Genomic DNA, 57,671 nt, shown 5'->3' on the forward strand with positions numbered 1-57,671 from the left:
GACAATACGACCTTCTAGCACATAATCTATAATGTTGGCTTGTTCACCAGCGATAATCCATTCCTTCAGACAACTGAGCGTTGCATACAACACTTGGCATCTTAATCCATTCATAAATAAGTGTTGAATAGAACGAACTGGCTTGGTGCCTTCTCCAATAATTAGAATGAGTTCATCAAAGTCATACAACATCGAACCGTGAAAATACTCTCCCGGCTTTCTATACGAAATAACACCTATCGAATCTTCCTGCAACAATTCATCATACATCAGGTTTAATTTGGTTAGCTGCACTTCTCCCTCCATATCTGCAAGGCGGCTATGACCGCAAATTGGATATTTGGATACATGTGATCATTTCTACATAAATAAGAGACTTCCTTCTTCAATTGTATAAATTTTTATCTTATTCACTTATTTTTTTCAGTGTTACCCAAGCGTTTGCATCAGCAAAAGTTCGATTCCACACACCAATTCCTCCAAGCTTCAGCGATTTGGCAAGTTCTACTCTTGCCTCAAGAGATACCTGATCCTCCAGCCAAATCTTTTTGACCACACCATCTTCTGTATACTCAACATAATTTTGACCTTCGGAAGCTCTAAACTTAGGCTTCAACTTAAATTTGGCTATGATATCCGCTGCTGCCTCCATACCAAGTGATTTGGAGGTGACCTTAATCTTCCCTTCTTTGGGAGTCTCGGACCACACGCGAGTATATAATGGAATACCTAAAACCACTTTTTGAGGCGGCACTTCATCTTCCTGAATAATTCGCTTAATTGACGCTTCCGTCCATGGTAGCGAGGCGACAGAACCAGCCTTTGGACTAGCCGCCCAATGTTCATCATATGCCATTACCATGAGGTAATCTGTGATGGTGCCTAATGATTTTCGATCTAAAAAAGCTGACCACATCTCACTTTGAGATTTAGGCGTTACATCAATGGACAGTATCAAATCATGTTCCCGAGCCATCGGTTTAAGTTCCCGCAAAAATTGGGTGACATTTGGGCCATCTTTCGTATGAACATTTTCAAAGTCAATATTAATACCGTCCAGATCATTTTCTAGGGCAAGTGAAATCATCTGATCTACAATCGACTTTCGACGTTCAAAGGTGGACAAAGCTTCTGTTGTTAATTCGGGATTAAAGCTGTTGCTCAACAAGCCCCAAACCTCAATCCCTTTGCGATGTGCCCAGCTGACATAGGCAGGATCTGCCTTGCTTTCTACAGTACCTTCATGATCGACGACACTGAACCACGTAGGGCTCACCACATTTACTCCAGGCATAGGATCAAACTTGGAAGGATCGGGCTTGCGATTATAGACAGCTTCCCAAGCGAGGTTTACTAATCTACCCTCCCAATGTTTTTCCGAGATGGACAAATCGTCCTTAACCGAAGGGATCACAAGCTCTTCTCCTTCAGCGACATGGTCTGACTTAATGTATCCTGCATAACCATTGTCTAACTGAACAAAATACCAATCTCCCTGTTTGGACCAAATACGCACCTTCGTCCGCTGAGATATATCTGTCAAAATGAAAGATAGGCTAGAGGCTTCTTTACGTAAGGCGATTGTAGCATCCTGTGGGCCATCCTTCTTTTCTACACTCCCCAGCCTGACCTTCTCTCCAGCCTTCATTAGGATGACAGCACCAGTCACAGGGTCTTCGTGTATAGAAACGCCGTATACTTCACGTACAGCCTCTATCGGGATATATACCTCTCCACTGATTACCTGAGGGGTTGCGCTCAGCGCATATGTTTTACCATTCAGTTCCCCTTGTGCCTTCGAAACCTTCATATAGAGCAGGTTTTGTCTCGTCGCCATAATGACGGTTTGGCTGTCATCCTCGTAGCGAACCGTAGGATCAATTTTACTTTGCACCAATTTAAGCGGCATCAGCATGTTCTTGCCGGAGCTCTGAGCTTCATACCCAGTCAACTTTCCCTGCATAAAAATAGGACGGACACTGCCCTGCCAATCGGGTTTCTCGTGAAGGGGATTACCAAACCATACAACAGTAATTGCACATATAATCGCTGCAAATAATAGCAGGCTTGCCGCTCCTTTGAATCGTGAACGTTTACGGCGGCGTCTGGAATGATTTCTGGCCAATATTGAACCTCCATTGTATGAACTTTGAATTTCCGTATTTTGTAACCTCAACAGATTACTTAAAACAAAAATAAAGTGATTTAAACAAAAAAACGCGGTAAATCCCCGCTTATGGGGAATTCCTCACGTTTCCAATCCATTACAATATATACATACCGCACAAAAAACTTCTATTCCTTGTTTCGTTACGTTTGTTTGTTACTACAAGCTTTGCATACTCCGTGTAACTCCATACGATGTCCATGCACCTCGAAGCCTGTTTCCAACGCGGCATGGCGTTCCACATCGGCCAAATACGGATAACTGAAATCTTCAATCTTTCCGCATTTTTCGCAAATGATGTGATAGTGCTCCGAAATATTGGCATCATAACGACTGGCGTTATCTCCATAGGTCAACTCATGTACCATACCCGCTTCTATAAACATCTTTAAGTTATTATAAACCGTAGCCACACTCATACTTGGAAACTTGGACTCAAGCGCTCGATATATTTCATCTGCAGTCGGGTGCCCCATAGTTTCCATTAAATAGTTTAATATGGCATGACGCTGGGGTGTTATGCGTACACCTGTCTTCTTCAGAAGTTCCAAAGCATGCTGGACGCGTGCTGCCATATATGTCCACCGCCTTATCCCTTACTTACGATCCTATCAATTACCACGCATCTATTTACAATTCACTTCTAAACCTACTCACATTGTACGGTCTACTCAAGTTTCTTGTCAACGCGCCGTATTGTCGCCGGATATTCCTATAGAGGTATCTGTCTCAGAAGCTCCCGGTTCAGCCGCAGAGCTTTCAGATGTATCGGGCGCAGTCGTACCCCCGGAATCATCCAAGTCGGGTAACGACGGCATCAGTAACTTTTTAATGGTTAAATTACTGTTGCCCTCTACGTTGATCGCATACTTGCCTGTCCCGTTTTGGCCTGAAATACTTTTACTGTCTATTTTAAATGGAAAATCGGATTGAAGATTACCATAACTGCTTGAACCCTCTAACTGAAAATCTCCATTCGACGGAAGATCCAATACGATATCACCGACAGCACTGTATATTTTCCAATCTCCGCCTATCTGCTCGCTATGCACTTTGATAGAGCCATTAAGCGAATTTGCATTCAGCTTGGCTGTAGAATTCAGCACATTCATGTCACCATTCTGAGTATCTACGGTGATGTCCCCTTCCGAACGAGCGAGCTGAATATCACCTACCATGGTGTGCAGTGTCACAGCTCCTTCAATATCGCCTGCTTGCATGTCGCCACGGTTCGTGCGCACATCCACATCTCCAGAAATCCGATGCAATTTAACCTGACCGTTCAGCGTGCCTCCCTTGACATTGCCGATAGCGTCATTAACAGTGAGATTTCCATTACCGCTCTCAAGCCGAATGCTGTCAATTGCATCAACTCCATTCAAGGAAATATTCCCGTTGGAGGTTCTAATCTGCACATTGAACCGCCGGTCCTCCGGCACGGTGATCAGCATGTTCACACGAGGCTGACGTTTGCTTGATGCTCCGTACGACTTTGCCTCCGGACGAATCTGGATAGTCTTGCCGTCGGTAGAAGTCAGTGAAGAAGCTTGAGCAATCTTGTCCGCTTCGGCAGCAGGCGCTTGATCCACCCATAGAGTCCCTCGTACCTCTATATTGGACACAGGCCGTCTGATCAGTGTTACATCACCATTAACCGAATCAACTACTAAATCGGACGTCTGCATAGTTACAGGTACCAGCATACCACCCATATCATACCGATTCTCTTTAGCCTGGCTAAAATCCATAGAGGCTGACGTCAGATTGAGACTGACCCGGTTCCACAGATACATATAATGATTTTGCTGGGTCACGATAAAAACCGAGGCTGCCACTACCAAAGCGGACAGAATCCCCTTTAGGTCAGGTCTGAATCGCCTTCCGTTGTCAGACTTGCCTTCTTTCCGATAGTACATGGCAAAAAAAATCAGATACTCCAGTCCCCAAAGCACAAAGATTACGGGCCACCAAACGAGGAGCTGAAGCATATATTCAGTATTTTGAAACACATCTACAATAAGCAAAATGCCTACAGCCATCAACAGAAGCGAAGAGGTGTAGCGCCCGACTCTTATTTTGCGGTGCACGCCAGCTTCACCCTCTTTCTTTCAACTTTTTACGCTTAAAGTTCAGAAAGGCTTCCCTTAGAAAAAGGAATAAACCGATCATCATTAATAAAATGGCCAGCGTAAGGAATCCATAATCCTCAAAGAAATTACTCAACCAGCGAGGTTTCATGCGAAACAAAATCATAAGTCCACCGCCTGCCACCATTAGCACAGCAAAAGCAAAGCCTCTCTCCCATGCATAAAAAGGACTACTTTGCTGGCCTCTAGCATCCATTCGTGCATAACGATCTGGCTTACGCCGATAACGAACCATGTAATCTGCTGACTGTAAGACATCATATACATTATAAAAATATAAAATGGGTATGAACAATCCAAGCAAAATAAGTAATGGAATGTTGATCCTCAAGCCGTCAGAGGAAACATACAACATCGCAAAAATATCTAGCAGGAGCAATACAATAAAACTAAGCCCCCTAATAAACAGTCCTAAAAAAAGATGTCCCAGTCCGGGTAACAATGCCGCCATGATAATAGCAATCACTTTGCGAAATTTAGCGTATTTTAGACGTTTCCCCTGTCTGGGCTGTTCCCGCTGTTCCGATGCTTGTAGCTGTCCAGCCTCTCCAGACGGTAACGGTTGTTCCGAGTTCATGCCATCCTCCCCTTTGAATCCCATGCGTGGCTCCGCTGAAAATACTTCGATGCTTACATAGTACCCCAATCGGATTTAAGAGTAACTGTTAAAAAAAGGTAGACTATTACTCGACGGAGACAGCAGCTATATCTTCCCATTGTCGTAAATCAGCTGCAATACGTACGGGATTAAAATCATGACGGGACAGCACCTCTAGGGAAACCTCCATACTCTGCCGATCTGGATGTAATTCGTGAAATGGGACATTTTCATGTTCTTTAATCATTATTTTACGTATTTCCACTTTTTCTTGCTCTAAATAAGTCGAAATCTGCTCCAGCAATCCGTGAGACGACAATCCGTACAATGTAATAAGATGACGCTTGCGTCCACGCATATATCGGAGTTCGACTTTGTTAAATACCCATAAATTTAAAAACACGAGCACCGTTGCCGCAATAGACGGGAAATAAAAGCCTGCTCCGACCCCAAGACCAATGGCAGCCACGACCCAAATGGAAGCCGCAGTCGTTAGTCCGGTAATGGATTTACCTGTGAACATAATCGTCCCTGCACCCAAAAAGCCTACGCCAGTGATTACAGCCGTAGCCAAACGAGCGGGATCTATGCGTACATTAGCTTCTTTAATAAAATCGGCAAAGCCGTAAATGGAGAGTAGCATAATCAGCGTCGAACCAAGACTGACCATAATATGAGTCCTCAAACCAGCTGCGTGATTGGAACGTTCGCGTTCAAAGCCAATGAATCCACCGAGAAGCATGGACAGCAAAAGCCGTAAAATGATATGTGAATCGTCTATAATCCACGGATTATTCATTCAAGTCACTCCTCCCGGTTATGTCGTACTTCCCACTCCGGGTGCGCGGTTTGTGGGCTTATGTGCATTTTTAATGCCAATTTAATGATATTTCAATGCTATTCCAACTTATGCAGATGGTAGGTGGTTAATTCCACGCCTGGGGCGACCTCCGCCGCAGATACGGGGCGAAAGCCATGTTTTCGATACAATGTCACCGCAGGAGTATTTAAAGTTCCTGTAGAGACAATAAACAACGGGATATTTTGATATTCACTCAAAACATGCTTCATTAAAGAGTCCGCAATGCCTTTACGAAAATGATCCGGGTGAACCATCATACGTGTAAGGGTAAGCGAATCGGGCGACTCAGACTGCACAGCCAGTGCTCCTAGCAATTCACCGTCCTCCAGCCACCCATAAAAAGACTCTCCACAGCTTTTCAGCGTATCCAATGTATCCATCAGTGGAGGAATCTCATCAAACCCAATCAGCTCAGCTTCCAACCTATAGGCAACGTGCTGTAGACGCCATATCTGACTGACGATATCATCATCTTCCAATGAACATAGGGTAACCATGCTGTTTTCCCTCCTAAGGAAACTCATAAAATGCCATCAGGATTCTAAAGCTTGTTCGCGCCAACCGTTCTCAGCGTCTATGCAAAAGGGGCCTGTCCCTAAAAGACAAGCCCCTGTCAAATCTATGCCATTAGCGGTTCAGCACTTCCGTCAGCAACTTATTAGCAAGACCAGGGTTTGCCTTCCCCTTGCTCTCCTTCATCACTTGACCGACTAGGAAGCCGATGGCCTTTTGCTTGCCAGCTTTGTAATCTTCGACCGATTGCGGGTTAGCTGCTACAACTTGTTCGACAATCGTCAGGATTGCACCCTCATCACTGATTTGTACAAGCCCGTTTTCTTCAACAATTTGCTGTGGCAGTTTATCACTTTCCAGCATTTCCTTGAAGACCGTTTTAGCGATTTTGCTATTGATCGTTCCCTTCTCCAGCAGTCCGATCATTTCACCCAAGCCCCGTCCGGTCAATTTAACCTGCGACAGCTCCACACCGGCACTGTTCAAATAACCGAGTAAATCCCCCATAATCCAGTTGGATACTGCTTTGGCATCCTTGGTGAATTGAAGGCTATCCTCGAACAAATCGGCCAATGGCTTGGAGGACGTAATCACCTGGGCATCATACTCAGGTAATCCATATTCCGAAGTGTAGCGTGCTTTACGCTGGTCAGGCAATTCAGGAATCGAAGCACGAATGCGTTCTTTCCATTCCTCATCTATATGCAGTGTAACGAGATCCGGGTCTGGGAAATAACGATAGTCATGGGCCTGTTCCTTACCACGCATGGATAAAGTTTTACCTTGCGCTTCATCCCAACGACGTGTCTCCTGTACAATCGTTCCGCCTTCGTCCAGCGTCTGCTCCTGGCGGAACTGTTCATATTCCAGTCCGCGCTGTACGCCACGGAAGGAGTTCATGTTTTTCAGTTCCGCTTTAGTTCCCAGCTCTTTTTGTCCATGCGGACGAAGGCTGATATTCGCGTCGCAGCGAAGTGATCCTTCCTCCATCTTCACATCGGATACGTCACAATACTGCATAATGGCACGTATTTTTTCCAGATAGGCCTTGGCTTCTTCCGGCGAAGATATTTCCGGCTCCGAAACGATCTCGACCAATGGTGTGCCAACCCGGTTAAAATCGACCAAAGATGCGTAGCCACCATCAACATGTGTTAATTTCCCTGCGTCTTCTTCCAGATGCAGTCGGGTAATACCGATACGCTTTGTCTCACCATTCACTTCAATATCAATCCAGCCATTTTCGCCAATGGGTTGATCGTATTGTGAGATTTGGTAAGCCTTAGGTGAGTCGGGGTAAAAATAGTTCTTGCGGTCAAACTTGCTCACATCAGCAATGGTGCAATTCAGCGCCATTGCTGCTTTCATCGCATAATCAACGGCCTGACGGTTCAATACCGGCAGCACCCCTGGATGACCGAGACAGACCGGGCATGTATGAGAGTTGGGTGGTGCTCCGAAGGATGTCGAGCATCCACAGAATATTTTAGACTTCGTATGCAATTCCACGTGCACTTCAAGTCCGATGACCGTCTCATATTTGGATGTAGTTGTAGACATGAATAGGTTCCCTCCTTTTTGGCAAATTACAGCTGCGGACGCTGCTTGTGAAATTCGGTATTTTGTTCAAAAGCATGAGCTACGCGTAGCACGGAAGACTCGTCAAAGGCTTTTCCGATAATTTGTAGTCCGACTGGCATTCCATCCGCAAGACCACACGGAATGCTGATGGCTGGCACACCAGCCAAGCTTACCGGAATCGTCAAAATATCGTTCAAATACATTGTTAATGGATCGTCCACTTGCGAGCCGATTTTGAAAGCAGTTGTCGGTGCAGTAGGTCCGATAATCACATCATATTGTTCAAATACACGATCAAAATCCTGTTTAATCAGTGTGCGCACTTTTTGAGCTTTCAAATAATAGGCATCGTAGTACCCGGAGCTGAGTGCATAGGTACCCAGCATAATCCGACGCTTCACCTCGGGACCAAACCCCTGCGTACGGGACTGATGGTATAGATCAAGCAGGTTGTCCGGATTGTCAGAACGCACACCATAGCGCACGCCGTCAAAACGGGCCAGATTGGATGACGCTTCGGATGAAGCCAGCAGGTAATATGTAGCTACCGCATATTCTGTGTGAGGGAGAGACACTTCTTCCCAAACAGCACCCAGTCCTTCCAGCGTTTTCAGTGCATCCAGCACCTTTTCCTTGACCTGAGGATCGACGCCCTCACCAAGATACTCTTTAGGCACAGCGATACGAAGTCCTTTTACATCCCCGGTTAAAGCGTTCAAATAATCAGGAATGTCTACCTTCGCAGAAGTGGAGTCCTTCTGGTCATAACCTGCAATGGCTTGTAGGACATAGGCTGAATCCTGAACATTTTTAGTAATGGGTCCAATTTGGTCTAAAGAGGAGGCAAAAGCCACCAGTCCAAAACGGGATACTAGACCATAGGTTGGTTTCAGGCCAACTACACCGCAGTAAGAAGCAGGCTGGCGAATGGAACCACCTGTATCCGAACCGAGTGTGAAATAAGCCTCACCCGCTGCAACAGCCGCAGCTGAGCCGCCACTGGAACCGCCGGGAACACGTTCTAAATCCCAAGGGTTACGTGCAGGGAAAAAGCTGGAGTTCTCGTTAGAGCCGCCCATGGCGAATTCGTCCATGTTCATTTTACCGAGTGTCACGGTTTGCGCTGCGCGTAACTTGCTAACAACTGTGGCATCGTAAACGGGATCAAAATTTTTCAAAAACTGACTGCCACATGTTGTACGCAGCCCCTCTGTCACGATATTATCCTTAATACCAACCGGCAGGCCAAACAACAGCCCTCTTTCCTCTCCGGAAATCAGCTGATCATCCAGCTGACGTGCGGATGCACGGGCCTGTTCCTCGTCAACGGTAATATAAGCTCTGATCTTGTCTTCCCGCGCACCAATCGTCTCCAGAGCGTGTCCCACCAGATCACTCACGGAAATTTCCTTTTGATGCAGCTTGTTATGTATCTCGGGCAATGTGTTATTGAACAAGCTCAATTTGCATCCTCCTTTCAAATATGAGATCTATTCCAGAACAGCAGGAACCTTAAACTGTCCGTCTTCTTCTTCAGGTGCATTGCGCATCACTTGCTCATGTGTCAAACTTTCGCGAACTTCGTCGTCTCGCATGACATTGCTGACGTGCAGCACATGAGTGGTCGGTTTTACCTGCTCCGTATCCAGCTCATTCAGCTTCTCCGCATAATGGAGAATGGCGTTTAATTGTCCTGTCATCGTTTCTTCCTCAGCCGCGGTCAGATTCAACCTGGACAGCTTGGCTACGTGACGGACATCTTCCGTGGAAATGTTCATACAAAACCCTCCTCATGTATATGAGGATTTTGCAAAAAATTCTATAGGCGGCTTCCAATGAGCAAGATATAGATCAAAATGGTTTAGTTCATCTATATATTGCACTTCGGAGCGACTGGAATTGAATTTTGCAAAATCCTGATATTAAAAAATGCTGCACCGAACTTCGAAATAACGTTTTTAATTATAGGATAGAACCCTTTACAATTCAATCTTTGACGCGGTACAGAAGCAAACTGTACATCAATGAGGTAAATGTTGCTAAAAGGATATAAAAAAAGCACCTCTCGGTGCTCTTTCGAGAAAACTATAGGAGCTGAGATTGTGCCCATTATATATTTTTAAAAAGAGTCGGCAGTAGCCGACTCCTATATCCAAGCACGCAAATTGACTTGTCTGATAAAATCAGCCTGTGACAACAACTCTGCCGCGGTTTCTTCTTCCTCTTCAGTCTCTACCGAATCAAGACCACCGTTCATTACATGCTTGAACAGTTTCTCATTATGAGTAGCAAGGGCGTAATCTATCAGCGCTTCACGCTCAATCCGCTCGGCTTCCAGCTTGAGAATACTCTCTTCCAGCTCGATGTCCCCGGATGGTACAAAAAAGTTGCGGTTCACCTTCGGTACGCGAATGACATAGTCAAAAGCATTGTCCGCATTACGGTCGTAAGCAATGATATAACCATGTTCGCCCACAGGAAGATTCTGCTCAAAAGCATCCGCGACGATCATAATTCTAGCTCCTAAATGATGCATCGTTAGCCCCCCCGTTTGTCTGAACTTATCTGCTAAGTCTACTAAAAAAAAAGTAGCTTGTCTATATCATCTATGTATCTTCATAATCGACCGTCTCCACGTCCCAACCTGTGTTCATTCAGCCTCACATGCCAGTTTTGTGAAGGGATTCCGCTCCGTCGTTTCACCTTTTTCCAAGTCATGATCTTCGGCTCGGAACCTACCACAGAATCTTCAATATCTATTATATTGGGAACACGGAAACTACCTCCAATCTCACGTTGTACCCCAAATATATGTTTTCTTTTCATTCTTGCTCCCCCTTGTGATCTGACGGCCTCATGCCTCTTTATCCTCTTAATGGGCAAAAAAAAGAACGCAAACCGGGATTCATCCACAGCTTGCGTGCTTCGCGAGTTTAGTATGTAACTTTAATAAATTTATGTTAACAAAAATAAAAACCTTTGTCTATACATAATTTATAATTTGTTGTCGAAATGGGGCAAAACCTGTCACACCTTTGATTTTGCCCCTACTGAAAACGTTCATCACATTTACCGGATATACGGATTATTAGCTTTCTCATAACCGATAGACGTTTTGGGACCGTGACCGGAATAGACTGTAACGTCATCTCCGAGCGGAAACAATTTGTTCTGAATAGAATCGTATAGATCCCGTTCCCGGCCACCCGTCAGATCCGTGCGTCCGACGCCCTGACGAAATAGCACATCCCCGGAAAAAAGATCTTTGCCGCACAAAAAGCTGACACTTCCGGGTGAATGGCCCGGTGTATGGAAAACCCGGAACGTGTGCCCGATCAGGTTCAATTGCTGACCTTCTGCCAAATCATATTCGGCAGGTTCCGTCGAGATCGGAGGGGATGCCTCTGGCCACATCAAGGAACCATTCAGCTTAGGAGATGTGAGCCAGTCTTGCTCCAAGGCGTGCAGATAAACCGGGCAGCCTTTGGTATTGCGAATCTCCTCTACTCCACCGATATGGTCAAAATGGGCATGAGTCAGCAGGATAGCTTCAATGGTCAGTGGCTCAATAGCTCTGAGCAAAGGACCCGGATTCATCCCCGGATCAATAATAACGGCGCGCTGCGGATCATCCCCTTGAAGCAAATAAGCATTTGTTTGGAGAGGACCGAGATTAAAGCTGCGAATAGATAACGTCATAAGTTAAAATCCCGAGATCAGCTCGCGTAATTCCTGAACAATTACAGGATGGACCTCGGTTCCCTCCCCATATTTTTCAGCCATTTCTTTACGAGCAACTGCGATTTTTTCTTGATAATCATCAGCTTCCCGATCTGGATTTTCACGTTTGAATCCAATCATAATTTGTTGGACATGTGCAGGGCGTGGTCCCCAGTGGCCAAGTACGTGACCTCCTGTATCCGCAAAAATCACAATCGGAACAGCACGTCCACCCATTGTCAGGAAGTCATCCATCAGCGCCTGATGGTTTTCCAAGATTAATACTTCGGTCGGAATCCCGCTATTCTCCAGCGCACGGAACACAACTGGCACATTGCGCACCACGTCCCCACACCAGTCGGCAGCCAAAATAAGCACGCGCAGATCATCCCGATGGTTCAAGCTTTCAAAATACTCTCGATCCTCTTCGCGATTCCACACAAACTGATCGTACCCAGAGCGGAAGGCTTCTTTGTTCTTTTCCATGCCCTCCATAAACTGTTCAGGGCTTAAGCCCTTTCCGAAGTATTGCGATACATTAGTACGGCTCATGTTATACACTTCCTTTTTTGTTTTTGGACAAAATCCACTTGATAACAAAATAAATGATCAAGAGTGCAAGGGCAACCAGCAAAATCGGTTTGATGTAAGGTGCTGCCACTTCGTCAATTTGCTCCCACTTGTCTCCTAGCAGCATACCTAAATATATAAACAAAACAGACCAAGGTATAATCGCTAGCGTTGTCAAAATAGTAAAGCGCCATACGTTCATTCGAGCCAACCCGGCAGGGATTGAGATGGCATGACGCACAACAGGAATAAAGCGAGCTGTGAAAATGACCCCTGTGCCGTATTTGTTAAACCAGGCTTCAGCATGGTCGACATGACTTTTTTTGATAAGTATGTATTTCCCATACTTATCTAATACCGGTCTGCCGCCATAGCGCCCAATCCAGTAAATGAATAGCTGGGCCAGCACCCCGCCAATCGTTCCAAAAACGACTGCACCAAAAAAATTAATATGACCCGAGGATACCAAAAAGCCACCATAAGCGAGGACAATTTCGCTTGGAATGACCTCAACCATCAAGCCTAGCATAATACCAAAATACCCAAGACTACGAATGATCTCAAACAAATAATTAATGATACTAGATATTTGGTCCACTTCTCTTCCCACTCCCTGCCTGTTTCTCTATTTTCATTAGTGTATCACAGCGGCAGAACAAGTCGCCACTTCGCCCAAATAGGGAGGTCAGTGACCCCGACCCCTCTGCCCGCATAAGTTGAGAGAGAGAGGAGGGGGTACAATATGCCTCCCGGCAAATTCCCCAAACATGACAATTCACAATCCCGTTTACCCACGGCTCGTGGTATTCGCCGTGCATGTATCAAAGAGTTGTATCGAACCTGCAAACGTCTGCCTGTTCACATTGCTCCTGATCTGGTCAAGCAGGGCGAGGAGCTATACTGCCGCAAGGTCGTCGGACACCTTATCTGGATTGCGGAAAACCATAGTAACCGCAAACTACTATGCGACTGGTGGGACGAAGATGTCAGTGAGGAGCTCGCAGCATTGTGGAAGGTGGATCGCGATGTTTTGTGCACCGCTTTTAGAAGTGCCTATGGTGGATAGATGTTTGCGTACTGCAACTATGAACCGTGAACTACAAAAAAAGTGGAGCCACCCCGCAGTGGCTCCACTTTTACTATATTCCTAGCTGTGTGTCTGCTTTTTCCCTGCTCCATCGGGAAGCAAATCCGCACAAGCGCGTTCCAAATAAGGATCAGCATGAATAAAATCCCGAAATGCTGTGTATTCATGCCACAGAACGGATTGTTCTCCCGCCTGTCCTTTGACGGCACGAATCAGAATGTTTTTAGGTGTATGCTCCATGTCGATAAATTCCAACAGCTGTGTCCGATATCCCATCATATCCAGCAGTTTGGCCCGGATTCCATCCGTTGCCAGTGCTGAAAAACGCTCCTTTAAAATACCATGGGAAAGCAACGGCTCCAATACCGGATTTTCCAGTTGGCTGAACAGCTCATGCTGGCAACACGGAACCGACAAAATGACAGAAGCTCCCCAGCGGACGGCCTTTTCCAGCGCCGCATCCGTTGCAGTATCACAAGCGTGCAAGGTAACAACCATATCCACCTGTTCCAGTTCGTTATAGTCTGCGATATCACCAACCAGAAACTCCAACTGTCGATATTGCAGCTTTTGAGCCAGAACATTACAGGTTTCAATGACATCTGCCTTCAAGTCCAAACCAACGATCTGCAATGGTCGCTTTTGCTGTACAGCCAAATAGTGATACAGCGCAAAGGTCAAATACGATTTGCCACAGCCAAAATCCACAATCGTCAATGGGCGGCCTACCGGAAGGCTAGGCAATACATCCTGCACCATTTCGAGAAACCGGTTAATTTGACGAAACTTATCATACTTGCGGGCCAGTACCTTACCATCCTCATTCATAATCCCCAGCTCAATCAGGAAAGGAATTCGTTCCCCTTCTTCGAGCACATATTGCTTTTTGCGATTATGAGACAGGTCGGCTTTACTTTTGCTCGGTGACTTTGTCAGAATGGATACTTTATATTTTTTACTGATCAGCACTTGGTAGTCTGCATCCTTGGCGCATAAAAGTCCTTGGCGGAACGTGTCCTCAAACAAGGCAGTCATACGCTCATTAGCTTCGTCAGGGGTCAGATTTTCATGAATGACTTTGTTGCTATAATGAAAAGCAAACTGGTAATGCAGCTTGTTTTTCAATTCTACAGGTTTGATTTGCACTTTAGTAAAAGAAGCATCCTCCCGTTTGCGAAGCTGACTCAGCGTCGCTGTGATGAGGGAGCCTCCCGTGGTCAATTGGTATATAAGTTCGCGCAGTGAATCCAAAAGGTACATCTCACTTTCTTTCATGTAATTGGGTGATCTCGGTCAAACCCTCGGTGACTTCCTGGCGTGAAATTCCACCCAGCTCCAGCTCTGCATTGGTCTTATCCAGTAATTGACTATAAAACGTCTCCGCTTCGGATAGAAGCTCTGGCTGCTCCCATGCCAATCCAAACCAGACATCGGCGGCTTCGTCCAGCCTGTTTTCCCGCTCGTAATGAACAGCCAACAGTTTGCTGGTTTCAGGGGGAAGCTCATATTCACGCACCAGTTTCACGATACACGCTATTCGTTCAGGCAAGACCTGCAGATCACGAGTCGCGCCATTCGTATCGCTGTACAAATATAAATGAAGAGATTTCATCAAGATTCGTATGCCCTCGTCTGTTCTGCTGGTTTCCAGGTAAATCACGGCTTCTTCTTCCAAAATGCGAGCCACCTGCTGAAGCTTATCCGCTTCAATTCCAGGGCCCAATCGGAAAAGCTCAATAATTTGTTCCGGCGGCAATCGTCTGAGCAAATCTGAACGAAGACGAAACTGCTTGTTGAGCAGGTCATCTAGCTGTTTTAGCGCTTCGACGTGTTTATTTTCACGCCTTAGACCGAGCACCGATGCTACTGCCGATGTCAATTCTTCCATCATACTGAGCAAATAATCTTTTCTAAGCAAGCCGTTCCCTTCCTTTCATTCCGATGCCTAGACAACCAGGAACCCTGTCCCTTCTGATTGTAAGACATCCTTGTCTAAAAGCCAAATGCCCTACCATGCAGAAATACCACTTATAACCTTCACCCTCAGTTAACAACATCAATGATCAGGAAGTCAGAATGCTCACGTATGGCAGTGAAATTCCTACGGTACAGTACTTTGTAGCTGATCATGTGAATAGCGAATGATGAGTTTTTTTAAAATCAATATTGCTTCTTTGTTAGTGTCGTGATATTTTTGTTTCATACGAAACAAAAAATAATCAGTATATTTAAACATTCTATAAAATAATTCATAGTAATTATTTTCTTTAGAAACAAAATTTATATGAATATTTTTGTGAGAAAGGATGATGGAGTTTGGGTAAACAATTTAGCTCGATATTACCGGAACATCAAGAGTTTATACAGCGGCAGCACATTTTCTTTGTAGGATCAGCACCGCTATCCAAGACAGGGCACGTTAACCTTTCCCCCAAGGGATATGATTCCTTTCGTATTCTATCGGACCAAAGGGTAGCCTATCTCGACTTGGCGGGAAGCGGCAACGAGACAAGCGCCCACATTATCGAGAACGGACGGGTAACAATCATGTTTTGTGCATTTGAGGGCGCTCCCAGTGTATTAAAGCTCTATGGCACTGGTACCGTCGCGCTGCCTGATACTAAGCAATGGAATGAGCTGTACCCACTCTTCAACCCGCTTCCCGGTGCAAGACAAATCATTGTTGTGGACATTCACATGGTTCAGAATTCATGTGGTTTTGCGGTTCCCTTCATGACATACACGAGCGAACGGGAAAAGCTGAAGGAAGTCTCAATTCAGATGGGAGAAGAAGCACTTAAAAGATATGCCTATGAGAAAAATTTGGAAAGTATTGACGGTTTGCCGACAGCGTTTGCCTTTAACAAAAGCAACATAAATTAGACACCTTACACTCCTAAAAATAATTGACTACACAAAAAACCAGAACCTTCTGATTATCACCTCAGAAGGTTCCGGTTTTTTGGGCTTCCCTTAGTCTATTTTTTCAAGTTCTGCTCTAAAAATGTCAAGATAGCGTTCGCTAATAACTCCGGTGCTTCGAACAAGCTCATGTGACCTGCTTCCGGTAGGGTAACCTGAGTTACTCCGGCCCGATCTGTTGTAAACGTCCGCGCTGGAGGAACCGCCTGATCCTGCTCACCCGCTACTAAAAGGACCGGCAATGCAGAAGCCGACAATACATCCCGACGATCAGTACGCTCGCGCATAGCCAGTGATGCTCCTACGGCTCCTTGTGGCGGTGTTTTGTAGCCAATTTCTTTGACTTTCAGTAATTGGCTGGACATCGACTCCACATGATCAGGAGCAAACAGTCCCGGTACGAGTCCATCTACAAAGGTCGTAATCCCCTCCGTTTGGATGGTGGATACAGCCTTATTCCGCTTTTCTTTACCTTCGTCCGTATCTGCATAAGCTGTGGAATGAATCAGTCCAAAGGCTGTAAGGCGCTCTGCATGTCTCTGCACTGCCGAAAGGGGTAGATAGCCTCCTAGGGAGTGACCAAACCAGGCAGCCTGAGGGATGTCCAATTGTTCTTGAAGTTTAAGCACATCATCTGCCATTTGATCAATAGTATAGGCTCCTAGTGGAGCATCGCTGCGTCCGTGTCCACGCAAGTCTGGAACAATACAACGATAGCTTTGGGACAGCAATGGAACAACCTCATCCCAATAGGAGGAACTTCCGCAAAAACCGTGCAATAAAATGATCGGTTCTCCTTTTCCCTGTTCGGCATAGCAGATCGTCGTTCCTTCGCATAATACCTTTTCCATATGGAACCCTTCCTTCTCTGTATATAATCTATTGGAGCTGAATATATTATTAAGTAGAACAATGCTGATGTATATTATTAAGCAGACCATCAATATCTGAAACGGTAACCCTCTGGAAAATCTTGCGAAGCTGTTTTCAAACCAAATTCATAAGCCGCCGCATTAGCAATATGCGCAGCCATTGTCATGACCAAGTGAAGCGACGTCATTTGGAGTGTCCAATAGGGTTTGGGGCTGCGCTCATTCACAATCGCTGCAACACTATAATGACCAACAGACGGCAGAGACAGCCCCACCGATCGCGCAGGAGTTAGCGGTTCACGCGCAATAAGAAACATTCCCGTTGAGCCGTGCTGTCCAAGACATGCATCTATGGCGATCACATGATGATCTTGGGGAATGCACTCCAAGTATGAAACCAGATGATCCGCATCACAGGGCTCCGTCATTGTGCCAATCACGTGCGGAAAGCCTTGCTCCTTGAGCATGGTGCCTACCAGTGGCCCGAGTGAATCACCCGATGAGCGATCTGTACCGATGCAAACAAAAGTCAACTTATCTATAGCATGCTGATGATGAATTTCTCGGAAAAACGGCGCGAGTCCATCTCGATCTGTTTTCTTTACATTATGTTCTAAGGACGAGCGACCGGGTGCGGAAGCTCGATTATACAAAGACAACTTTGTCCATCCTCCTTGATTCGGTTGTATATCGGTAATCTGGCTTTCAGTACATTCTACAACAAAAACATGATACAATACAGGCAACTTCCCCTGTTATGAAAGGATGGAAAATTAACGATGGATTTGTCTGTACCGTCTCATGCCAACATTGAGTATATGATTGAGGGTATTAAAACTAAACTCCGTATGGCGAGTGGTGCTGCTATGCAGGCATCCGCTTTCTCGCTGGAGCAATACGAGGACATTCATGATGTCTATGATATGGTGATAAGCAAGCCTAACCTGAGCATTTCAGAGGTTGAAGCTATTGTTTCTGAACTGGGCAGATTGCGCAAGTCCTCCTGAATCAGCTTGTAGGACAGCCAGCTTAGCTGTATTACATCCTATCATCATGAGCAACAGCCTTCATGATAGTAGCCCTGTCAGCGTAAATAAAGCTCGTATCTCCGGTCGTCTCAGCAGACGTGCAACGGGATACGAGCTTTATTTTTTCGATTGCATATGCGCATTTTCATACACTTCTTCACTCAAGGATGCTTCAAGGCAAATCAGCTAACACCAGTTCAGATATATCCTCATTACCTGTAGCTCGTATCTTTAATGTACAGCTTTTTTGAATTCGCGCGGCATCACCAGGCCCTAACTGAAAATCCCCATCCTGGCACGTAACTTCCACATGACCGCTAACTACATAGATGTGGGTGCGGCGCTCCTCTTGCTGCGGATATTCAAGCTGCTGTCCTTTTTCCAATCTGCTCAGATACAGATTTATATCCTGCGCGATGGATAACGCTCCCTCCACTTCTGAACCAGACACAACAGGCTGAAGCCGATTTAGACGTTCACTGTGCTTGAATCTTTGCACCTGATAAGAAGGCTGAATGCCAGGACTCTCGGGTAAAAACCACATTTGCAAAAAACGAACTGGTCTTTCATCCCCAGTATTTCGCTCTTCATGTTCAATTCCGGTGCCTGCACTCAGAACCTGGATCGAGCCGCTTTTCAAATCCTGCTCATGTCCTAAGCTGTCGCTATGATGCAATTGGCCTTCAATTACATAGGTGACGATTTCCAAATCGTGATGCGGATGTCTTTTGAAGCCTTGCTGCGGTTCAAGCTCGTTATCATTATGGGCTAGCATACAGCCAAAATGGGCATTGCTCGGATCTTCATAATCGGCAAACGAAAAGCTAAACTCGCTATGAATCCACCCTTTATTTGAGGTATGTCTTTCTGCCGATGTCACTATTTTAATCATCCTTAACACCTCCATGGATTACAGTTCCGTAAAGCAGCTTTGCTTCGTGATGACTATTCCACTTCCGGCCCTGGCATTACAAACGCTGTGATACGATCCCTTTACCCCGGGCTTATATGCCTCAATCAGCCTGTCGTCTCCGTCGGGTTTTGCTCTTAAGTTTATTATTAGTTAAGTTAATAGTACGAAAAATTGAATCTATCACAGCCATAAGGAGGAGATTTATTACATATGCTATCTCATGAACCCCAATCATCCCGTTTCCTACCGAGCTATTTGCGCCGTAGTCTGTATGCATCTATTATCATGATCGCTGTGTTGCTTCTCGTCGCCTACTCTGTGAAATGGATTGGCACAGCTCCTTTTCTATATTGGGATGAACGCATACAGGATGCCATTTTTCCAGACACAGCAGCTGCTCGCTACCAACTGCTAACCATCGCTATATTCATTACATCTTTCGGTTCATTCCACATGTCCTTAATCATCGCCCTCGGTGCTGCCACCTTGTGCTGGGTCAGTCTTCGCTCAAAAGCTTATTCCTTTGCGATCCTAAGCAGCTTTACGGCGATGTGGGTGCTGAATACGCTGATTAAAGAAATTTTGCAACGGGAACGCCCATCACTTCAACATTTGGTTGAAGCCGGGGGCTACAGTTTTCCCAGCGGTCATGCGATGATTTCCATGGGATTTTTCGGAATGATATTTGCCATTTGGGCCATAGAACGAAAGATTCGTGGGCGTTCGCTCTTTCTTCCGTGTGTTCTTGGTGCACTACTGATTCTCTTGATTGGATTAAGCCGCGTATATCTAGGCGTTCACTTTCCTACAGATATTGTGGGTGGCTATATTGCAGGTATAATTTGGCTGGTGTTTACCGTTCCTGTGATCTATTGGCGAGCGCGCATGAAGCTTCCTTCCACTCCCCACTGGTAAATGTCCGAGACGGCTTTTTGTTTCACTCCGGGTCACGACGTTTATATACGAAGTAAGCAAGGCTCAGCAATATCGAAGCTCAGCCTTCATTAAAAACGTTATGGTTTTGTGAACTTAGGATAAGGGAGGCGATCCTTGTGTGGGGAATTGTACTAAGTATTGTAATGGCTATTATTATCGGATTGATTGGCGATGCACTGGCTGGTCATGAAATGCCTGGCGGCATTGCGGGCTCTATGATTGCTGGATTTGTAGGAGCTTGGCTAGGTGTCATGCTATTGGGAGACTGGGGCCCGGTCATCGGAGATTTTGCAGTCATTCCAGCCATACTCGGAACCGCATTGTTCGTGTTCTTGCTCGGACTTGTGTCCAGGCTATTAAGAAGGGCTACCTAACATTTATATATATTTTTTATTCTATAAGAGGAGTGATATAACATGAGTAACATTGACAATCAAAATATGGCAAGTACTTCAGGTTTTGCAAAAGGTTTATTTATTGGAGGTTTGATTGGTGCTGCCGCAGCCCTGCTGTTCGCGCCGAAGCCGGGTCGTGATTTGCGTAGTGATCTGTCTGATAAAATTACAGTTGTCTCCGATAAAACAAAGGACGTGGCATCTGTAGTTAGCAGCAAAGCGACAGATTTGGCCAAAACCGTTTCCACCAAAACAGCAGATGTAGCCAAAACGGTATCCGAGAGCAAAGACAATATCGTTTCCAGCGTAACCAAAGCTTCTGCCGATGTGGCTAATGAAGCGGCCAAAGCGGATAAAGAAGTTATGGATGCAACGGCTCAGGCGGCCAAGGATACACAGAAACAATTGAATGCTAATTCCTAATAGTTACACATTCAGATGAAAAAAAATAAGCCCTAGACACTGAACAGCCAGCATGCAAGAAGCTGGCTGTTTTTAAATGATAGAAAGGCTGGGATGACAATGAGCAAGCCAAACTCCTATGGAGATGATCTTACCGCGAACAACAAAAGAACCTTTCATCCCTTACAGGCTCAAGATCAGCCAGATGAGGTTTCATCCAAGCAGGCTTCTTCCACTCCTGATCATGTTAAAACGCATGATCAGGAGAGAGACTTTGATGTAAATGAGCATCCTTTTGAGCTGCGCCATGAGGTCAAGCGGCTTAACAAACGCTTAGATCAAATAGCAGATACGCTCGAAAGAGCAGAGTTCAAAGATATTCTGGAGAACTACTCCAGCACTAAAAGAAGAATTATGAGCAATCTGACCGCAGGGATTGCACGTGGTCTCGGCCTTACGCTGGGTACAGTGGTCATACTCGCCTTGCTCGCTTGGTTGCTCAGTTTCCTGGTACAATTAAATCTTCCGGTCATCGGAGATTTCATCGCCGAATTATTAGGATATATCAAAATGAGCCAAGGTACTAAGTAATTGTTCCTATCTCATTTAAAAACGATCCATCGTAACCGATAACAGACTCCTCAAAGAGCCTCCAGTTACGATGGATCGTTTTTTATTTGTAAATTGTAACAGCTGTAGTCAGCCGCTACAATTTGTTGCGCTTGTTAGCCTTCAATAAGTCTCCTGTCCACCCCTTCATCATCAGCCAGCCGTACATTCCCGCCATACTTAGCAGTGTGGCAATAATCACGGTGGTAAAACCCCAGCCTGTTTTAATCCAAGGCAGATTTTCAAAGTTCATGCCCCATATAGCGCCCACTACAGTTGCTGGTGTAAATACGGCGGTGACAATGGTGAGCGTCTTTGTAATCTCATTCCCCCTAAATGCAGAAATGGCGTCGTCAATGGAGATCAATGTGTCGATTTCCTTTTCATAATGCAGGAAAAGTCCTTCCATCCGAGTAACACGGTAAAGTAACTGCTTGAAAAAACGATTCTCCTCCAGTTTATCCAGATATGCCTCCCGAGAAGCCGTCACCAGCTCTGAAAAGGGAATGAACATATTGCTCCAATACAACAGCTCGAAACGTGCATTCAATATAGAATCCATCAGCGTACGAGCATTCCTTTTCTCCATGTCCTCTTCCAGTCTTCTCAGGTTGATCTCGAACTTATCCATACCTGTATGAAAGTAATGGAGCACGGCTCTCGCCAATACAAACATGCCATCAGCTGCATCCTCACACTGTTCCAGCATTTTTTGGCGTTCCGCGGTGTGCATGATTTCACGGGTATTTTGATCCAGATTTAACGTCACTAACTTCTGATTTAGGACTAGAAAATAAAACTTGTTGCAATTGCGCTGACTGTCGATCTCCTCCTGAACAGAGTAGATCAGCGACCCGTACATTAAGGGCTGATTGCCATCTGGAAAGCGCACAGATATAAAGCTGGATGGAATGTCCTCTACCTTGTCCAGCCATTCTGAGGCTTCTGGGAGCTTCTCCTTCAAATGCTGTATGACCGAATCTTGCCAATTCCCAGCACTGATGTCCCACCATTCCCATCCTCCACGAAAGGAAGAAATCTGTTCAAATGCTGTCATGGATTCCAACCTTCCTCCCAACCTTTTTCGCTTTATAAAAAGGACACGCTTCCCATATCGGAATAACGTGTCCTTACGATGTGACGTCAAATATTTTAAGCCATATAATCTGCCATCTACTCATGAAATAGAGGAATTAGACATAATCTGCTTCAGCTTTTCCGTTGCCCGCTTCTGAATACGGGAAACGCTCATCTGCGATACGCCCAACGTCTGTGCAATCGCACGTTGAGATTGACCGTCCTGAAATGCCAGAAGAAGCACCTTTTGTTCCTGCTCCTTCAGTTGGCTTAAAGCCTGCTGCAAATCCATTCGTTTTTCCACAGTGTCATAATCGTTAGCATCCGAGCTAATGAGCTCGCCTAACGTAGCTGCACTCTCATCCTGGGATAAAGGCGAGTCCAGTGAAACATAGTGATAGCACTCACGGCCAGCAAGCACCTCAATCGTTTCTTCCACGGTAAGATCCAAATAGGTCGCAATCTCGTCCACATTGGGTGAGCGTTCCAATTTAACGGTCAGTTCATCAATAGCATGTTGAACAAGCGCACCCTTTTCTTTAATGCGGCGAGGAACCTGGATGTACCAGGATTTGTCGCGCAAATAATTTTTCATATGTCCCAGCATACTTTTCATAGCGTATGGTTCAAATGGGATACCCAAGCTGATATCGTATTGCTGAAGCAGACGTATCAAAGCCATCTGACCGGTCTGATATAAATCCTCGTATAAGTCCGGACGGTTACGGGAGATCTTCCCAGCAGCCATCTTGACCATCGGCTCATACTTACGGATCAGCACGGTAGCAATCTCGTTATCTTTTGTTTGCTGGTACTCCCAGATTAGACCAACGGCTTCATCCATCGACTCTGGGGGAGTTACCTTTTCATTCATACTCTTTCCTCACTTCTGGTCAGTCGCTTTACAAGCACCACTTCGGTGCCTTTTCCTGTCTCATTCAAGATATGGACATCGTCCATAAGCGCCTGCATGAGATAAAAGCCTAATCCGCCTATCTGCGCATCATTCAACTCCTTGTCATGCAAGGATGCGATACGGGACGGGTCCTCCACACGTTCAAAGCTCTCCCCTTCATCTTTGACACGAATGGACAACGAAACTTCATCAAATTCGAATATTACTTCCACGACTCCCCCCTCATGACCATATGCATAAAGGACAGAGTTATTACAGGCTTCCGATACAGCCACTTTCATGTCTTCAATATCCTCATAAGAGAATCCCATTTTCGCGGCAATACCGTATAAATTTAATCTTACAATATCAACAAAGTCAGCAGTTGCCGGCAAATTAAGAACTACTTTTTGAATTTGAGCATTCATTTCTTTTTCTTTCCTTTCCTATTGGGAATTCTCCTGGGGGACAAAGAATTTGGCAATACCAGTCATATCAAACAGCTTTTGAATTTGAGGCGGTACCTCTTGAACAGCAAAGCGAGACTCCATCCCATGCCTTGCTTTTAAAATGGATAACAAGATACCAATCCCCGTGCTGTCAATGTATTTAAGGTCTCTCAAGTTAATAATCAAATCTTGGCTGGACTCCCCCACCAAAGGCTCCATCACCAGACGAAAATCAGGTGCTACCGAAAGATCCAACTCTCCACTCAGATAAACGGTATTTACGCCATCGGTTGTTTCTGTAATTGCATTAAACTTCTCATTTTTATTTGTATTCATAGGCCTACTCTCCCGAAAAAAGATTTCCCTACATACTAACCCATTATACGATCGTTTGAATCACGGTATAACTTTTTAAACACTACCAAATGCCACCATCTAGGCTTCATTGATTTGTTCTTTACCCGGCTGCATTGGAAAATGGTCCGGAGAATGCCGTAGCAACGCCTGTTTTACACTGCTGATTTTAACGGGCTTACTGATATAATCGTTCATCCCAGCTTCAATACATCGAGGCTGAATACCCTCCATCACATTAGCCGTCATGGCGATAATGGCAGGTTGGGATCTTCCCGCCAATTGCTCACGCACTCTACCCGTACACTCCAGACCGTCCATCACAGGCATCTGCAAGTCCATAAAGATATAGTCATAGTCCTGATTCGCCATGACCATATCAAGCGCCTGTTGCCCATCTGCTGCCACATCTGAAGCTAAACCGAGCTTATCCAGTATATTAACCATCAGCTTCTGGTTAATCGGATGATCATCTACGACCAGTACAGGTTTACGGCTTGGAGATTCCCGATGTGGAATTTCCCAGTCGTGGCTGGACTCCCCCTCCAGTTCATTTTCCTGAGCAAAGCCAAGCTTCATTGTAAAATGAAACGTCACGCCCTGTTCTCCGCTCGTATCTACACGGATATCTCCGCCCATCATATTCACTAAGGTTTTACAAATGGCGAGTCCTAACCCGGTTCCACCATATTTACGCGTCATTGAAGAATCCAGTTGGGAAAAGGGCTGAAACAGCCTTCCAACCTTAGCGGGATCAATACCAATGCCTGTATCCTTCACAGAAAACTCAACGGTAAGTCCATTGTCGCTTTGCTCTTTGACAGATGCGAAGACATATACCCCGCCCCGGTCTGTAAATTTGACGGCATTGGATACCAGGTTAATCAATACTTGACGCAATCTTCCCATATCTCCGAATAACACAGGAGGCATCTGTTCATCGAGGAAATAAACCAGTTCCAAGTTCTTTCGGTTCACCTCTACCGTAAATAGGCTGAAAACTTCCTTGATACAGGAAACCAGATCAAAAGGATATTCCTCTACCTCCATTTTGCCTGACTCCAGCTTAGTGAAGTCCAGAATATCATTAATGACTGCTACCAGCGCGTCTGCACTACGACGGATGATATCGGCATATTCCTGTTGGTCGCTTTGCAACTCCGTCTCCATCAGCAAATCAATCATGCCAATGACGCCGTTCATAGGTGTGCGGATTTCATGGCTCATCATTGCCAGAAATTCCGTTTTGGCATTGGCAGCAATCTCTGCTGCCTCCTTGGCGGCAATCAGTTCGCTGTTCATCTTCTCCAGCTGCTGGGTCTTCTGATGAAGCAGCATGGACTGTGTCTTCAAGCGCTTGTTTGTCAGATACATTTGCACGAAGCCTTCAATTTTGGACTTGAGAATTTGAGGGATGAACGGCTTCACCATATAATCAATACCGCCCGCTGAATACCCCGCAAATAAATGCTCCGCTTCCTTGCTGTTAGCTGAAATAAAGATAATCGGAATATCCTTCGTTTTCTCTCTGGCCTTGATTAACTTTGCGGTCTCAATTCCATCCATACCCGGCATCTGCACATCCAGGACTACGATTGCAAATTCATCTTTTAATAGACATCGCAGCGCTTCTTCCCCGGATGTGGCCTTTACCAAATTATATTGTTCACTCTCCAGCACCGCCTCAAGAGCGAGCAGGTTCTCAGGTCTGTCATCTACCAGCAATATATGAATCGGTTCATGAAGCCCCATGGAATCCTCCTAAGCATCTCTATTTAATCTTCCGGTAAATTTTTTCTATCCGGTCCAGCGGCTCGTAGGAATCACTATAATCGGTAAAATGTATGGATTCCTTGGCCCCAAGCACCAACACACCAAAATGACTCAAGCTATCATAAAACAACCCATGCACGTGGTTGCGAAGTTCGTCGTTAAAATAGATCATGACATTCCGGCAAAAAATAACATTGAACTCGTTAAAGGACCGGTCAGTCGCTAAGTTGTGCTCCGCAAAAATAATATTTTTCCGTAAAAAAGGATGAAACATCACTGAATCATACTTGGCTGTATAATATTCAGAGAACGATTGCGTGCCCCCGGACTCCAAATAATTTTTGGTATACAGCTTCATTCTGTCGATCCCGTATACGCCTTCCTTCGCCTGCTGTAAAGACAGGTTATTCATATCCGTCGCATAAATGCGGGCCTTATCATATAAGCCTTCTTCATGCAGCAAGATCGCCATAGAATATACTTCCTCACCTGTGGAGCAACCTGCATGCCATATTCGAATGTACGGATACGTTCGCAAAATAGGAATGATTTTCTGCCTAAAATTCAGAAACAGCTCCGGGTCACGGAACATCTCGGTCACCGGAATGGAAAGGCTTTGCACCAGTCTATCGAAGGCGCTGCGATCATGCAGCACCTTCTCCTGAAGTCCTGATATCGTGCTTACATTCTCGGACTGCGCATGATAATAAACACGCCGCTTAATCGATGGCAGAGCGTAGTTACGAAAATCGTAGCCGTACAGCCGATGTATACCTTCCAGCAACAGCTCAATCTCAATCAATTCCCGCTCAGTATCATTCGATTTCACTTCATTAGCAGCATTATCCGCCATATCCTTAGATGTCATAATCTCTCTCCAATTCCTAAATAGGTTTTGCCTGTGCCGCTCCAATCATGTGTCGATTTATATTACCCAATTTTTTGGGTTACGAATACAACCACACCCGCATTAATGATAAAAGCTGTTCGGTTTGAATCGGTTTTTTTACATAATCGGAAGCGCCTGCCTCAATACACTTGGAACGATCATCCTTCATGGCCTTGGCTGTCAGGGCAATAATAGGCAACTTCTCGAATTGTGGCATTAGCCGGATACGTCGCATCGCTTCATATCCATCCATTTCCGGCATCATCATATCCATCAGAACCAGATCAAAATCAGGTGTCTGTTCCAGCAGTTCCAGTGCTTCTCTTCCATTTTCCGCAAAGGTAACCTCCATACGATAGCTTTCCAGCACGCTGGACAGAGCAAATACATTGCGAATATCATCGTCTACCAACAATATTTTTTTATCTTCAAACAGTTCTTCCTTGTTGTATAGCTTCTGCAAAATTTTGCGTTTATCCTCAGGAAGATTCGCCTCTACACGATGCAAGAACAACGTTGTTTCGTCTAAAAGCCGTTCCGGCGATTTAACATCCTTAATAATAATAGACTCTGCATATTTGCGAAGTTGCGTTTCTTCTTTGCTATCCAGATCTTTGCCTGTATAAATAATGATCGGCAAATCAGTTAGCTGCTCGTTCTCTCGAATACGATCCAGCAGTTCAAAACCAGTCATGTCGCTCAGCATCAGATCCAGTACCATGCAGTCATACCGCTGAGTAGCCAGCTCATTCAGTGCTTCCTGACCTGTCGATACCGCCGTAATGGCAACATCATCATGATCGATCAGCTCAATAATGGATTTACGCTGATTATCATCATCTTCAACCACAAGGAGACGTTTGACCATTTGGTCCGTATACGATTTTATATGTGAAAATGCCTTATCCAGACTTTCCTTCGAGGAAGGCTTTTTGAGATAGGCAATCGCGCCCATCATTAAGCCCTGCTTCACATCATCTATGACCGAAATAACATGCACTGGAATATGACGTGTTGATGAATTTCCTTTTAGCTCACCCAAAATGGACCATCCATCCATTACAGGTAATTGAATATCTAGTATAATAGCGTCCGGCAAATAAGATTGAGCCATGTTGAGCCCATCGTCTCCTTGGAGAGCGATCAGTGCTTTAAAGCCCCGGCTACGGGCCATATCGTACAAAATATTAGCAAAATTAATATCATCCTCAATAATCAGCAGCACTTTATCCTGCGAGGTAATCTCGTTTCGGTCGTCCCCCGGATGTATAATGTCCTCCGCTTTGTTTTTCGAAGGCATCTGATATAATGGCAACCGTTTAGCAGGCATAATCATGGGAAGGTCCGTTTCTACCGAGGCTGCGACACTCTCAAAATCCGAATTCACATCCGCACCGTTAAATTCCTCTCTCGAATGAGACTCCATATCCTCAGCCGTTGGTGTTTGTTCCGGCAAATACAATGTAAAACAACTGCCCTGTCCCTGCTCGGATACCACCGTAATAACGCCGCCCAACAATCTGGAAAGCTCGCGGCTGATCGACAGACCTAGTCCTGTCCCCCCATATTTCCGGCTGGTTGTACCGTCTACCTGCTGGAAGGCTTCGAAGATCAGATCCGTTTTATCGGAAGCAATCCCAATGCCCGTATCACGCACAGATAGAGCCAGATAGGATCTTCGTGGATTTAGCAGACCAGGAAGCTGCTCTCCGTTTGCCCGAGATACAATGAAACTAATAGAACCTTCCGTGGTGAACTTGAAGGCATTAGACAGCAAATTACGTAAAATTTGTTTGAGACGATAACCGTCACTGATAATGGCATCTGGCAAGTTCTCTTCGATTTCGGTATGCAGTTGAAGCTCACGTTTGGCTGCGACCGGAGCAAAATTCTGCTCCACAAACAGTTCCAGTTCCTTCAAATGGACCGCTTCATGGTTAATATCCATTTTTCCAGCGTCCACTTTGGATAAATCCAGAATTTCATCAATCATTTTCAACAAATCCGCGCCTGACATATAAATGGTTTGTGCATATTCCACTTGCTTTGGCTTGAGATTGCCTTCCTTGTTCTCAGACAAGAGCTGAGAAAGAATAAGCAAGCTATTTAGCGGAGTACGCAGCTCATGAGACATATTGGCCAAAAACTCGGATTTGTATTTGCTTGTAATTCCTAGCTGCATTGCCTGTTGCTCCAACTGAGCTCGTGCATGTTCGATCTCGTCGTTCTTTTCTTCCACTTCTCGAACTTGTTCTTCCAGCGCTCTAGTTTTGGCAATCAGTTCAGTATTAAAATGCTCCAATTCTTCCTGTTGACGCTGTAACAACTCCTCTGAACGCTTGAGCTCCTCTGTTTGCTCCTCCAAATTTTCGTTGGAGCGCTTGAGTTCCTCTTGCTGAGTTTGCAGCTCCTCGGACTGGCATTGCAATTCCTCAGTAAGTGCCTGGGATTCGCGCAGCAATTGCTCTACACGCATCCGTCCCTTGATATTGTTCAGAATGATCCCCAAGCTCTCTACTAATTGAGCAAATAGCTTCGTTTCCAGATCACTGAAGCGATCCAGTGACGCTATTTCTATAGCACCGATGCACTCATCCTCGAACAAAATAGGGAAAATCATAATTCCCACTGGCTTACTTTCTCCTAAGGCAGAGCCTATGGACAAATATCCGTCAGGAGCCTCTGTAATCAAGATCGGCTTACGATCCAGAACACATTGTCCGAGCAATCCTTCGCCCACATGGATAACGTCCCTAATCGAATTTTCGCCAGTCACCTTTGCATAGGAGCCGTATAACTTAAAACGGTTGTCTTCTACATCTTTTCCTTGCAAATAGATGGCTCCATAGCTGCCTCCCAAGATGGGCGTAAACTCACTAATGAACATCTGAGCAACCTGCTCCAGTGAATTCACACCACGGAACAGCTCAGTCACCCGAGCAGTATTGGCATTAAGCCAAGTTTGATCCTTCTGCGTTTGAAGGACAGAATGCTCGAATTTCCGCTTTTCTTCCAAGTCCCCGGCCATTTGTTGAAATACACGAGCGACCTCACCGATTTCATCTTTGGAGGCAACACTCATTCGGCTGATGGCCCTGTACTTTCCCTTGCCAAAACCATTAATCATGAGACTAACGATATTTAGACCTTTGGCAATGCTTGGGAGCACCCACAAAATAACCAGTAAGCCCATGATCAGACCGGCGGCCATCAGAATTGTGGTAATCTGTACAGATTCCTCATAGGCCTGATTGGCTTGCTTCATGTCGTTATCAATCTCCCGATCCTGAAAAACGGCAAGGGCATTAATGCTGTCCATTGCCTCCTCTTGAGCAGGCAAACCAGTACTATTGCGGAAAGCGTTAGCCTCATCAATGCGATCTTGTCCCAGCAAGGAAACTAACCTTTGTTCGTAACTTAGAAATTCATTCCAGGCGACGGCTACCCGATCAACCTGCTGCTGCTCTTCACTGGTGCCTGAGTTTGTTTGCAGACTTGCCAGCACTTTCGTTCCAGTAGCGGAAATATCATCGAGCTCACGTTTGGCCTCGCCGACGGAGGAGCCCGGATTCAAAATCAGGTTGGCCATAACTTTGGCCATATCATTCACCTGACCGCGAATAGCCGTTGTTTTCCGGACCTTCACATATCGGTCCTGGTAAACCTGATTCAGCTGCTCATTCAGGCTCCCCATACGGTCATAGCTGATTAGCGTCAGCACAAGGAGGATCGCCATAAGCGATCCAAAGCCGATCAGCAGTTTATTTCTGATTTTCATGCAAGCTCTCTCCCTCTTTCAATGAAATCCAGATCAGGCACTTATCATCATCGCGATCCTGTGGCGCCTCATTACGAAAAAATGCATCCAGCATCGCTTCTTCATTCCAATCCTCATACTTACGTAGACACTCAGTCAGATACTCCAACTGCTCTTCATATTCACCTTCCACCGCTTCCAGCAAGCCATCCGTATACAAAGCGATATGTCCAGTTCCTTCATAATGAATCGTGTGCATTTCTGCATCAATCTTATCAAACAAACCAACCGGGCTACATGCACGGTCAAATTTGGTAATGCTGCCATCCTGGTTGAACAGCAAACCGGGAGGATGTCCCGCATTTACATAGTCAATTCGCCGTGAACGGGTATCAATCACCATATAAATCGCCGTAAAATAATACTGTACCAGCTGCTTGCCCAGATCCAGTTGATTAAAACGACGATTCAGCTCTTGTATGACTTTCTCAGGCTCCACATATGTGGTCACCGTATCCTTAAGTACAGACGCAATGAACATGCAGAACAGCGAGGAAGAAATGCCATGCCCCATCATATCAAGCAAAATGATGGCATATCGCCCCTCCCCTAACGGATACCATGAATATAAATCCCCTGCCAGTTCAAAGGAAGGCTGATAGAGCGCATTCACTTGCAGTACCGGGTCCTGAATGGCAGGACTAAGCACCGCCTGCTGCACCATCGCGGCCAGCTTCAACTCATCCTGAATTCGCTGATCCCGATCCTTATGCCAGTCCTTCTCCTGTTTGAGACGCAAAGCAGACCGGATTCGCGCCATTAGCTCTACCTTGTTGATCGGCTTCGTGACATAATCGACGGCTCCCACATCCAGAGCTTCGGCCAATTTTTTGGAATCGCCTACTGCCGTTACCATAATAATCGGGATATCTTTTAAATGCTCATATTCCTGCACAATACTGCAAGCTTCAATGCCGTCCATTTCAGGCATCATCATGTCCAGCAGCACCAAATCAATATCTGAAGGACGGGGTCGAAGACTAATGGTACGATCGCCGATTCCCAGATGCTCCAACATTTCTGCGGCCGAGCTAGCAGAGATCACATCCCGATAATTTTCTTTTTTCAGTATTTCACGAATAATAATGACATTCGTCGGGTTATCGTCAACAATTAGAATTCTCATTGGCCTCTCCTTATCTGTAACTCATGTATTATACTATACCTGCTTAAACGGCAACACCCTTGTTCATTAGAAGTAGTGTTTCCGTAAGAAGGCATTCCAAAAACATAGATAAGGAATGAGGCTGGAACCCCATTCCTTATCTATGTTTTTGGAGGACCCGCGAAACACTTGTGCTGCGGTCAACATCCTCTTTTTCGAATCTAATGCCACTCTGCTTTTATGGTGAACAGCAATATCACGCTTTTTTAGCAATGACCAGCACTTTACCCTGATCCAGTTCTTTTTCATAAAAGTCAGCTTCGGTATCTGTAAATCCCAAGGAAGTAATTTTAGCGCGAAGCTCATCGCCGCGGGAACGGAACAAGTTGGCTAATGAGTCGAAAACGCCCTCTTCCTTAATCCCGATTTCCTTGGCATCCACTGTATCGGCAATACGATCTGTCCGATCCTGATCATGAGCGAGCACGAACACATCCTCATAACGATAGCCCGTGTTACGCAACTCATTTACTGCTTCAACGGCTTGTACACCGTTATCTACCACTTTGGCATAAGATTTATGATTGGTCTGATTCATGTTTCTCACGCTCCTTTAAGGATTGACTTCTCTGACTATTACACTTCACACATCCATTTGAAACTTCCATGTTATGTCACGCCTCGGAAAAATCAATTACCATTCCGTTTCATCAAAAAACTCAACATACTTAGGTTTATCAGACGTCTCATCCATAAACACTTTGATTGCACGTTGTCCACGTACATAGACCTCTCCGTCTTCCGCCGTGAATTGCGAGCCACCCAGCGCCTGATCCAGCGTTTTCCGTTGCAGTGGCAGCCACTCATCATTTACCTTGATTCGACCGGCAGCAGGGTCTACATGCACATAAGAAACGACGTCCTCACGCATACCAACTACAACATCTGGATATTGGTATTCTGTAGAAAGCAGCAGCATATCCTTTTTGACTCGTAGTGGCTTGCCCAGCTTTTTCAATACATCGGCACGTGTATCATCCAAAGATATGCCATTTAAGGTATGAAAATCTGCTGGTACAGCATGTGGAGCGGGTATCGTCTGCACAGTCCTAACCATATGCCCCGCTGTTTGCGGGGAAACGGTTTGCTGAACCGTATCCTGTCCGGAAAAGGGAGTGAGCAAACCAGCAGCTAGTAATAACGTCTTCATCATAAATCTCACCCTTTCAATGAATTTCCTGTAGTTTACGGTTCAGCCACTATGCTACTGACGCATTTTCTGCCACACCCCAGCAGCGATGTCTACATAACCCAACCAGTTTTTACCCGGCTTGGCCGCAGGCTCTTCATAAGTCGCATTGTAGCTCTGAACCGTCCGCTCCGTTGCGGTCAAAGGTCTACTCGATGTCGTTGCCTTAATCGCATTATCCGTTCTGGAAGTATTACTCGCAGCGCTATGCGATTTCTGAAACCGTGTCATTAACGCTGTTGAAGCCTGCTTGGCAGCCAGCGTCACTTCGCTGAGTACCTCCCCCAAGTTTCTAACCGATTCCATCACTGGCTCCACTTGCTTCAATTTATGATCAACATCTGCGGTGATGTCATTCGCATGTCGAACCGTTTGTTTTACTTCATAACTCAGTTCATCTACCGTTTTTTGCACATCCTGTAAGGTTTGAGTCACCTTATCCAGTGAGCCTTGTGCTGCTTTCAACGTTTTAATGAGGAAAATAACGAGAACTGCAAATGCGATAGCAATAATAAAAATGCTGACCTGTGTTAACATGGCGTAACCTCTCTTTCGTCTTTCACGATGATGTTTATGATTACTGCATAGTTACCCTTTAGATTCAGACACGAAACAACGTCCAGGCTGGCTTCTTCTCCGCTCCAAACGTTATGATTCACGGACTCTCGCACCGTTTAAAACAACATATAACGATGGCACAGCCACGAGTAATCTATAGAAGTCACCGTCATCTGCAACCACGCTCTATCGGGGCGTGAGTATGCCACATTATATACAATTAAAGGAGGATACAGAACATGCTAAAATGGTCCGCTTTATTCTTAATTTTTGCTGTGATCGCCGGAATCTTAGGTTTTTTTGGTATCGTCGTGTCCATAGCTGCTACAATCGCTAAAATATTATTTGTGATATTTCTGGTGTTGTTCGTCATTTCACTCTTTACCGGAAGAAGACGGGTTTCATAGTTATCGGATGCTAGCTGTACAAAAGCAATATTCTAATGTTTATAAAAAAAGGATGTTCCCACCCTGGTCAACAGGGCTGTGGAACATCCTTTTTTGATGCAGCTTTTTTAAGGTTAACGGCGCTTTTATTGAATCACGCTGCCCCCAAACAGGAAACGGTCCTGCCAAGGCTTGCTGAAATCCGTAACTTTTACACCGCCACCCGCTACAGAAAACGTATGGAGAAGCTTGTTGTCTCCCAAATATACAGCTACGTGTGTAATCGTTTGGGAGGAATTATCCAAGGACGTGTACGCCCCAGAAGATGCATTATAATTTGTAAAGAAGAGTAAATCGCCACGCTTCAGCGTAGTCATGTCCATATTCGGCTGACTGTTTTGCTTGATCCACTCACCCTGTGAACGGGAATCTGCCGGAAGCTGGATACCTACAGCCTGACGGAAAATTTGACGGGTAAATGCCGAGCAATCAAAAGTAGCCGTACTGTTACGATCCGAACCATATTCATATGGAGTTCCGAGATAAGTCATCCCCGTATTAATAACCTGCTCTATTGCAGCCGCTGCATCACCGGAAAACATGTTCGTAGTTGACGCAGGAGATGCTGTCACAGGTATTGCGGTAGTATCAGGAGTGGTTGTCACCGGAGCAGCCACAGGCTGCTGCACAACAACGCCCTCACCAATACGAATATACTGTGGAGACGAGCTGACATAGCCCACCGTACCATCAGCATTGGTAACCTTGAACCAATAGGCATTACTTGGATCAGTAATCGTAACGACATCCCCTGCATTCAAATAGCCCAAAACCTCGGAAGAAGTGGATGCCTCCGCCCGCAAACGAACGGACGTTTGAATCGTGGCTTTCGTTTGACCGGCAGAACTATTCACTGAGGCTACAGCCTCTTTAGCTGAAACATTTTTAACTGACTCTGCGGCTTCCGGTTTACGGCTGGCAGATGAAGTGACAGCAGCAGCGACGCTGGTAGCGCCAACTTTTATGTACTTGTCGGAGCTGCTAGTATATCCGGTTACTCCATCAGAAGTCTTGATCTTGTACCAATAGCTGTTTGTTTTCTCCAATACCGTTACGGCCTCTCCCTGCTTCATAAAGCTGACTACATCCCCTGTAGTCGAAGGACCAGATCTAAGCTTTACAGCCGCCTGAATAACCGCCTTCTGTCCTGTGGATGCTGTTGATGCCGCTGCGTCAACCTGACCCGGCGCCACATGAATTGCTGCCAACAGCGCGGCTGACGTCATGAGCATTCCCATCACGCGTCTTCTCAATGTTGCACCTCCTGGCTGTTTTTACGAATTTGAAGAGCATATCCAATTCCGACGAATATAGCCGGACATGCCTTCATTATAGTAAAAGCAGCAGGAAGAGAGATATAATCCAAACGTCACAAAAGGAAGCGTATACGCCTTTTGCATATAGGTCTAAAGTCACTTTTAACACTAACTATTCAATAATTAATCTATAATTTGGGTTCTACATGGACATGGACATGCATCGTATTATGAACCTCTTGCAGACGTTCCTCAATCCGGTCGCTGATTCGATGCCCTTCAATCAGGCTGAGTTGTGGATTGACCTCAATGACCACATCCACCAGCGCATGATTGCCATGTACACGTGCCTTAACGTCCCGAATTCTCTCTACTCCAGGTATACAGGCAATCGTACTCCGTAAGTCAGACAGTTCTTGCTCATCAAATCCATCGGTCAAGCTGTGCGTGGAATCCTTAAAAATATCCCACGCTGTTTTACAAATGATGAATCCTACCGCGATCGCAGCTACAGTATCCAACCAGGGTAGCCCGAACTGTGCACCGATGATGCCCACTGCTGCTCCAACACTGACAAGTGCATCCGATAGATTATCCTTGGCCGCTGCCAGCAAAGCCTTATTGTTAATTTGCCGTGCCAGTCTGTTATTGTAAAGGTACACTCCCAGCATAATCATTGCACAAATCACAGCTACACCCGCGGAGGTGATATCCGGTATTTGCTTTCCGCCCTTGAAAATGCTCCCGATCCCATCAATAAGCACCTGCAAACCGACGACAGCCATAATAAAGGACGCCAGCAGCGCCGCGATCGTTTCTGCCCGAAAATGTCCATAGGCATGGTCAGAGTCCGGTGGCTTTTGGGAAATTCTCAGTCCAACCAGTACAGCAACCGACACTACAATATCGGTGACATTATTGAAGCCATCCGCCCGCAACGCGCTAGAAGCAAATATATATCCGCTAATCAGCTTAAAGGCGGACAGCAAGAGATAAGCAGCAATGCTCACCCACGCCCCACGCTCACCTTTTCGTATCTCTTCATAGACATTTACCACAACGTAGGACACTCCTTCAAATATATAGTTCCCAGCAGAACGATCTCACCGGGCCCAAAAATAAAAATAGCAGCGTTGCTGCCCTGAATAATATCAATTTTCTTTGGTTAACTGTTATTTTCAGGATAGCAGACGAACTTTGTGTGGGTCTAGAGAAACAGTCTTTCCGCTCTGCATCGCTGTAGTAACAACGAAAAAGTATTGCCAGGCCCCATTCCTGTAGGTTATACAAAACATTTTTTCCTTCACGCAAAAAACAGAGGTTTTCTCTTCCAACCCACCCCAGATGTGTGTTATCATTGTTGCCCTTGTCCCTTCTTTTAAAAACGTATAAAATGAGGACACAGCCGCGTTTTTATTCAATCCAGCATGATTGACATGAATTTGGCGGCAACAGGAGGAATTTATTCATGAGCGATGCTAATGAACCACGTAAAGTTAATCTCGCAGATGCCATTCGGGAAAAGCTGGCACAAAAAAAACAGCAGTCCGGCGCTTCACAGCAGGGCGGCTTTCAAGGCGGTTCCGCCAAAACACTGAAAAGCCAAAATACGAAGAAGCCGAACAACCAACGCCGTCGTACAGGCGGATCATAAGCCACCCCATAGTATATATATTGTACGCAAAATCGGACGAGGTCTATCTTACCTCACTCCGGAACCGAGTAAGCTATGGGCATAACACAAAAACGAAAAAGAGGAGTCTCCCCGCCATCTAAATGGCCTAAGGAGCTCCTCTTTCGTTTATCTAGTTGTTGAAGTTAGCCGGTTTGGATATTTAGCCGATTTCTACCGGATACATACGTTCACGCAATTTTGTGATTTCTTCATTTTCCAAGTATTCATCATAGCTCATCGTACGGTCGATTACGCCGTTTGGTGTAATTTCCACGATTCGATTCGCGATCGTTTGAATAAACTGGTGGTCATGGGATGTGAACAATATAGTACCGTCAAAATCAATCAGACCATTGTTCAGCGCTGTAATGGATTCCAGATCCAAGTGATTGGTCGGTTCTTCCAGCAACAGCACATTGGCACCGTTCAGCATCATTTTCGCCAGCATACAGCGAACCTTTTCGCCCCCGGACAGCACACTTGCTTTCTTAAGCGCTTCTTCTCCAGAGAAAAGCATACGTCCCAAGAAGCCGCGCAGGAACGTTTCGTCCTGATCCTTGGAATATTGACGCAGCCACTCCACAAGATTCATATCCACACCTTCAAAATAGGTGGAATTATCTTTCGGGAAATAAGCCTGGCTAGTTGTAATCCCCCAAGAGAATTCTCCGCTATCCGCTTCGATCTCGTTCATCAACACCTGGAAGAGCGTCGATTTAGGCATGCCGTTCGGGCCAACAAACGCGATTTTATCGCCTTTGTTCACAACCAGACTGAACTCATTCAGCACTTGCTCGCCTTCAACAGTTTTACTGAGGCGGTCTACTGTCAGGAGTTGTTTGCCTGCTTCGCGTTCAGGCTTGAAGTTCAGGAAAGGATATTTACGGTTCGATGGACGGATGTCATCCAACGTAATTTTATCCAGTTGTTTTTTACGTGAAGTAGCCTGTTTGGACTTGGAAGCATTCGCAGAAAAGCGCTGAATAAAGGCTTGCAGTTCCTTGATCTTCTCTTCCTTCTTCTTGTTGGCATCACGAGTCAAGGCAAGCGCAAGCTGGCTAGACTCATACCAGAAGTCGTAGTTTCCGACGTACATCTGGATTTTGCCAAAATCAATATCCGCAATATGCGTACATACCTTGTTCAGGAAGTGACGATCATGGGATACAACGATGACGGTGCCTTCATAGTCCATCAAGAAATTTTCCAGCCATTGAATGGATTCGAGGTCCAGGTGGTTGGTAGGCTCATCGAGCAGCAAATTGTTCGGACGACCAAACAACGCTTGAGCCAGGAGAACACGTACCTTGTCATTACCACTCAGCTCAGACATGTTCTTGTCATGCAGGTCGCGGGGAATACCAAGACCGATCAGCAAGGAAGCTGCATCTGGCTCGGCATCCCATCCGTTCAGCTCCGCAAATTCACCTTCAAGCTCACCGGCACGTAGACCGTCCGCTTCGGTAAATTCCGTTTTGGCATACAGCGCATCCTTTTCCTTCATGATTTCATACAGACGCGTGTGGCCCATAATAACGGTTTCCAGAACCGGGAATTCATCGTATTCATAATGGTTCTGCTTGAGGACTGCCATCCGTTCACCCGGTGTCATGTGAACCTCGCCAGAATTGGCTTCAATTTCACCGGAAAGAATTTTCAAAAAGGTGGATTTACCCGCGCCATTCGCCCCAATCAGGCCGTAGCAGTTCCCAGGAGTAAATTTGATATTTACGTCTTCAAAAAGTGGGCGTTTACCATAACGAAGCGTTACGCCGCTTGTACTGATCATATAAGCATACCATCCTTATCATTAGTAAAGTGCTAAACACAAAATTACCGACGGCAATAGTATAACACACAAAAGATCGGATTCGAACCGTAGTATAAGTATAACCGCCCCTGAATCTCATCCAATATCTTATAAATAAAATAAAAAATGCTTCTGTCTCCACCATTGTCGCCTGACAAACACATGGACCAGAACCATTTTCATGTTCTAAATTCGTTGAGATGCCGTTAGGACAGACGCGTTATTCAGTCGCGGCATTGATGTTCCATGCGCTTGTAATTGTCAGGAAACCCCGACACCTAACGGAATGAGGTACATGCCGACTTCATCATCCTGTTTGATTACGACCTCCACGTCATAGACCGTCTGGATCAGTTCAGATGTAACGACCTCTGTAGGTGGGCCGTTCGCTATAATACGCCCTTCCTTCATGGCAATCATCACATCGCTATACCGAATAGCCTGATTGATATCATGCAGCACCATCACGATTGTCAGTCCATGTTCCTGGTTTAACTGCCGAATGAGCTCTAAAATTTCAAGCTGGTAGTACATATCCAAATAGGTGGTCGGCTCATCCAAAAATAAAATTGGCGTCCGCTGTGCCAAGGCCATTGCAATCCATACACGCTGCCGTTCTCCTCCTGAGAGCTGATCCAATGTGCGAGTTCTACGTTCGTTCAGGTTAGTGCAGGCTATTGCCCACTCAATCGCCTCCTCATCCTCGTCACGCCTCGCTGTGAACATGTTCTTATGCGGCAACCTGCCGAAGCTTACGAGCTTTTCTACAGTCAAGTCGGAAGGTGCCTCGTTCTGCTGATGGACTACCGCCAGTTGACGGGCCAGCTCCTTGGGCTTGTAGTGGGCTATCTCCTTGCCGTCCAGAATCACTTGGCCCAAGCGGGGAACAGCATTGTTGGACATCACGCTGAGCAGCGTTGATTTGCCGCATCCGTTGGGACCGATAATGGTAGTGATCCGTCCCGACTCAATAACAGCATTAATAGCATGCAGACGATCTGTTTTCCGATCATAAGAGAAGGTTATATCCTTAATGTCCATAGGTGCGATCCGCCTTTCTGATCAGGAATATCAGGAACGGCCCGCCAATGACGGCCATAATAATAGAAGCCGGGATTTCATTGGGAGCAAGCACTGTCCGCCCCAGTGTATCCGCGAGCAGCAGCAGCAAGCCGCCGCATAAGGCGGAAAATGGAATCAACCACTTATGATCCGAGCCAACTAGGTAGCGGGCACAATGCGGAACGAGCAGACCGATAAAGGCAATCACTCCCGCGATGGCTGTAGCCGTTGCTGCAAGCAGCACTGCAATCACAGAAATCAAAAGTCGTGCACGCGTTACATTGAATCCCAGATTTTTAGCTGTTTTATCTTGAAGGGACAAGAAATTGCACCAAGAGAACACGAGCATGGCTAAAATTAGCCCAATCCCGCCATAGGTCACAATAACCTCGACATCTACCCATTTTTTCATAGACAAGGTTGAAGTGGTAACCTGATTAATGCTAGTGACTGCATAACTGCCTCGATAGTTAAACGACTGACCTAGGCCGGAAAAAATGGCGTTCACAGCCACCCCGATCAGAATGAGACGAATCGGATGCAAGCCAGATTTCCATGAAAAACCATAAACCATTAGACAGGCTAACGCACCGCCAATAAATGAAAAGAACGGCATCCAGAAATAAAGCGCAGGAAAGACCGTCACCGCAATCAGCGAGATCAATGCCGCTCCCGAAGAAATGCCGATAACCCCTGCATCCGCCAGTGGGTTTTTCATGACGGCTTGCAGCAAAACACCCGCTACTGCAAGTGCTGCACCTGCCATCACGGACACGAAAATTCTCGGTAGTCTCAGGTCCTTGACCACATTCACCTGATCATCTGTACCTGTCCACAATCCGGTCATCAACTGACTCAAATCCACCTTGAGACTGCCTGTCATCGCTGAATACAGCATGACGCCGACGAGCAAGACAATTACAACAATAAGGCTCCATACTTTTTTGGACATGTCATCAGCTTCCTTTAATTCGAAGGATACAGCATTTTCATCAGCTCATCCAGCGCCGAGTTTGCCGCTAAATTCCCTGTTGTGCCAAACAACGGTTCAGGCAGATCATAGACATGCCCATTTTTCACAGCGTTGAAATGCTTCCAGATATCGTTAGTTTTGAACTCTTCATCGAACATTTTCACTACTTCATCCGGCATCCCGTGTGCAGCGCGCAAAATGATATCGGGGTTGGATTGCTGCAAGGCTTCGGTATTGTGGGCAATGAACTCCACCTTCTCGCCCTGAACCACATTGGTTCCGCCTGCAATTTTAACCAGATCCCCAATATAGGAATGCTCGGTAGCCACCAGATAGCTTCCTGGTACTCCCAGCAAAATCAATACTTTAGGGGATTTCTTCCCTTTGATCTTTTGTTGAATCTGGGCAACTTTCGCATCCAAAGCTCCATTAATCTCTTTGGCCTTATCGGCTTTGCCAAACGTGTCTCCCAGCTTTTGAATTTCTTTTTGCATATTCGCGAGACTTTCAAAATTTAAAAATTCGGCTTTGATTTTCAAATCTTTAAATTTAGGCTCCAGATCATATTTCAGTGTCGTCACCGACAGTACGTCCGTCGGCTTCAATGACATCACTTTTTCCATATCAGGACTCATCGGATTACCCACATCAGGCACATCCTTGTAACGGTCAGGCAGCACTTTCGTGCTTGTCGGCTTGCCTGCCAAATCCAGGCCCAGTGCATCCGTGATTTCCGCAATGGCTACCGTAGTCGCCACAATACGAGGAGCTTGAGCTTTACCGTCAGACGACTTTCCGGTTGCATTAGATGTTGCCGCTGATTTCGAACCATCGCTCTGATTCTGTCCAGCCTGTGCTCCTCCCGAACATCCAGCCAGCAACAAGATCACGATGCCGATTAACATATACAAACAAAACGATCTTCCTTGAGCCAATGCTATATACCGTTTCATGAAAATCCAGTCACCTCAATTCAAAATATAGAACAACATTAGGAACCCCAACTTTTCGGGTATCCGGATTTTGCAAAATTCGATTCCAGTGCTCCAAAGTGCAATATATAGACGAACTAGACCATTTCGATCTACATATTGTTCATTAGAAGTCGCTTATTGGATTTTTGCAAAATTCCTCGGGTATGTAAATGCTGACAAGTCTTGACGCCGGGGCACCAAGACTTGCTCGCATACAAACTTTGCTGTTATTCGGGCTTCATTGATGTCACAACCTGAGGCTACTTCGCTTTCAGGCTTGCTTCATCAAATTGAAACTGAACTGTATACCAGTGATCATACGGCACTCCGCCAAGGACCAAGCCAGGCACAATGACGTGTGTGTAAGCACTGATTTTCTGGGACAAGTCTCCTACCTCGAATTGAACGACACGTGTATCGCCGGATGTCGAGATCACTTCTACATCTTTCAGGGTACCGTTTTGCTCCACTTGTAGAGTTGGCATCCAAGAGCTATTTTTCAAGGTCACTTGGATATAGCGCTTGTCTCCCTTTTCAATCAGTGTGGCTGGCTTGTCGAGATAACCGTCCATAACGGAAGCTTCACTCGTTTTGTCTTTAAATACGTTGTAATTAATCGTGTATTGCTTCTCGGAAGCCGTTTGAATCGGTTGCTCAACTACTGGTTTTTTTTCTGCCACAGGTGTGGTCGTTTCTGCTGCCTTGTCCGTAGATGCTGCTGTCGGTTCAGTAGCGGTTGCAGTTGTAGCTGCATTGTCTCCCTCACCTTTAAGCGATGCACGGTCAAATTGAATCTGTCCGCCGAATTTCTCATTTAGAATGTATTTCTCAGGCAGATATACCTGTGTGTACACACTCAACTTTTTATCTAGATCAGGCACTTCGAATGCAATAGTGTGCGTGTCACCTTTGGTGTCCGAACCCATAATCGTCGGATTGGCATAACGGCCTTCAAAATCCGTTTGGAATAGCTTCAAAGCCTGGTTGTCCGTAACGGTTACATGAGCCTGAACCTTCCCATTTTTCACAATCAACTTCGCTAGACTCTGTACAAAAGGAGCCGCTAGAGAATCCTTGTCCGTTCCGTTCGCCAGCACACGGAAGTTCGCACTGTACTCTCCATCCGCTAAGTTGTTTTTCCCTTGCTCTACTTCGTCTGCTTTAGTTTCGTTGTAGTAAGAAACATCACTGGTGTTAAATTTAAATTCAAAATCGTATACCTTCTCTACCCGATCCTCAGTCTTAAAGACCATCGGAGTGGCACTTGCCACTTTAGGGGCTTCATAGACAACCAGTTGGCCTTTTACATTGTTTTTAAAGTCATTCACGCTAAAACGAACGTGCTTCGTATTGCTTGCTGCATCCTCCTGGGTCACTTCTGCGTCTCGGTAGTCCCCGCTTGCGTTGTCCCAAATGCGCAGCGCCTTCACTTCATTACTGTTTTGCAGCTTCAGACCTACAAACCGTTTGTCGCCTTCCACGACCAATTGCGCCGATTCGTCAGTGATGAAGCGTTGAGCCGGAGAATCCACTCCTGTGGAACCATCAGACAAAACGATACTGAATTTCAAAGCATATTTACCATTGGCAAGCTTGTCGAAATCCAATTTAACAATGGGATCAGCTGCACCCGAAGAGGAAGGCTCGACAAAGCTGCGAATAGTAGCAGGCTCGAATTGATACTGCACATCATATACGTGGTCATAAGGGATGCCACCCAAATCCAATCCAGGTACGATGACATGCGTATTCACTGTCACTTTATCCGACAGATTGGGTACTTCGAATTGTACTGTTCTTGTATCTGCGGAGCTCGATTGATCGACAACCTGAGCCTCTGCACCATTTACTTTGAACGTTTTAATCCAACTGCTCTTGTCCATTTTGATCTGAATCACATTTTTACCGGACTGTCTTAACAGCGTGGCTGGTTTCTGCATATAGCCATCCATCACAGATATTTCATTGCTTCCATTTTTGAGTACGGAGAAATCAATGCTGTATCTGCCGTTTTCAGTCACGGGAGTTGTGCCGCCGTCTGTTCCTTTTACCGCAATGCTGCTGCGGTCAAATTGAAGACGAAGCTTATGATCCATCTCATAAACCCCACCTGGATAGGTCGTGCTCACATGTACCTGTGCATTCATAATAGCGTCCAAATCGGCCACTTTGAATTTCACAACACGTGTGTCCGCTTTCTTGTCCACGCTTACGATATCTGCATCTGTTAACGTTCCGTTTTGTTCTGTTTTGAACTCCGTCACTGTGGCGCTGTCTTTGATCGTGAAGGAAGCTTCATACTTGCCTTTTGATACCGTCAGTGTTGCCGGAGATAATAAATATTGCGCCATTGCCGATTTTTGATCTTTTGTTGCGTGCAATGCATTGAACTGGATCGAATACGTTCCATCAGCTAAAACTTTTCCAGGCGTACCTGGCGTCCCAGGATCAACCGGGGATGTTGCATTAGTGATGCTACTCTTATCAAATTGCAGACGAAGTTTATGATCCATCTCATAAACCCCACCTGGATAGGTCGTGCTCACATGTACTTGTGCATTCAAAATAGCGTCCAAATCCGCTACTTTGAATTTCACAACACGTGTATTAGCATTCTTGTCCTCACTTACAATATCCGCATCCGTTAACGTTCCGTTTTGTTCTGTTTTGAACTCCGTTACTGTGGTGCTGTCTTTAATGGTGAAGGAAACTTCTTTTTGCCCTTTCGATACCGTCAAAGTCGCTGGAGACAACAGATATTGTGCCATGGCTGACGATTGATCTTTTGTGGCATGCAGTGCGTTAAAGTTAATCGAGTACGTTCCATCCGCCAAATCTGATGGTGCGGGTACAGAAGCCAGCTGAAGATCTACATTATAAGTATGCACGTAGCCCAGCTCAGGCCAGTTGATGCTTACCCATGCGCTTAACTTAGCAGGTATTTCTTTAACCTCGAATTCAATAACTCGTGTATTCGCAGTTTTGTCTTCACTTACTGTAGCAACATTAGTTAATAGTCCATTTTGTTCTACCTTAAAGCCATCAATTTGCTTACTGTTTTTCAATGTAAAACGTACATACTTCTTGCCATTACGTTCAATCAAAGCGCCTGGTTTCTCTGTATAACCATCCATCATTGACTTTTCACTTGAACCGTCTTTTAACAGCGTGAAGTCCAGATTTGACGTTACTGGAGATGAACCGTTGTCCGTTCCCGAGATACTGTTTTTATCGAACTGAAGACGAAGTTTATGATCCATTTCATAAACCCCACCTGGATAGGTCGTGCTCACATGTACTTGTGCATTTAAAATCGCGTCCAAATCCGCTACTTTGAATTTCACAACACGCGTATTGGCTGTCTTGTCCTCACTTACAATATCCGCATCTGTTAACGTTCCGTTTTGTTCTGTTTTGAACTCCGTTACTGTGGTGCTGTCTTTAATGGTAAAGGAAACTTCTTTTTGCCCCTTCGATACCGTCAAAGTCGCTGGAGACAACAGATATTGTGCCATGGCTGACGATTGATCTTTTGTGGCATGCAGCGCGTTAAAGTTAATCGAGTACGTTCCATCCGCCAAATCTGATGGTACGGATACAGAAGCCAGCTGAAGATCTACATTATAAGTATTCACGTAGCCCAGCTCAGGCCAGTTGATGCTCACCCATGCGTTGAGCTTGGCAGGCAGATCTTTTACTTCAAACTCGATCATTCGTGTATTCGCAGTTTGATCTTCACTTACAACAGAGGTGTCGGTTAACACTCCATCTTGCTCTACCTTGAAACCATCAATCTGCTTACTGTTCTTTAATGTAAATTGGACATATCGTTTACCACCACGCTCAATTAGAGAGCCTGGTTTCTCCGTATACCCATCCATCATTGACTTTTCATTGCTTTCATCTTTCAAAAGGGTAAAGTCCAAATCAGCGAGTTTCTCTCCTGTATTAGGAGGCGTTACCGGTGGTGTTACAGGTGGAACCGTTGGATTCTCCGTTGAGTTTTTAAGTCTCAAACTGGAAGGATCAAACTCAATCCATTCCTTCACTGAACGGTCTGGATCGGTATCTACATACCATGGAGAACTGCTATTAAATCCAAACTCCGTATTTACATTTTGATGAAAATCATAAACATCGAAGCTTACAGTCCCGGAAGTTTTCCCAGAATCCACCTCTATTTTTGCGGGAACTGTTTCCCCGTTTTGTTCAACTAAAAATTTCGAAAGACCTTGAGATTCCGCAAACTTAAATGAAAAATGGTATTTTCCATCCTTAATGATCAAATCTCCAGGATAGGTATAGTTTGTTTTGAAGCTTGAATCCCTAGTGCTACCGCTGACTGTCTTTCTTAAAGGTTTGTAATCAATCAGGTATTCTCCATCTGCATAGGTCGCATCAGTAGTGGTCACAGCATTGGTAGGCTCAGCATATGTGCTGGGCACTTCTACCGGAATCTCATAAGTAGCATAAGTAGCACTAGTGACTGTAGTGCTTAAATCGGGCAAATTCAACGAAGTGAACTCATCCTCAGGTGTTGCTCCTACGTACGGTGAAAATAAAGAAAACAACATTAAAACAGCAGCAAATGTCGTTATAAATTTGTTAAATCGGCTTTTCAAGGTGATGTATCCCCCTACTTAAAATATACTCATTTGGAGCTTTGAAACTAAGCTCCAAATGAGTATTCAATTCAAAATTATATTTTCAAAAAGAAGTCTTAGATATCGCTGTCGTCGAATTGGAATTGAACCACATAGTCGTGATCGTACGGAATACCACCAGTGTATTCTGCAGGCACACTTACATGCAGTTTAACGTTCAATTTTTGAGACGGGCTAGTTACAGGGAATTCGACTATTCTTGTATCCCCTGATGTGCTTACTACAGTCGCATTCACATACTGACCGCTTTGTTGAGTTTTGAATTCAGTAACCCAAGCACTTTTGGTAATAGCTACTCTCACTTTATATTGACCATTCGTAACAATCAGTGTGGCTGGTTTTTTCACATAACCATTTGTATCCATGTAGGATGGCTGAGTGGTTCCATCTTTATAAACGGTATAAGGCAATTGATACGTTCCATTAGGCAAAGCCGCATTCGCTTTATTGGCAGAAAATGGAGCTAGTACCACAAAAACAAGCGCTGCCATCAGTACAGTAAGCATTACTTTTTTCAAAGACAATTTTTCCATACGATTCATAATCATGTTCATGTTTTTAATCTCCTTTTACGTTTTATTTTGGATTAGATTTCGTCGAACTGCAGTTGTACATCGTACTTGCCTGTGTAGCCGATTACTGGAATTGTGATCTCAGCGTAAGCATTCACTTTTGCATTCAGATCAGCAACTTCGAATTCCACTACACGAGTGTTGCTAGCAGTATCTGTGCTTACTACAGTCGCATCTTGCAGTACGCCATTTTGCTCTACTTTGAACGTTGTAATCAGATTGCTGCTTTTCACAGTCAGACGAACGACATTTTTGCCATTAGCTACTGTAACCTGAGCAGGCTTCGTCAGGTAGCTATCCAATCGAGAAGTCTCATTGGTTTGATCCTTCAGAACGGTATAGTCTACGTTATACGTGCCGTCGGCTGCTGCTGCCGCTTTAGCTGAGAATGGAGCAACGAGGGCAAAAACAAGCGCTGTCATGATCAATGCGACGAATACCTTCTTAAAAGAAAATTGCTCAAAGCGATTCATTACCATATTCATATCTACACACACTCCTCAATTTTTTATGCTTGAATTTATGTTGATTTTATGAACGATAAAGATGGCTTGAATTTACTTCTTGGAAGATTTAGTTAATTTCGCTGGCTGAACGGCTGTTACTTTTTTGACGCTTTTGGAATCAAAAGCGAAGCGGATCGTATAGTCATGATCGTAGTTATACGCAGGGACAGTAACATGAATTTTAGAGATTAGCGGGCTGTTCACACTCGTAATTGGAAATTGTACGGTGCGGGTATCGGTTTTGGCATCCTTATGGATGACCTTTGTATCGATGATTTTGCCTTTGTAATCTACTTTAAACCCGGTTGTCCATTCGCTATGATTCAGCTTAATTTGCATGGTCATTTGACCTTTTTTTACATACAACTTAGCTGGTTTTTCAAAATAATCATTAGCCATGGACACCGAATCATTTTCTGCCTTGAGGATATTGTATTTGAGCGTGTATGTACCATCCGCCAATTTTGGAGAAGCCGCAGCGGCTACTACAGATGACGAAGTTGGCCAAAAGCTCAGCACACTCACCAGCAGAAACACAGCAATAATTGCAGAATACCCCTTCTTCATTATGACAGCAGTCCCTCCCCACGAGAATTTAAGTAATTGATTATCATTCTCAATTGATAATTAAAAAAAATAGCTCTTTTTGAGCCGTGTCTTCCCACCTTTCTATTCCAGAATTTCGCAAAATAAAGTAAACCCATCACCAATATATCTTACACTTTTCGAAAATGTCAATATGTATTTGCATGTACATAACCCCTTGATATATGCTATTTTTTAAGAAAAATTTGTAGTTCCTTCTTCTATAATTCGAATATACCCCTTTTATTTTTAGTTCAAAATTTATTTAAAAATTTGCTTTTTTCAATTGACAATCCCCAGTGATATTCATTATCATTCTCTTATACATAAATGAAAATGATTATCATTATTGTTTAACTCGAAAATTGCAGGAGGAATAACATGAAATCTTATGTGTTGTGGTCGTCCGCAGCGCTTTTATTGGCAGTTACCGGATGTAGTAATGGTGCCTCGACCGCAGATCACAAACCAACCAGTGCATCCGTATCTGCCACTTCTGGTACGACAAGCGGTGCGGCGATTCAAGTTACTGATTTTTCAAAACGGACGTTGGCGTTTCAAAAGGTCCCACAACATATCATTGCGCTCAGCAATGGCGATCTGGATATCATATACGCATTGGGTGGAACTGCCGTGGGCAGGCCCAACTCCAATGGACCTGCCATCGTACCTGCTGCTGAGAACGTTCAGCAAGTAGGCTCCACTCATGAAGTCGATCTGGAGAAAATTACGATGCTCAAACCGGATGTCGTGCTAGGCAATTATCCTATGAATGAAAAAGACATTCCAGCCATTGAAGGAGTCGGTTCACAGCTGCTGCTGACGGGAGCCAATTCAGTTCACGATATTCAGTCGCAAATTACGCTGTTCGGACAATTACTGCAAAAGCAGGCTCAGGCCGTGAAGCTGAACCAGCAAATTGACCAACAAGTAGCTAAGCTGCAAAAGGAAACCGCTTCTGCCTCCAAACCGAAGGTGTTGCTGGTCTACGGAGCCCCGGCTACGTATATGTCGGCATTGCCAAATTCACTAAGTGGAAACATTCTGGAAGCTGCGGGTGGCTCGAACATCGCCGCTGATTTTCCGGGCCTGCAAAATTTCCCGCAATATGCGCAGCTGAACACAGAACGCATCATACAGGCTGACCCTGACTACATCTTCATCATGACCCATGGCAATACGGAAGATGTTAAAGCCGCATTTATAAAGGAAATGCAGGAAAATGCAGCCTGGAACGGAATCCGAGCAGTCAAAAACAATCAGGTCCAGGTTTTACCTTCAGACCTGTTCGGTACGAATCCGGGTACACGTGTCACTAAAGCGCTGGATTTGATGCATCAAAAGCTGTATCCGGCGAAATAGGTGATGGAGATGAACAAACTACAGCGCGCCAGAAGACGCACCATCGCCTGGATTACCCTTCCGATTCTACTGCTGGCCGTCTCTGTGTACGGTCTGGCCTACGGTTCGGTGTCGATTCCACTTCAAGAAATCAATCATGTTTTGCTACATAATGATGATTCTACATATCGCACGATCCTGATGGATCTCCGGCTACCCAGAGTATTAGTAGGTTTACTCGTAGGAGCTTGTCTTGCAGCTTCCGGAGCACTTCTTCAAGGTGTTATGAAAAATCCATTGGCTGACCCTGGCATTATTGGTGTATCGGCTGGAGGTGGACTTGCCGCCGTCATTACGATGGTGATGCTTCCACATCTCAGCTACCTTCTTCCGATAACCGCCTTTTTGGGAGCCTTTCTGAGCGCAATCGTCATTTATCTGCTGGCTTGGGACCGAGGGGCATCGCCTGTTAAAATTGTGCTCGCTGGCGTTGCGATCAACGCGCTGCTGGGCGCACTCACTAACGGCGTAATGGTCATGTACAGCGACCGCGTACAGGCCGTTCTTCCTTGGCTATCCGGCGGATTAAACGGACGAAGCTGGCATCATCTAGAGTTCATGGCTCCTTACGCCATCATTGGATTAATCGCCTCTTTCTTTGCGATTAAACCTGCTAATTTACTGCTGCTGGGCGACGATTCAGCACAGCTGCTGGGCCAGCGAGTAGAGCTTCAACGCATGCTCATTATCCTGCTTTCTGCCCTGCTTGCCGGTACAGCAGTCAGTGTAGCCGGGTTGATCGGCTTTGTAGGACTGGTCGTTCCCCATGTCATACGGCTGCTGATCGGGGAAGATTATCGGTTCCTCCTTCCCCTTTCCATTGTGGGCGGCGGAACGCTGGTTGTTCTCGCAGATACGGTGGCGCGATCCTGGTTTGACCCGATTGAACTGCCTGTAGGTATTTTGCTGGCCGTCATCGGGGCACCGTTCTTCTTAATCCTGCTCAAGAAACGGGGGAGTTTCGGATGACAGCCATTCAGGGTAAGCATATCTCCTTACAACATGGGTATTTCAAGCTGGACGATGTGAATATCACCTTGCCCGCTGGTCAGCTCACTGCGATCGTCGGACCGAACGGTTCAGGCAAGTCCACGCTTTTGCGGATCATGACCCGGCTGCTCAAGCAGGATCAGGGTCAGGTTTCCGTCCTCGGCAAGCCCGTGCAGGAATACAAGCGGCGTGATTTTGCCCAGACGATTACAATGCTACCGCAAATGAAGGATATGCTGCCGTTATTGACGGTCCGCGAGCTGGTCGCTTACGGAAGATCTCCTCATGCCAAGGGCTTGAGGGTACGCCATACCGGACAGGACCAGCAAATCGTGGACCATGTCATGAAGATCACGGGCATACAGCCCTATGCAGATCGGATGTTCCATACTCTATCGGGAGGTGAACAACAAAAAGCACGAATTGCAATGGCCTTGGCCCAACAAACAGGTATTCTTTTGCTCGATGAACCGACCACTTTTCTGGATATCGCCCACCAATTTGAAGTTATGGATATGCTGCGGCGTATCAATCACGAGTCCGGCTTGACGATTGTTATGGTACTGCATGATTTGCAGCAAGCTGCGGCCTATTGTCATCATATGATTGCACTTAAAAAGGGACGAATCGCCGTTGCCGGCGAACCCCGTGAGATTTTGACGTCTGCTTTTCTTCGCGACATTTATGAAATGAACGCTACCATCAAATTTGAGGATGGCTATCCGGTTATTATACCGACCATACCACATCATTCAGGAGGAATTTAATATGGTTATCGTTACAAATACATCTAAAATCACACCGGGCAATGCACATTTACTCATCGAAAGATTTAACAAAGAAGGAAAAGTTGAAAAAATGGAGGGCTTTCTCGGTCTGGAAGTACTGCTGACTGAAAACACGAAAGATTATGAGGAAGTAACCATCAGTACACGCTGGAAAGAAAAAGAGAACTTCCAAGGCTGGACGAAAAGCGAAGCGTTCCGCGAATCCCATAGCCATCGTCAAATTCCGGACTATATTATTGAAAATAAAATCACGTTCTATGAAGTTAAAATCGTTCGTCATCCCATCGCCAACAGCGATTCCTCTTTGGCAAGTGATTCCGAAGCAGTTTAATCCTGCATTATAGCTAAAAACAAAAAAAGCGACTCCGCAGACAATATCAATTGTCCGCAGAGTCGCTTTTTCTATAAGGATTATGTCGAATTCCTCAGATTGTAGTTGAGCAGCGACGTCCAATTTTCAGCGTCTCTCCGTGCCCCAGAACATGAATGCGTTCCTTCGCAATACCCATACGCTCACGCTCCGCTTCGAGACGATCCAGCGCCTCTCTTGGCGTATCATCCGCCAGCTTGAAGGCTCCGTAGTGCATCGGAATCATCTGATCTGCGCCGCAATCTACAAACCCTTGCAATGCCTCCTCCGGTGTCACATGCTGCGAGGTCATGAACCATTCCGGTTCATACGCACCAATCGGCATAAAGGTCAGGTCAATGGCAAAGCGCTCGCCAATCTCCTTAAACCCACGAAAATATCCAGTGTCTCCCACAAAATACAACGTCGGTGTATGCTCTGAATCTGTATTCGAATGAGGATGAGGTTCCGTGACGGACGTGGCAGAGCCAATCACCTGCTGCTCATTTTGCAGAACGTATCCCCCCCAATGCGAAGTGTTCGTATCAAACGGCGTGCGTCGTGTCCAATGCTGGGCTGGAACAAACGTAAATCGCACCCCTCCTACCGTAAAATGCTCCCACCATTGCAGCTCATGACAGTTACGAAAACCTTTGCGGATCATTTTCGCCTTTAACCCCATGGGTACGAGCATCAGCGTATCTGCACGATATAATTTCCGCAACGATTCTAAATGTAAATGATCATAATGTGAATGAGACAGCAGAATGATGTCCAGTGGTGGTACATCCTGAATACGAATGCCGGGCGGAGCCAACCTTTTATCAAGAGCCATACGCTCTGCCCATACCGGATCGGTGACGATATTCAGCCCAAGATACTGGATGAAAAAGGTGGAATGTCCCACCCAGGTCGCTGTCGCCATCTCCCGATTGCTATGCAGGAACTCCAGCTCCGGGGGATGGTTTGGCACAACGAATGTATAATCCTTTATTTTGCTGCGTCGCTCCTGCCGCCATTGTCTGAATTGCTTGATTGTTTTATCGGTATTTACATGATCCATATTGTTAAAACGAACTTTGGGCATGATGCAGCTCCCTCCCTGATGAACCCGTTTTCCAAAAAACGCAGCGGTTCAATTTAACTATATATTGTCACTCGAGTGTGAACATAAAATGATGCAACATCCTGATATATGTAAAGTATAATTCAATCACGTCTGTAAAGGAAATTCTGCGATAATACAGCAAAAACAGACCTCCCGAATCAATCAGGAAGGCCTGTTCCACCTGTTGTTGTCAGTCTTGTGGATTTTTAAAGCGTGCCGAATAAATAAACAAAAACACAATCGCCACGACAATAATGATAGGTGACTCGTACATAATCGTAAAATGCTCGAAAGCAGCCACTCTAACTCACCCTTTCTTCCCTTCATGTCCGCGCACATATTTTGCATCGAACAGAAACAATCTTAATATCAGGATTAGCGAAGGGATCAGCACCAGCAGACCCGCAACAAACGCCGTAATCAATGCATACGCCATCGTAGAATTTGTAAAGCTGTCGTAGACATTAATGTAGGGATACAGAACATACGGGAGATGCGAGCGGCCGTAGCCATACCAGGCAAATGCAAATTGCAGCATCACCAATATGAATGAAACCCCTAGATGCCGCCGCTGCCATACCAGATAAACTGCTCCCGCAAAGCATATGAAGGATGCAACAAACATCCAGGCTATGTTCAGCATATTGGTAAAATGATCTGGATTTTGTTTGTTAATCTGAAAAAATGCGAGCAGACTCGCCAAAATCGTAGGAGCACTCCAGAGCAACGCGTACCCTCGTACGATTTCGAAAGCAACCTTGTCCCCTGCCCTTTTGGCATAAAAGGACAAAAACATCGCCGAGATATACAATACACTCACCAGCGCCAGAATAATAACCGCCCACGTGTAGGGGTTGCTTAATAGCTGGCCCCATTGCAGATGAACACCTGTGCTGTTTTCTACAATAATGCCGCCTTCCGAAATGGCAAGAACCGTGGATAGTGCCGCCGGAATCAGCAACCCTGTCGCACCGTATAACGCCATGTAGACGATATTATTTTTACCGGAATGCCCATACGTATTGTATGCATAATACACTCCTCGGATGGCAAGAAGCACAATCGCAATACTGCCGGGAACGAGTAACGCCGTACCATAGTAATATGCCGCATCCGGGAAGAACCCGTTTAATCCCACCACAAAAAAGATGAGAAATACGTTTGTTACCTCCCACACCGGGGACAGATACCGTTGAATGATATTGTGGATTTTGTTCTGGTGGCCTGTTAACACACTGTAAAAGCTGAAAAACCCTGCACCAAAATCAATGGATGCCACAAGCAAATATCCGAACAGGAACGTCCACAAAATGGCGATACCTACAATCTCATAGCTCACTTGCCTTCAGCCCCTTCCAGGCCCAGCTGCCTTATCTCTTCTACCGCATCCTTATTGCGGAATAGCTTGCTGAGTACCTTAATGGCCGAGAAACACAACACCAGATACAAAATAACAAACAACACCAGCATCCACCCGACACTCGTAGAAGTGGTCGCTGCTTCGGAGACTTTCATATATCCGCGTAAAATCCACGGCTGTCTACCGACCTCCGCAAACATCCATCCGAGCTCAATAGCTACCATCGCCATCGGCCCCACCAGAATGAGCGCCAACAGCAGCCATCTGGGGTATGGTTTGCGACCTGGCAAACGCTTGCGGATCAGATATAACAGTGGAATGACGAGAATCAGCACCCCTGTAGTGATTTTGAGGTCAAACATATAATGGATAGACAGTGGCGGACGCTCATCTACGGGATAATCATTTAAGCCCTTGACCTCCGTACTGGGCAGGTTCCCGGCCAACACACTAAGTGCATAAGGCACTTTCAGCGCATACTTGATTTCACCGTTCTTATCCATATATCCGCCATATACGAAGGGCGCGTGCGTCATCGTATCAAAATGCCATTCGGCGGCGGCCAGCTTCTCTGGCTGATATTTGGCCAGAAATTTACCGGATGCGTCTCCAATCATCACGGTACTGATGGCAAACACAATGGTACAGGTGGCAGTCAGCTTCAGCGCCTTTTTGAAATAAGGGTGATTACGTCCCCTCAGCATGCTGTAAGCCGCCAGTCCCATCAGCACCCCAGCGCTCAATGTATACGAAGAAGCCAGTACATGAGAAACTTTAGTCGGGGTAGCCGGATTTAGCATGGCCTGGATGGGATGAATATCAGTCATGACTCCATTTTTGAGTGTAAAACCTTGAGGTTGGTTCATGAACGAGTTCACAGTCGTAATAAAAACCGCTGATGCAGATGAGGCAATCGCTACCGGGATGAGCAGCATCAGGTGAAAATATTTGCTTTTAAACCGATCCCAGGTATACAAGTAGATGCCCAGGAATATAGCTTCGATGAAAAAAGCAAACGTCTCCAAAAACAGGGGCAGCGCAATCGCTTGTCCAGCCACCCGCATAAAGGTGGGCCAAAGCAAGCTGAGCTGTAGACCAATGGAGGTGCCTGTAACGACACCCACGGCAACGGTAATGACAAACCCTCGCGCCCACCGTCGGGCCAGCAGTGTATAATGCGGATCACCGGTTCGCAGCCCACGCCATTCTGCTAGTGCAATCATTAAGGGTACGCCAACGCCGATGGATGCAAATACGATATGAACAAACAGGGTAATTCCGGTCAGCATCCGGCTTAGCAATACAGGGTCCAGTGAAGACAAATGGGTTTCACTCCTTTATTTCACATTTTAAACATCGCGGATCACTCTGGATTACCAACTAAGGAGTCAAGCGAGCTATGCTTTTAATTACGGCATATAGCATAATGGCCGCAATTACTATACATACAATAATGAGCGTTCTTTCCTGCTTGCGGAACATAGGAACGCCTCCTTCACTTATCTATTGGCGCATTTTGGTAACCTATTCACAGTTTGGTTCATTCTTCCGAGTTTTAACCCTGCTTCTGTATTGAATGTAGCCGTATTTCTTTTTAGATATTGTCTTATGCATTTCAATACGTTATATTGATATATAGTTAGATAACCTAATTATATGAAAAGAGTGACCTTATGCCACCAAAACAAAGTAAGCGGGACACCGTCCAGCAACCCCTTCCCCGTCTGGGTCCAGAACCTTATCTGGAGTTAATGGATCAAACTGCCCTTGCAGGAACGGACCGACAACTTGCCCGCATTGGTCTCTTCTTGCTGTGGACGGGTGATAACGTGCTGGACGCGATCGATCTAGATCTATCTGCCTACGGTCTCACAGAGAGTAAGCTAGATCTGTTGTTGCTGTTGACACTGCACCAATCTCAGGCTCAGATGAGCCCCTCTATGATTGCCGACCGTCTGGGAATCCGTCGTGCATCTGTTACATCAATCTTGGACTGGACAGAGCAACGAGGATGGATTATCAGAGAACATAATTCTACAGATCGACGCAAAATTCATGTACGCATTACAGAAGCGGGGACTCATCTTGTACAGCAGGTGCTTCCTGTATTTTGGTCTTCCTGTGCTTCTCTAGCGAGTATTTTGGAGCCAGAGGAGCAGGTCGTTTTTTCGCGGATTATAGAAAAAATCCATCATCATATGGAAGGCAGATTGGGGGTGGGCAGATAAATTTTTTTAAACATATAATTAGGTTATCTAATATATTTAATTGTGCGTATCAACAAGCTGCTTATTTTATGATCAAGGAGTGTTCAATTGATGAGTAAATTACGAACCAATCATACCGTTATACAGAAAGAAAATGTGGCTCTCCCTTATGCATGGATGACTGTAATCCTATGCTGGTCAGCGGTTGCCGTTATGTCCAGCCTGTATGTGACGATCCCTTTGGTCCCTCTTTTTGCTAAAGTGTTTGGAAAAACGCTTGCTGAAGCAGCCCTGCCGGGCAGTATCTTTTCCTTAGGCTTTGCGGCGGGATGTCTTGTTTATGGTGGATTGTCTGACCGCTTTGGACGAAAGCAGGTTATCGTCACCGGACTGCTCGCATTAACGATTATTTCGTTATCCCTCAGCCTAACCAGTCAGTATTCTGTATTAGTTACACTGCGCTTGCTTCAGGGTTTAGCTGCGGCCACCTTTTCTCCCGTTGCTCTTGCATACGCTGTCGATATGTTCCCGACCGAAAAACGGGTAACGGCTATCGGCTTTATCAGCACCGGTTTTCTAGTAGCAGGTATCGCTGGTCAGGTATTTAGTATTGTCATTAGCGAGCAAATGGGGTGGAATCCGGTATTTCGGATGCTAGGCATTTTATATGCAATTACCTTCCTAATCGTCCTTTTTTTCCTGCCTAAAACCCCCTCCCCTCAACGAGGTGTTCGCATTTGGTCAGCTTTCAGTCAGTTGGGGACCGTTCTGCGCTCGTATCCTTTATGGTTAAGCTATACGGTTGCTTTTGTTCTCCTGATGTCCTTTGTGAGCATGTATACGGTTTTGGGTAGCTATCTTGGCGGCCCTGAATTTGGCCTGAATAGCCGACAGATGCTTTATGTCAGATCCGCTGGTATCATCGGCATGCTCCTTTCACCATTCGCCGGAAAGCTAGCCCAGAAATACGGTGTGCACCTTATATTACGTACAGCTCTTATTCTTTCCATTCTGAGTTTGGCGCTGATGGGAATGACACACTCTCTTATGACTATCGTGGTGTTGAGTGTATGCTTTGTCAGCGGCATTGCCCTGAGTGTTCCTTCACTCATAGCAATCGTCGGCCAGCTCGGCGGCGCAGCGAGGGCTATAGCTGTCTCACTATATACCTTCATCCTGTTTGCCGGTACAAGTCTAGCTCCTGTGCTTTCCATTCGCTTGATGGATAATGGCGGTAATCAGACGACTACATTTATGCTGCTGGCAGCTGTTCTGTCTCTAGGCTTTATCGCCTCCCTGCTCATTCGCAACCACCAGAACGATCCGCTGAAGCGGAATGCATAGACAGCATCAAACTATAAACCAAACTTAAAAGCTACCTATAGCGCCACTGCGCAGTCGGATGGTGCTTCCCATCGCCACCGCTACGCTTGCACAGCACCATTCCGCCACTCCGT

60 protein-coding genes (1 of these 60 only partly in view) are annotated in these 57,671 nt (G+C 45.6%); 15 read left to right on the plus strand and 45 right to left on the minus strand.

Annotated elements, in window-relative coordinates:
* From ACUUJN_RS21970 to uptA, 15 genes are all read right to left on the minus strand, one after another.
* Positions 1 to 294, minus strand: the 5' end (the start) of a protein-coding gene (locus ACUUJN_RS21970) for a nucleotidyltransferase-like protein (protein WP_023990251.1). It extends 585 nt beyond the left edge of the window; the window shows 294 of its 879 coding nt (coding positions 1-294); the start codon lies at positions 292 to 294; the stop codon falls past the left edge of the window.
* 112 nt (positions 295 to 406) lie between these two features.
* A complete protein-coding gene (locus ACUUJN_RS21975) occupies positions 407 to 2,125 on the minus strand; it encodes a glycosyl hydrolase family 18 protein (RefSeq protein ID WP_023990252.1) in 1,719 nt (572 codons plus the stop codon).
* A 185-nt stretch (positions 2,126 to 2,310) separates the two neighbouring features.
* Entirely contained in the window at positions 2,311 to 2,742 is a 432-nt protein-coding gene (locus tag ACUUJN_RS21980) for a Fur family transcriptional regulator (RefSeq protein ID WP_013311903.1), read from the minus strand.
* 108 nt (positions 2,743 to 2,850) lie between these two features.
* Positions 2,851 to 4,254, minus strand: a complete 1,404-nt coding sequence (locus ACUUJN_RS21985) for a DUF4097 family beta strand repeat-containing protein (RefSeq protein WP_028541863.1) — start codon at positions 4,252 to 4,254, stop codon at positions 2,851 to 2,853.
* A 7-nt stretch (positions 4,255 to 4,261) separates the two neighbouring features.
* Positions 4,262 to 4,915, minus strand: a complete 654-nt coding sequence (locus tag ACUUJN_RS21990) for a hypothetical protein (RefSeq protein ID WP_023990254.1) — start codon at positions 4,913 to 4,915, stop codon at positions 4,262 to 4,264.
* An 82-nt stretch (positions 4,916 to 4,997) separates the two neighbouring features.
* Positions 4,998 to 5,711 (minus strand): MgtC/SapB family protein, encoded by a 714-nt coding sequence (locus ACUUJN_RS21995; protein WP_023990255.1) that lies wholly within the window; start codon positions 5,709 to 5,711, stop codon positions 4,998 to 5,000.
* A 98-nt stretch (positions 5,712 to 5,809) separates the two neighbouring features.
* On the minus strand, positions 5,810 to 6,271 hold the full coding sequence (locus ACUUJN_RS22000) for a GNAT family N-acetyltransferase (protein ID WP_484668927.1): 462 nt from the start codon (positions 6,269 to 6,271) through the stop codon (positions 5,810 to 5,812).
* A gap of 130 nt (positions 6,272 to 6,401) precedes the next feature.
* Positions 6,402 to 7,847: an Asp-tRNA(Asn)/Glu-tRNA(Gln) amidotransferase subunit GatB gene (gene gatB / locus ACUUJN_RS22005; RefSeq protein ID WP_484668928.1), complete on the minus strand. Its 1,446-nt coding sequence runs from the start codon at positions 7,845 to 7,847 to the stop codon at positions 6,402 to 6,404.
* Positions 7,848 to 7,873: 26 nt separating this feature from the next.
* A complete protein-coding gene (gene gatA, locus ACUUJN_RS22010) occupies positions 7,874 to 9,331 on the minus strand; it encodes an Asp-tRNA(Asn)/Glu-tRNA(Gln) amidotransferase subunit GatA (RefSeq protein WP_023990257.1) in 1,458 nt (485 codons plus the stop codon).
* 27 nt (positions 9,332 to 9,358) lie between these two features.
* On the minus strand, positions 9,359 to 9,646 hold the full coding sequence (gene gatC, locus ACUUJN_RS22015; protein ID WP_013311910.1) for an Asp-tRNA(Asn)/Glu-tRNA(Gln) amidotransferase subunit GatC: 288 nt from the start codon (positions 9,644 to 9,646) through the stop codon (positions 9,359 to 9,361).
* A gap of 368 nt (positions 9,647 to 10,014) precedes the next feature.
* Positions 10,015 to 10,404 carry a hypothetical protein gene (locus tag ACUUJN_RS22020; RefSeq protein WP_013311911.1) on the minus strand — a complete coding sequence of 130 codons (390 nt, stop codon included), beginning with the start codon at positions 10,402 to 10,404 and terminating at the stop codon, positions 10,015 to 10,017.
* A gap of 80 nt (positions 10,405 to 10,484) precedes the next feature.
* On the minus strand, positions 10,485 to 10,694 hold the full coding sequence (locus tag ACUUJN_RS22025) for a hypothetical protein (protein WP_023990258.1): 210 nt from the start codon (positions 10,692 to 10,694) through the stop codon (positions 10,485 to 10,487).
* 243 nt (positions 10,695 to 10,937) lie between these two features.
* Positions 10,938 to 11,567 carry an MBL fold metallo-hydrolase gene (locus ACUUJN_RS22030; protein WP_023990259.1) on the minus strand — a complete coding sequence of 210 codons (630 nt, stop codon included), beginning with the start codon at positions 11,565 to 11,567 and terminating at the stop codon, positions 10,938 to 10,940.
* Between the two features lie 3 nt (positions 11,568 to 11,570).
* A complete protein-coding gene (locus tag ACUUJN_RS22035) occupies positions 11,571 to 12,140 on the minus strand; it encodes a thioredoxin family protein (protein WP_013311914.1) in 570 nt (189 codons plus the stop codon).
* A gap of 1 nt (position 12,141) precedes the next feature.
* On the minus strand, positions 12,142 to 12,756 hold the full coding sequence (gene uptA / locus ACUUJN_RS22040; RefSeq protein ID WP_013311915.1) for an undecaprenyl phosphate transporter UptA: 615 nt from the start codon (positions 12,754 to 12,756) through the stop codon (positions 12,142 to 12,144).
* A 144-nt stretch (positions 12,757 to 12,900) separates the two neighbouring features.
* Here uptA and ACUUJN_RS22045 point away from each other — a divergent pair, with 144 nt between their 5' ends.
* Positions 12,901 to 13,224, plus strand: coding sequence for a hypothetical protein (locus ACUUJN_RS22045; protein WP_023990260.1), 324 nt, complete (start codon positions 12,901 to 12,903; stop codon positions 13,222 to 13,224).
* 81 nt (positions 13,225 to 13,305) lie between these two features.
* Here the strand turns inward: ACUUJN_RS22045 and ACUUJN_RS22050 are convergent, their stop codons facing one another.
* Positions 13,306 to 14,520, minus strand: coding sequence for a class I SAM-dependent methyltransferase (locus ACUUJN_RS22050; protein ID WP_341056679.1), 1,215 nt, complete (start codon positions 14,518 to 14,520; stop codon positions 13,306 to 13,308).
* Positions 14,507 to 15,163 carry a DUF6483 family protein gene (locus ACUUJN_RS22055; protein ID WP_069080833.1) on the minus strand — a complete coding sequence of 219 codons (657 nt, stop codon included), beginning with the start codon at positions 15,161 to 15,163 and terminating at the stop codon, positions 14,507 to 14,509. The genes ACUUJN_RS22050 and ACUUJN_RS22055 overlap by 14 nt, the downstream gene beginning before the upstream one ends.
* A 398-nt stretch (positions 15,164 to 15,561) precedes the next feature.
* Here ACUUJN_RS22055 and ACUUJN_RS22060 point away from each other — a divergent pair, with 398 nt between their 5' ends.
* Positions 15,562 to 16,128, plus strand: coding sequence for a pyridoxamine 5'-phosphate oxidase family protein (locus ACUUJN_RS22060; RefSeq protein WP_053326079.1), 567 nt, complete (start codon positions 15,562 to 15,564; stop codon positions 16,126 to 16,128).
* Positions 16,129 to 16,223: 95 nt separating this feature from the next.
* Here ACUUJN_RS22060 and ACUUJN_RS22065 read toward each other — a convergent pair whose 3' ends face one another.
* Together ACUUJN_RS22065 and yyaC are read right to left on the minus strand one after the other, a co-directional pair.
* The gene (locus ACUUJN_RS22065) at positions 16,224 to 17,018 is read right to left on the minus strand and encodes an alpha/beta fold hydrolase (RefSeq protein ID WP_484668929.1); all 795 of its coding nucleotides are present in this window, start codon (positions 17,016 to 17,018) and stop codon (positions 16,224 to 16,226) included.
* A gap of 89 nt (positions 17,019 to 17,107) precedes the next feature.
* On the minus strand, positions 17,108 to 17,698 hold the full coding sequence (gene yyaC, locus ACUUJN_RS22070) for a spore protease YyaC (RefSeq protein ID WP_023990265.1): 591 nt from the start codon (positions 17,696 to 17,698) through the stop codon (positions 17,108 to 17,110).
* Positions 17,699 to 17,818: 120 nt separating this feature from the next.
* On the opposite strand from yyaC, the gene ACUUJN_RS22075 reads away from it, so the two are divergent.
* A complete protein-coding gene (locus ACUUJN_RS22075; RefSeq protein WP_013373034.1) occupies positions 17,819 to 18,046 on the plus strand; it encodes a DUF1128 domain-containing protein in 228 nt (75 codons plus the stop codon).
* 193 nt (positions 18,047 to 18,239) lie between these two features.
* Here the strand turns inward: ACUUJN_RS22075 and ACUUJN_RS22080 are convergent, their stop codons facing one another.
* A complete protein-coding gene (locus ACUUJN_RS22080) occupies positions 18,240 to 18,959 on the minus strand; it encodes a pirin family protein (RefSeq protein ID WP_025721764.1) in 720 nt (239 codons plus the stop codon).
* 231 nt (positions 18,960 to 19,190) lie between these two features.
* On the opposite strand from ACUUJN_RS22080, the gene ACUUJN_RS22085 reads away from it, so the two are divergent.
* From ACUUJN_RS22085 to ACUUJN_RS22100, 4 genes are all read left to right on the plus strand, one after another.
* Entirely contained in the window at positions 19,191 to 19,895 is a 705-nt protein-coding gene (locus ACUUJN_RS22085) for a phosphatase PAP2 family protein (protein WP_076160755.1), read from the plus strand.
* A gap of 137 nt (positions 19,896 to 20,032) precedes the next feature.
* Entirely contained in the window at positions 20,033 to 20,290 is a 258-nt protein-coding gene (locus ACUUJN_RS22090) for a GlsB/YeaQ/YmgE family stress response membrane protein (protein ID WP_013311925.1), read from the plus strand.
* A gap of 42 nt (positions 20,291 to 20,332) precedes the next feature.
* Positions 20,333 to 20,734, plus strand: coding sequence for a YtxH domain-containing protein (locus ACUUJN_RS22095; protein WP_023990268.1), 402 nt, complete (start codon positions 20,333 to 20,335; stop codon positions 20,732 to 20,734).
* A gap of 93 nt (positions 20,735 to 20,827) precedes the next feature.
* Positions 20,828 to 21,304: a DUF5665 domain-containing protein gene (locus ACUUJN_RS22100; RefSeq protein ID WP_034095093.1), complete on the plus strand. Its 477-nt coding sequence runs from the start codon at positions 20,828 to 20,830 to the stop codon at positions 21,302 to 21,304.
* A gap of 115 nt (positions 21,305 to 21,419) precedes the next feature.
* Here the strand turns inward: ACUUJN_RS22100 and ACUUJN_RS22105 are convergent, their stop codons facing one another.
* The 11 genes from ACUUJN_RS22105 to ACUUJN_RS22155 form a co-directional block, all read right to left on the minus strand.
* Positions 21,420 to 22,379: a magnesium transporter CorA family protein gene (locus tag ACUUJN_RS22105; RefSeq protein ID WP_053326084.1), complete on the minus strand. Its 960-nt coding sequence runs from the start codon at positions 22,377 to 22,379 to the stop codon at positions 21,420 to 21,422.
* 120 nt (positions 22,380 to 22,499) lie between these two features.
* Positions 22,500 to 23,273, minus strand: coding sequence for a sigma-70 family RNA polymerase sigma factor (locus ACUUJN_RS22110; RefSeq protein ID WP_028541852.1), 774 nt, complete (start codon positions 23,271 to 23,273; stop codon positions 22,500 to 22,502).
* A complete protein-coding gene (gene rsbW, locus ACUUJN_RS22115; protein ID WP_023990271.1) occupies positions 23,270 to 23,722 on the minus strand; it encodes an anti-sigma B factor RsbW in 453 nt (150 codons plus the stop codon). Before rsbW ends, ACUUJN_RS22110 begins: the two co-directional genes overlap by 4 nt.
* 18 nt (positions 23,723 to 23,740) lie before the next feature.
* A complete protein-coding gene (locus tag ACUUJN_RS22120; protein ID WP_023990272.1) occupies positions 23,741 to 24,079 on the minus strand; it encodes an STAS domain-containing protein in 339 nt (112 codons plus the stop codon).
* Positions 24,080 to 24,178: 99 nt separating this feature from the next.
* Positions 24,179 to 25,849 carry a response regulator gene (locus tag ACUUJN_RS22125; protein WP_053326085.1) on the minus strand — a complete coding sequence of 557 codons (1,671 nt, stop codon included), beginning with the start codon at positions 25,847 to 25,849 and terminating at the stop codon, positions 24,179 to 24,181.
* A gap of 19 nt (positions 25,850 to 25,868) precedes the next feature.
* Positions 25,869 to 26,738, minus strand: coding sequence for a CheR family methyltransferase (locus tag ACUUJN_RS22130; RefSeq protein ID WP_023990274.1), 870 nt, complete (start codon positions 26,736 to 26,738; stop codon positions 25,869 to 25,871).
* A 79-nt stretch (positions 26,739 to 26,817) separates the two neighbouring features.
* Positions 26,818 to 30,537 carry a response regulator gene (locus tag ACUUJN_RS22135; RefSeq protein WP_484668930.1) on the minus strand — a complete coding sequence of 1,240 codons (3,720 nt, stop codon included), beginning with the start codon at positions 30,535 to 30,537 and terminating at the stop codon, positions 26,818 to 26,820.
* A complete protein-coding gene (locus tag ACUUJN_RS22140; RefSeq protein WP_023990276.1) occupies positions 30,521 to 31,702 on the minus strand; it encodes a PP2C family protein-serine/threonine phosphatase in 1,182 nt (393 codons plus the stop codon). Before ACUUJN_RS22140 ends, ACUUJN_RS22135 begins: the two co-directional genes overlap by 17 nt.
* Positions 31,703 to 31,937: 235 nt before the next feature.
* Entirely contained in the window at positions 31,938 to 32,279 is a 342-nt protein-coding gene (locus tag ACUUJN_RS22145; RefSeq protein WP_023990277.1) for a YflT domain-containing protein, read from the minus strand.
* Positions 32,280 to 32,375: 96 nt separating this feature from the next.
* Entirely contained in the window at positions 32,376 to 32,894 is a 519-nt protein-coding gene (locus ACUUJN_RS22150) for a hypothetical protein (protein WP_034095094.1), read from the minus strand.
* Positions 32,895 to 32,945: 51 nt separating this feature from the next.
* Positions 32,946 to 33,467: a DUF948 domain-containing protein gene (locus ACUUJN_RS22155; RefSeq protein ID WP_338532825.1), complete on the minus strand. Its 522-nt coding sequence runs from the start codon at positions 33,465 to 33,467 to the stop codon at positions 32,946 to 32,948.
* Between the two features lie 260 nt (positions 33,468 to 33,727).
* On the opposite strand from ACUUJN_RS22155, the gene ACUUJN_RS22160 reads away from it, so the two are divergent.
* Positions 33,728 to 33,895 (plus strand): DUF1328 domain-containing protein, encoded by a 168-nt coding sequence (locus ACUUJN_RS22160; protein WP_023990280.1) that lies wholly within the window; start codon positions 33,728 to 33,730, stop codon positions 33,893 to 33,895.
* A gap of 125 nt (positions 33,896 to 34,020) precedes the next feature.
* Here ACUUJN_RS22160 and ACUUJN_RS22165 read toward each other — a convergent pair whose 3' ends face one another.
* Positions 34,021 to 35,187, minus strand: a complete 1,167-nt coding sequence (locus ACUUJN_RS22165; protein WP_028541845.1) for a C40 family peptidase — start codon at positions 35,185 to 35,187, stop codon at positions 34,021 to 34,023.
* Positions 35,188 to 35,378: 191 nt separating this feature from the next.
* The gene (locus ACUUJN_RS22170; protein WP_068938239.1) at positions 35,379 to 36,248 is read right to left on the minus strand and encodes a cation diffusion facilitator family transporter; all 870 of its coding nucleotides are present in this window, start codon (positions 36,246 to 36,248) and stop codon (positions 35,379 to 35,381) included.
* Positions 36,249 to 36,658: 410 nt separating this feature from the next.
* On the opposite strand from ACUUJN_RS22170, the gene ACUUJN_RS22175 reads away from it, so the two are divergent.
* A complete protein-coding gene (locus ACUUJN_RS22175) occupies positions 36,659 to 36,844 on the plus strand; it encodes a hypothetical protein (RefSeq protein ID WP_013311941.1) in 186 nt (61 codons plus the stop codon).
* 181 nt (positions 36,845 to 37,025) lie between these two features.
* On the opposite strand, the gene ACUUJN_RS22180 is transcribed toward ACUUJN_RS22175, so the two are convergent.
* The 8 genes from ACUUJN_RS22180 to isdC form a co-directional block, all read right to left on the minus strand.
* Positions 37,026 to 38,654, minus strand: coding sequence for an ABC-F family ATP-binding cassette domain-containing protein (locus tag ACUUJN_RS22180; RefSeq protein ID WP_023990284.1), 1,629 nt, complete (start codon positions 38,652 to 38,654; stop codon positions 37,026 to 37,028).
* 282 nt (positions 38,655 to 38,936) lie between these two features.
* The gene (locus ACUUJN_RS22185) at positions 38,937 to 39,716 is read right to left on the minus strand and encodes an ABC transporter ATP-binding protein (protein WP_023990285.1); all 780 of its coding nucleotides are present in this window, start codon (positions 39,714 to 39,716) and stop codon (positions 38,937 to 38,939) included.
* Positions 39,706 to 40,689 (minus strand): FecCD family ABC transporter permease, encoded by a 984-nt coding sequence (locus tag ACUUJN_RS22190; protein ID WP_028541843.1) that lies wholly within the window; start codon positions 40,687 to 40,689, stop codon positions 39,706 to 39,708. Before ACUUJN_RS22190 ends, ACUUJN_RS22185 begins: the two co-directional genes overlap by 11 nt.
* 14 nt (positions 40,690 to 40,703) lie before the next feature.
* Positions 40,704 to 41,663 carry a heme ABC transporter substrate-binding protein IsdE gene (isdE, locus tag ACUUJN_RS22195; RefSeq protein ID WP_484668931.1) on the minus strand — a complete coding sequence of 320 codons (960 nt, stop codon included), beginning with the start codon at positions 41,661 to 41,663 and terminating at the stop codon, positions 40,704 to 40,706.
* A 281-nt stretch (positions 41,664 to 41,944) separates the two neighbouring features.
* Complete coding sequence (locus tag ACUUJN_RS22200; RefSeq protein WP_484668932.1) at positions 41,945 to 46,306, minus strand: NEAT domain-containing protein; 4,362 nt, start codon at positions 46,304 to 46,306, stop codon at positions 41,945 to 41,947.
* A gap of 98 nt (positions 46,307 to 46,404) precedes the next feature.
* A complete protein-coding gene (locus ACUUJN_RS22205; RefSeq protein ID WP_053326092.1) occupies positions 46,405 to 46,902 on the minus strand; it encodes an NEAT domain-containing protein in 498 nt (165 codons plus the stop codon).
* 32 nt (positions 46,903 to 46,934) lie between these two features.
* Entirely contained in the window at positions 46,935 to 47,405 is a 471-nt protein-coding gene (locus ACUUJN_RS22210; protein WP_254349004.1) for an NEAT domain-containing protein, read from the minus strand.
* Between the two features lie 72 nt (positions 47,406 to 47,477).
* Positions 47,478 to 47,993, minus strand: a complete 516-nt coding sequence (gene isdC, locus ACUUJN_RS22215; RefSeq protein ID WP_075154745.1) for a heme uptake protein IsdC — start codon at positions 47,991 to 47,993, stop codon at positions 47,478 to 47,480.
* A 399-nt stretch (positions 47,994 to 48,392) separates the two neighbouring features.
* Here isdC and ACUUJN_RS22220 point away from each other — a divergent pair, with 399 nt between their 5' ends.
* From ACUUJN_RS22220 to isdG, 4 genes are read left to right on the plus strand one after another with little or no spacing between them, the layout of a single operon-like run.
* On the plus strand, positions 48,393 to 49,373 hold the full coding sequence (locus ACUUJN_RS22220; protein WP_075154746.1) for an ABC transporter substrate-binding protein: 981 nt from the start codon (positions 48,393 to 48,395) through the stop codon (positions 49,371 to 49,373).
* 9 nt (positions 49,374 to 49,382) lie between these two features.
* Positions 49,383 to 50,381 carry a FecCD family ABC transporter permease gene (locus ACUUJN_RS22225; RefSeq protein ID WP_484668933.1) on the plus strand — a complete coding sequence of 333 codons (999 nt, stop codon included), beginning with the start codon at positions 49,383 to 49,385 and terminating at the stop codon, positions 50,379 to 50,381.
* Positions 50,378 to 51,169: an ABC transporter ATP-binding protein gene (locus ACUUJN_RS22230; protein WP_484668934.1), complete on the plus strand. Its 792-nt coding sequence runs from the start codon at positions 50,378 to 50,380 to the stop codon at positions 51,167 to 51,169. The genes ACUUJN_RS22225 and ACUUJN_RS22230 overlap by 4 nt, the downstream gene beginning before the upstream one ends.
* A gap of 1 nt (position 51,170) precedes the next feature.
* Entirely contained in the window at positions 51,171 to 51,521 is a 351-nt protein-coding gene (gene isdG / locus ACUUJN_RS22235) for a heme oxygenase (RefSeq protein WP_061831483.1), read from the plus strand.
* A 94-nt stretch (positions 51,522 to 51,615) separates the two neighbouring features.
* On the opposite strand, the gene ACUUJN_RS22240 is transcribed toward isdG, so the two are convergent.
* From ACUUJN_RS22240 to ACUUJN_RS22255, 4 genes are all read right to left on the minus strand, one after another.
* Positions 51,616 to 52,626, minus strand: a complete 1,011-nt coding sequence (locus ACUUJN_RS22240; RefSeq protein ID WP_484668935.1) for an MBL fold metallo-hydrolase — start codon at positions 52,624 to 52,626, stop codon at positions 51,616 to 51,618.
* 211 nt (positions 52,627 to 52,837) lie between these two features.
* Positions 52,838 to 52,948, minus strand: a complete 111-nt coding sequence (gene cydS / locus ACUUJN_RS22245) for a cytochrome bd oxidase small subunit CydS family protein (protein ID WP_007432143.1) — start codon at positions 52,946 to 52,948, stop codon at positions 52,838 to 52,840.
* 6 nt (positions 52,949 to 52,954) lie between these two features.
* Positions 52,955 to 53,986 (minus strand): cytochrome d ubiquinol oxidase subunit II, encoded by a 1,032-nt coding sequence (locus ACUUJN_RS22250; protein WP_023990300.1) that lies wholly within the window; start codon positions 53,984 to 53,986, stop codon positions 52,955 to 52,957.
* Entirely contained in the window at positions 53,983 to 55,329 is a 1,347-nt protein-coding gene (locus ACUUJN_RS22255) for a cytochrome ubiquinol oxidase subunit I (protein ID WP_023990301.1), read from the minus strand. The genes ACUUJN_RS22250 and ACUUJN_RS22255 overlap by 4 nt, the downstream gene beginning before the upstream one ends.
* 351 nt (positions 55,330 to 55,680) lie before the next feature.
* Here ACUUJN_RS22255 and ACUUJN_RS22260 point away from each other — a divergent pair, with 351 nt between their 5' ends.
* The gene (locus ACUUJN_RS22260) at positions 55,681 to 56,235 is read left to right on the plus strand and encodes a MarR family winged helix-turn-helix transcriptional regulator (RefSeq protein ID WP_023990302.1); all 555 of its coding nucleotides are present in this window, start codon (positions 55,681 to 55,683) and stop codon (positions 56,233 to 56,235) included.
* Between the two features lie 90 nt (positions 56,236 to 56,325).
* Positions 56,326 to 57,558 carry an MFS transporter gene (locus tag ACUUJN_RS22265; RefSeq protein WP_484668936.1) on the plus strand — a complete coding sequence of 411 codons (1,233 nt, stop codon included), beginning with the start codon at positions 56,326 to 56,328 and terminating at the stop codon, positions 57,556 to 57,558.
* The last annotated feature ends 113 nt before the right edge of the window (positions 57,559 to 57,671 follow it).

It is taken from the genome of Paenibacillus sp. LRG-1 (assembly GCF_057220305.1).

Bases quoted from the DNA above. Each gene is read 5' to 3' on its own strand.
- ACUUJN_RS22125 (WP_053326085.1), bottom strand. From the start codon at position 25,849: ATGGGGCTTCATGAACCGATTCATATATTGCTGGTAGATGACAGACCT.
- ACUUJN_RS22065 (WP_484668929.1), bottom strand. From the start codon at position 17,018: ATGGAAAAGGTATTATGCGAAGGAACGACGATCTGCTATGCCGAACAG.
- ACUUJN_RS22240 (WP_484668935.1), bottom strand. From the start codon at position 52,626: ATGCCCAAAGTTCGTTTTAACAATATGGATCATGTAAATACCGATAAA.
- ACUUJN_RS22075 (WP_013373034.1), top strand. From the start codon at position 17,819: ATGGATTTGTCTGTACCGTCTCATGCCAACATTGAGTATATGATTGAG.
- ACUUJN_RS22260 (WP_023990302.1), top strand. From the start codon at position 55,681: ATGCCACCAAAACAAAGTAAGCGGGACACCGTCCAGCAACCCCTTCCC.
- ACUUJN_RS22045 (WP_023990260.1), top strand. From the start codon at position 12,901: ATGCCTCCCGGCAAATTCCCCAAACATGACAATTCACAATCCCGTTTA.
- ACUUJN_RS21990 (WP_023990254.1), bottom strand. From the start codon at position 4,915: ATGGGATTCAAAGGGGAGGATGGCATGAACTCGGAACAACCGTTACCG.
- ACUUJN_RS22100 (WP_034095093.1), top strand. From the start codon at position 20,828: ATGACAATGAGCAAGCCAAACTCCTATGGAGATGATCTTACCGCGAAC.
- ACUUJN_RS22080 (WP_025721764.1), bottom strand. From the start codon at position 18,959: ATGATTAAAATAGTGACATCGGCAGAAAGACATACCTCAAATAAAGGG.
- ACUUJN_RS22265 (WP_484668936.1), top strand. From the start codon at position 56,326: ATGAGTAAATTACGAACCAATCATACCGTTATACAGAAAGAAAATGTG.
- ACUUJN_RS22105 (WP_053326084.1), bottom strand. From the start codon at position 22,379: ATGACAGCATTTGAACAGATTTCTTCCTTTCGTGGAGGATGGGAATGG.
- ACUUJN_RS22230 (WP_484668934.1), top strand. From the start codon at position 50,378: ATGACAGCCATTCAGGGTAAGCATATCTCCTTACAACATGGGTATTTC.
- ACUUJN_RS22025 (WP_023990258.1), bottom strand. From the start codon at position 10,694: ATGAAAAGAAAACATATATTTGGGGTACAACGTGAGATTGGAGGTAGT.
- gatC (WP_013311910.1), bottom strand. From the start codon at position 9,646: ATGAACATTTCCACGGAAGATGTCCGTCACGTAGCCAAGCTGTCCAGG.
- ACUUJN_RS22175 (WP_013311941.1), top strand. From the start codon at position 36,659: ATGAGCGATGCTAATGAACCACGTAAAGTTAATCTCGCAGATGCCATT.
- ACUUJN_RS22210 (WP_254349004.1), bottom strand. From the start codon at position 47,405: ATGAATATGGTAATGAATCGCTTTGAGCAATTTTCTTTTAAGAAGGTA.
- ACUUJN_RS22085 (WP_076160755.1), top strand. From the start codon at position 19,191: ATGCTATCTCATGAACCCCAATCATCCCGTTTCCTACCGAGCTATTTG.
- ACUUJN_RS22135 (WP_484668930.1), bottom strand. From the start codon at position 30,537: ATGAAAATCAGAAATAAACTGCTGATCGGCTTTGGATCGCTTATGGCG.
- ACUUJN_RS22140 (WP_023990276.1), bottom strand. From the start codon at position 31,702: ATGAGAATTCTAATTGTTGACGATAACCCGACGAATGTCATTATTATT.
- ACUUJN_RS22185 (WP_023990285.1), bottom strand. From the start codon at position 39,716: ATGGACATTAAGGATATAACCTTCTCTTATGATCGGAAAACAGATCGT.
- ACUUJN_RS22220 (WP_075154746.1), top strand. From the start codon at position 48,393: ATGAAATCTTATGTGTTGTGGTCGTCCGCAGCGCTTTTATTGGCAGTT.
- ACUUJN_RS22225 (WP_484668933.1), top strand. From the start codon at position 49,383: ATGAACAAACTACAGCGCGCCAGAAGACGCACCATCGCCTGGATTACC.
- ACUUJN_RS22190 (WP_028541843.1), bottom strand. From the start codon at position 40,689: ATGTCCAAAAAAGTATGGAGCCTTATTGTTGTAATTGTCTTGCTCGTC.
- ACUUJN_RS22150 (WP_034095094.1), bottom strand. From the start codon at position 32,894: ATGATGAAGACGTTATTACTAGCTGCTGGTTTGCTCACTCCCTTTTCC.
- ACUUJN_RS22030 (WP_023990259.1), bottom strand. From the start codon at position 11,567: ATGACGTTATCTATTCGCAGCTTTAATCTCGGTCCTCTCCAAACAAAT.
- isdG (WP_061831483.1), top strand. From the start codon at position 51,171: ATGGTTATCGTTACAAATACATCTAAAATCACACCGGGCAATGCACAT.
- ACUUJN_RS22160 (WP_023990280.1), top strand. From the start codon at position 33,728: ATGCTAAAATGGTCCGCTTTATTCTTAATTTTTGCTGTGATCGCCGGA.
- ACUUJN_RS22095 (WP_023990268.1), top strand. From the start codon at position 20,333: ATGAGTAACATTGACAATCAAAATATGGCAAGTACTTCAGGTTTTGCA.
- ACUUJN_RS22130 (WP_023990274.1), bottom strand. From the start codon at position 26,738: ATGACATCTAAGGATATGGCGGATAATGCTGCTAATGAAGTGAAATCG.
- ACUUJN_RS22000 (WP_484668927.1), bottom strand. From the start codon at position 6,271: ATGGTTACCCTATGTTCATTGGAAGATGATGATATCGTCAGTCAGATA.
- ACUUJN_RS22020 (WP_013311911.1), bottom strand. From the start codon at position 10,404: ATGCATCATTTAGGAGCTAGAATTATGATCGTCGCGGATGCTTTTGAG.
- ACUUJN_RS21995 (WP_023990255.1), bottom strand. From the start codon at position 5,711: ATGAATAATCCGTGGATTATAGACGATTCACATATCATTTTACGGCTT.
- isdE (WP_484668931.1), bottom strand. From the start codon at position 41,663: ATGAAACGGTATATAGCATTGGCTCAAGGAAGATCGTTTTGTTTGTAT.
- ACUUJN_RS22050 (WP_341056679.1), bottom strand. From the start codon at position 14,520: ATGAAAGAAAGTGAGATGTACCTTTTGGATTCACTGCGCGAACTTATA.
- ACUUJN_RS22155 (WP_338532825.1), bottom strand. From the start codon at position 33,467: ATGTTAACACAGGTCAGCATTTTTATTATTGCTATCGCATTTGCAGTT.
- ACUUJN_RS22205 (WP_053326092.1), bottom strand. From the start codon at position 46,902: ATGAACATGATTATGAATCGTATGGAAAAATTGTCTTTGAAAAAAGTA.
- ACUUJN_RS22120 (WP_023990272.1), bottom strand. From the start codon at position 24,079: ATGAATACAAATAAAAATGAGAAGTTTAATGCAATTACAGAAACAACC.
- isdC (WP_075154745.1), bottom strand. From the start codon at position 47,993: ATGAAGAAGGGGTATTCTGCAATTATTGCTGTGTTTCTGCTGGTGAGT.
- ACUUJN_RS21980 (WP_013311903.1), bottom strand. From the start codon at position 2,742: ATGGCAGCACGCGTCCAGCATGCTTTGGAACTTCTGAAGAAGACAGGT.
- ACUUJN_RS22035 (WP_013311914.1), bottom strand. From the start codon at position 12,140: ATGAGCCGTACTAATGTATCGCAATACTTCGGAAAGGGCTTAAGCCCT.
- rsbW (WP_023990271.1), bottom strand. From the start codon at position 23,722: ATGAATGCTCAAATTCAAAAAGTAGTTCTTAATTTGCCGGCAACTGCT.
- gatB (WP_484668928.1), bottom strand. From the start codon at position 7,847: ATGTCTACAACTACATCCAAATATGAGACGGTCATCGGACTTGAAGTG.
- ACUUJN_RS22145 (WP_023990277.1), bottom strand. From the start codon at position 32,279: ATGAATCAGACCAATCATAAATCTTATGCCAAAGTGGTAGATAACGGT.
- ACUUJN_RS22180 (WP_023990284.1), bottom strand. From the start codon at position 38,654: ATGATCAGTACAAGCGGCGTAACGCTTCGTTATGGTAAACGCCCACTT.
- ACUUJN_RS22110 (WP_028541852.1), bottom strand. From the start codon at position 23,273: ATGAATGAAAAGGTAACTCCCCCAGAGTCGATGGATGAAGCCGTTGGT.